46 protein-coding genes, 1 tRNA gene and 1 pseudogene (2 of these 48 cut by a window edge) are annotated in these 57671 nt (G+C 45.7%); 31 read left to right on the plus strand and 17 right to left on the minus strand.

Features of this window, described 5'->3' with window-relative positions; all coding sequences use genetic code 11:
- A protein-coding gene (locus tag ACLGGO_RS03310) for an RNA-guided endonuclease InsQ/TnpB family protein (protein WP_446418259.1) crosses the window boundary here: on the minus strand, positions 1–867 show its 5' portion. 369 nt of this gene lie to the left of the window's left edge; only the first 867 of its 1236 coding nucleotides appear in the window; it begins with the start codon at positions 865–867; the stop codon falls past the left edge of the window.
- Positions 868–1569: 702 nt separating this feature from the next.
- Between ACLGGO_RS03310 and ACLGGO_RS03315 the strand changes: the two genes are divergently transcribed.
- Positions 1570–1661 (plus strand) — tRNA-Ser (locus ACLGGO_RS03315).
- A 140-nt stretch (positions 1662–1801) separates the two neighbouring features.
- Here the strand turns inward: ACLGGO_RS03315 and ACLGGO_RS03320 are convergent.
- The gene (locus ACLGGO_RS03320; protein ID WP_446418260.1) at positions 1802–3307 is read right to left on the minus strand and encodes an isochorismate synthase; all 1506 of its coding nucleotides are present in this window, start codon (positions 3305–3307) and stop codon (positions 1802–1804) included.
- A complete protein-coding gene (locus ACLGGO_RS03325; protein WP_446418261.1) occupies positions 3297–3638 on the minus strand; it encodes a helix-turn-helix domain-containing protein in 342 nt (113 codons plus the stop codon). The genes ACLGGO_RS03320 and ACLGGO_RS03325 overlap by 11 nt, the downstream gene beginning before the upstream one ends.
- A gap of 73 nt (positions 3639–3711) precedes the next feature.
- On the opposite strand from ACLGGO_RS03325, the gene ACLGGO_RS03330 reads away from it, so the two are divergent.
- The 6 genes from ACLGGO_RS03330 (at position 3712) to ACLGGO_RS03355 (ending at position 9607) form a co-directional block, all read left to right on the plus strand.
- Positions 3712–4068, plus strand: coding sequence for a cytochrome P450 (locus ACLGGO_RS03330; RefSeq protein ID WP_446418262.1), 357 nt, complete (start codon positions 3712–3714; stop codon positions 4066–4068).
- Positions 4038–4457, plus strand: a complete 420-nt coding sequence (locus tag ACLGGO_RS03335) for a hypothetical protein (RefSeq protein ID WP_446418263.1) — start codon at positions 4038–4040, stop codon at positions 4455–4457. Before ACLGGO_RS03330 ends, ACLGGO_RS03335 begins: the two co-directional genes overlap by 31 nt.
- Positions 4454–5680: an RNA-guided endonuclease InsQ/TnpB family protein gene (locus tag ACLGGO_RS03340; RefSeq protein ID WP_446418264.1), complete on the plus strand. Its 1227-nt coding sequence runs from the start codon at positions 4454–4456 to the stop codon at positions 5678–5680. The genes ACLGGO_RS03335 and ACLGGO_RS03340 overlap by 4 nt, the downstream gene beginning before the upstream one ends.
- A 10-nt stretch (positions 5681–5690) precedes the next feature.
- Positions 5691–6089: a cytochrome P450 gene (locus ACLGGO_RS03345; RefSeq protein WP_446418265.1), complete on the plus strand. Its 399-nt coding sequence runs from the start codon at positions 5691–5693 to the stop codon at positions 6087–6089.
- Between the two features lie 187 nt (positions 6090–6276).
- Complete coding sequence (menA, locus tag ACLGGO_RS03350; protein ID WP_446335553.1) at positions 6277–7188, plus strand: 2-carboxy-1,4-naphthoquinone phytyltransferase; 912 nt, start codon at positions 6277–6279, stop codon at positions 7186–7188.
- A 622-nt stretch (positions 7189–7810) separates the two neighbouring features.
- Positions 7811–9607: an alpha-glucosidase family protein gene (locus ACLGGO_RS03355; RefSeq protein ID WP_446418295.1), complete on the plus strand. Its 1797-nt coding sequence runs from the start codon at positions 7811–7813 to the stop codon at positions 9605–9607.
- Between the two features lie 41 nt (positions 9608–9648).
- Here the strand turns inward: ACLGGO_RS03355 and cax are convergent, their stop codons facing one another.
- Positions 9649–10761: a calcium/proton exchanger gene (cax, locus tag ACLGGO_RS03360; protein ID WP_446418266.1), complete on the minus strand. Its 1113-nt coding sequence runs from the start codon at positions 10759–10761 to the stop codon at positions 9649–9651.
- 490 nt (positions 10762–11251) lie between these two features.
- Here cax and ACLGGO_RS03365 point away from each other — a divergent pair, with 490 nt between their 5' ends.
- Complete coding sequence (locus ACLGGO_RS03365) at positions 11252–13903, plus strand: DUF3536 domain-containing protein (RefSeq protein ID WP_446418267.1); 2652 nt, start codon at positions 11252–11254, stop codon at positions 13901–13903.
- Between the two features lie 378 nt (positions 13904–14281).
- Here the strand turns inward: ACLGGO_RS03365 and ACLGGO_RS03370 are convergent, their stop codons facing one another.
- Positions 14282–14860, minus strand: a complete 579-nt coding sequence (locus ACLGGO_RS03370; RefSeq protein WP_446334164.1) for a fasciclin domain-containing protein — start codon at positions 14858–14860, stop codon at positions 14282–14284.
- Between the two features lie 375 nt (positions 14861–15235).
- On the opposite strand from ACLGGO_RS03370, the pseudogene ACLGGO_RS03375 reads away from it, so the two are divergent.
- Positions 15236–15355 (plus strand): annotated as a pseudogene (locus ACLGGO_RS03375) (Uma2 family endonuclease); the annotation flags it as partial.
- Between the two features lie 122 nt (positions 15356–15477).
- Here the strand turns inward: ACLGGO_RS03375 and ACLGGO_RS03380 are convergent.
- Both ACLGGO_RS03380 and ACLGGO_RS03385 read right to left on the minus strand, forming a co-directional pair.
- On the minus strand, positions 15478–15690 hold the full coding sequence (locus tag ACLGGO_RS03380; RefSeq protein WP_446418268.1) for a hypothetical protein: 213 nt from the start codon (positions 15688–15690) through the stop codon (positions 15478–15480).
- A gap of 129 nt (positions 15691–15819) precedes the next feature.
- Positions 15820–16311 carry a pentapeptide repeat-containing protein gene (locus ACLGGO_RS03385; RefSeq protein ID WP_446334162.1) on the minus strand — a complete coding sequence of 164 codons (492 nt, stop codon included), beginning with the start codon at positions 16309–16311 and terminating at the stop codon, positions 15820–15822.
- A gap of 381 nt (positions 16312–16692) precedes the next feature.
- Here ACLGGO_RS03385 and ACLGGO_RS03390 point away from each other — a divergent pair, with 381 nt between their 5' ends.
- From ACLGGO_RS03390 to radC, 3 genes are all read left to right on the plus strand, one after another.
- Positions 16693–16953, plus strand: a complete 261-nt coding sequence (locus ACLGGO_RS03390; RefSeq protein ID WP_446334166.1) for a GlsB/YeaQ/YmgE family stress response membrane protein — start codon at positions 16693–16695, stop codon at positions 16951–16953.
- A gap of 168 nt (positions 16954–17121) precedes the next feature.
- Entirely contained in the window at positions 17122–17883 is a 762-nt protein-coding gene (locus ACLGGO_RS03395; protein WP_446418269.1) for an HAD family hydrolase, read from the plus strand.
- 322 nt (positions 17884–18205) lie between these two features.
- Positions 18206–18937, plus strand: a complete 732-nt coding sequence (radC, locus tag ACLGGO_RS03400) for a RadC family protein (RefSeq protein WP_446334160.1) — start codon at positions 18206–18208, stop codon at positions 18935–18937.
- 75 nt (positions 18938–19012) lie between these two features.
- Here radC and ACLGGO_RS03405 read toward each other — a convergent pair whose 3' ends face one another.
- A complete protein-coding gene (locus ACLGGO_RS03405) occupies positions 19013–20650 on the minus strand; it encodes a sensor histidine kinase (RefSeq protein ID WP_446418270.1) in 1638 nt (545 codons plus the stop codon).
- Positions 20651–21074: 424 nt separating this feature from the next.
- Between ACLGGO_RS03405 and ACLGGO_RS03410 the strand changes: the two genes are divergently transcribed.
- From ACLGGO_RS03410 to ACLGGO_RS03445, 8 genes are all read left to right on the plus strand, one after another.
- The gene (locus tag ACLGGO_RS03410) at positions 21075–22340 is read left to right on the plus strand and encodes a general stress protein (RefSeq protein ID WP_446418271.1); all 1266 of its coding nucleotides are present in this window, start codon (positions 21075–21077) and stop codon (positions 22338–22340) included.
- A 216-nt stretch (positions 22341–22556) separates the two neighbouring features.
- Complete coding sequence (locus tag ACLGGO_RS03415; RefSeq protein WP_446418272.1) at positions 22557–24101, plus strand: hypothetical protein; 1545 nt, start codon at positions 22557–22559, stop codon at positions 24099–24101.
- Positions 24102–24695: 594 nt separating this feature from the next.
- Positions 24696–25157 carry a ribosome maturation factor RimP gene (rimP, locus tag ACLGGO_RS03420; protein ID WP_446334156.1) on the plus strand — a complete coding sequence of 154 codons (462 nt, stop codon included), beginning with the start codon at positions 24696–24698 and terminating at the stop codon, positions 25155–25157.
- A gap of 87 nt (positions 25158–25244) precedes the next feature.
- Positions 25245–26579 (plus strand): transcription termination factor NusA, encoded by a 1335-nt coding sequence (nusA, locus tag ACLGGO_RS03425; RefSeq protein ID WP_446334155.1) that lies wholly within the window; start codon positions 25245–25247, stop codon positions 26577–26579.
- A gap of 211 nt (positions 26580–26790) precedes the next feature.
- A complete protein-coding gene (locus ACLGGO_RS03430) occupies positions 26791–27069 on the plus strand; it encodes a YlxR family protein (protein ID WP_446334154.1) in 279 nt (92 codons plus the stop codon).
- Positions 27070–27467: 398 nt separating this feature from the next.
- Positions 27468–30455 (plus strand): translation initiation factor IF-2, encoded by a 2988-nt coding sequence (gene infB, locus ACLGGO_RS03435; protein WP_446418273.1) that lies wholly within the window; start codon positions 27468–27470, stop codon positions 30453–30455.
- A 39-nt stretch (positions 30456–30494) separates the two neighbouring features.
- Entirely contained in the window at positions 30495–31151 is a 657-nt protein-coding gene (locus ACLGGO_RS03440; protein ID WP_446418274.1) for a low-complexity tail membrane protein, read from the plus strand.
- Between the two features lie 256 nt (positions 31152–31407).
- Complete coding sequence (locus ACLGGO_RS03445) at positions 31408–31611, plus strand: hypothetical protein (protein WP_446334151.1); 204 nt, start codon at positions 31408–31410, stop codon at positions 31609–31611.
- A gap of 254 nt (positions 31612–31865) precedes the next feature.
- On the opposite strand, the gene ACLGGO_RS03450 is transcribed toward ACLGGO_RS03445, so the two are convergent.
- A complete protein-coding gene (locus ACLGGO_RS03450; RefSeq protein WP_446334150.1) occupies positions 31866–32438 on the minus strand; it encodes a pentapeptide repeat-containing protein in 573 nt (190 codons plus the stop codon).
- 205 nt (positions 32439–32643) lie between these two features.
- Between ACLGGO_RS03450 and ACLGGO_RS03455 the strand changes: the two genes are divergently transcribed.
- The 4 genes from ACLGGO_RS03455 (at position 32644) to ACLGGO_RS03470 (ending at position 35359) form a co-directional block, all read left to right on the plus strand.
- Positions 32644–32784: a hypothetical protein gene (locus tag ACLGGO_RS03455; protein WP_446334149.1), complete on the plus strand. Its 141-nt coding sequence runs from the start codon at positions 32644–32646 to the stop codon at positions 32782–32784.
- Positions 32785–32793: 9 nt separating this feature from the next.
- Entirely contained in the window at positions 32794–33420 is a 627-nt protein-coding gene (locus tag ACLGGO_RS03460; protein WP_446418275.1) for a TenA family protein, read from the plus strand.
- A 94-nt stretch (positions 33421–33514) separates the two neighbouring features.
- Positions 33515–34432 carry a hypothetical protein gene (locus ACLGGO_RS03465; protein ID WP_446418296.1) on the plus strand — a complete coding sequence of 306 codons (918 nt, stop codon included), beginning with the start codon at positions 33515–33517 and terminating at the stop codon, positions 34430–34432.
- A 75-nt stretch (positions 34433–34507) separates the two neighbouring features.
- Positions 34508–35359 (plus strand): sulfotransferase domain-containing protein, encoded by an 852-nt coding sequence (locus tag ACLGGO_RS03470; protein ID WP_446418276.1) that lies wholly within the window; start codon positions 34508–34510, stop codon positions 35357–35359.
- Between the two features lie 337 nt (positions 35360–35696).
- On the opposite strand, the gene ACLGGO_RS03475 is transcribed toward ACLGGO_RS03470, so the two are convergent.
- The 5 genes from ACLGGO_RS03475 to ACLGGO_RS03495 all read right to left on the minus strand — a co-directional run bounded on the left by ACLGGO_RS03475 (position 35697) and on the right by ACLGGO_RS03495 (position 44349).
- Entirely contained in the window at positions 35697–36623 is a 927-nt protein-coding gene (locus tag ACLGGO_RS03475) for an Npun_R2821/Npun_R2822 family protein (RefSeq protein WP_446418277.1), read from the minus strand.
- Positions 36624–36654: 31 nt separating this feature from the next.
- A complete protein-coding gene (locus tag ACLGGO_RS03480) occupies positions 36655–37647 on the minus strand; it encodes an Npun_R2821/Npun_R2822 family protein (RefSeq protein WP_446418278.1) in 993 nt (330 codons plus the stop codon).
- Between the two features lie 5 nt (positions 37648–37652).
- Positions 37653–38606, minus strand: coding sequence for a glycosyltransferase family 10 domain-containing protein (locus ACLGGO_RS03485; RefSeq protein ID WP_446418279.1), 954 nt, complete (start codon positions 38604–38606; stop codon positions 37653–37655).
- A 166-nt stretch (positions 38607–38772) separates the two neighbouring features.
- The gene (locus tag ACLGGO_RS03490) at positions 38773–43482 is read right to left on the minus strand and encodes a CHAT domain-containing protein (RefSeq protein WP_446418280.1); all 4710 of its coding nucleotides are present in this window, start codon (positions 43480–43482) and stop codon (positions 38773–38775) included.
- 276 nt (positions 43483–43758) lie between these two features.
- The gene (locus tag ACLGGO_RS03495) at positions 43759–44349 is read right to left on the minus strand and encodes a CpcT/CpeT family chromophore lyase (RefSeq protein ID WP_446418281.1); all 591 of its coding nucleotides are present in this window, start codon (positions 44347–44349) and stop codon (positions 43759–43761) included.
- Positions 44350–44476: 127 nt separating this feature from the next.
- Between ACLGGO_RS03495 and ACLGGO_RS03500 the strand changes: the two genes are divergently transcribed.
- Positions 44477–45805 carry a hypothetical protein gene (locus ACLGGO_RS03500; RefSeq protein ID WP_446418282.1) on the plus strand — a complete coding sequence of 443 codons (1329 nt, stop codon included), beginning with the start codon at positions 44477–44479 and terminating at the stop codon, positions 45803–45805.
- Positions 45806–45855: 50 nt separating this feature from the next.
- Complete coding sequence (locus ACLGGO_RS03505) at positions 45856–46110, plus strand: hypothetical protein (RefSeq protein ID WP_446339089.1); 255 nt, start codon at positions 45856–45858, stop codon at positions 46108–46110.
- Between the two features lie 242 nt (positions 46111–46352).
- Here the strand turns inward: ACLGGO_RS03505 and ACLGGO_RS03510 are convergent, their stop codons facing one another.
- On the minus strand, positions 46353–46628 hold the full coding sequence (locus ACLGGO_RS03510) for a GlsB/YeaQ/YmgE family stress response membrane protein (RefSeq protein ID WP_446339090.1): 276 nt from the start codon (positions 46626–46628) through the stop codon (positions 46353–46355).
- A gap of 210 nt (positions 46629–46838) precedes the next feature.
- The gene (locus ACLGGO_RS03515) at positions 46839–48542 is read right to left on the minus strand and encodes a choice-of-anchor I family protein (protein WP_446418283.1); all 1704 of its coding nucleotides are present in this window, start codon (positions 48540–48542) and stop codon (positions 46839–46841) included.
- 563 nt (positions 48543–49105) lie between these two features.
- Between ACLGGO_RS03515 and ACLGGO_RS03520 the strand changes: the two genes are divergently transcribed.
- Both ACLGGO_RS03520 and ACLGGO_RS03525 read left to right on the plus strand, forming a co-directional pair.
- On the plus strand, positions 49106–50056 hold the full coding sequence (locus ACLGGO_RS03520; protein WP_446418284.1) for a phosphate/phosphite/phosphonate ABC transporter substrate-binding protein: 951 nt from the start codon (positions 49106–49108) through the stop codon (positions 50054–50056).
- 89 nt (positions 50057–50145) lie between these two features.
- Positions 50146–52146, plus strand: a complete 2001-nt coding sequence (locus ACLGGO_RS03525; protein WP_446418285.1) for an ATP-binding protein — start codon at positions 50146–50148, stop codon at positions 52144–52146.
- Between the two features lie 147 nt (positions 52147–52293).
- Here ACLGGO_RS03525 and ACLGGO_RS03530 read toward each other — a convergent pair whose 3' ends face one another.
- The gene (locus ACLGGO_RS03530; RefSeq protein WP_446339098.1) at positions 52294–53019 is read right to left on the minus strand and encodes a response regulator; all 726 of its coding nucleotides are present in this window, start codon (positions 53017–53019) and stop codon (positions 52294–52296) included.
- A 641-nt stretch (positions 53020–53660) separates the two neighbouring features.
- On the opposite strand from ACLGGO_RS03530, the gene ACLGGO_RS03535 reads away from it, so the two are divergent.
- The 3 genes from ACLGGO_RS03535 to ACLGGO_RS03545 all read left to right on the plus strand — a co-directional run.
- Entirely contained in the window at positions 53661–54899 is a 1239-nt protein-coding gene (locus tag ACLGGO_RS03535) for an ATP-binding protein (protein ID WP_446418286.1), read from the plus strand.
- Between the two features lie 50 nt (positions 54900–54949).
- The gene (locus ACLGGO_RS03540; protein WP_446418287.1) at positions 54950–56083 is read left to right on the plus strand and encodes a sensor histidine kinase; all 1134 of its coding nucleotides are present in this window, start codon (positions 54950–54952) and stop codon (positions 56081–56083) included.
- Between the two features lie 526 nt (positions 56084–56609).
- Positions 56610–57671 carry the 5' end (the start) of an adenylate/guanylate cyclase domain-containing protein gene (locus ACLGGO_RS03545; protein WP_446418288.1) on the plus strand. Its footprint extends 2310 nt past the window's final position, so the window shows 1062 of its 3372 coding nt (coding positions 1–1062); the start codon lies at positions 56610–56612; its stop codon lies beyond the right edge, outside the window.

Genomic DNA, 57671 nt, shown 5'->3' on the forward strand with positions numbered 1-57671 from the left:
TAGATTAAGCTGTTCAGCGAATATCATATCCGCCCAATCGCAAAGATTGTGAGCTAACTCCCAGTGGTAGTTTTTGCGAGTGTTGGCTATCTGCTCATGTAGTCGCGTCACTTTGGCTTGTGCCTTGGCTCGATTGTTTGACCCAAACCGTTTATGACTGGCTTTCTTTTGCAGTGATTTCAACTTGCCTTCGACGCGTTTAAACGGTCGTGGATTGGGGAACGTTCGCCCATTAGACACCGCAGCAAAGTGGATTAGCCCTACATCTATTCCTAATGACGTACCAGTCGGACTGATTTGGGGTACATTCACATTCCATTGCAGGGTGAGCTGTACATACCAGCCAGATGCTCGTCTCACAATACGCGCCTGTTTCACCCTGACATCCTCCGGAATAGGGCGCGATTGTCTAAACTTGACTAACCCGATCATGGGTAGTTTGACCTGGTTTCCCTGAATAGGATTAACCCCTAACTGGGGGAAGACAAACGACCGCATCTGCCCAGCTTTTTTGTACCGTGGGAAGCCTCTCCCGTTTTTCCACATTCCCTCAAACGCTAACTGTAACCGCTTAAGTGTTTGCTGTAGCACTTGCGAGTGTACAAGTTCAAGTTCGGGAATGTTTTTACGGGCAACTGTTAAACTTTCACACTGGCTTCTATAGGTGGGCGCGGGTTGAGCGGATGGGATAATGTACTCATGTTTAATTGAGCAAGCGTTCATTGGACTTTTACGGGAGTTAACCCAATCTTTTCGCTCAGATAATGCGTAGTTATACACTCGACGACACTGCTCTAGCCATTCCTTAAAAATGGCAATCTGGGCGTTGTTTGGCTTGAGTTTAAACTCGTAAATTAGATTGAACACTTACTCGGCTATTTACAACGTTTGTCGTCTATTATAGACGAAGTATCCAAGGAAGTTTCACGAGGGAGACAGACTCGCAATTAAAATTGCTAAACTAAACGTCTCGCTCGGTTTCATCCCCCGATTGAAATAGGGGGGCTTTCACCTTTGCTATCCTGTAAATGCTATGAACCCTTAACTTGCGATAAACAAAGAGTGAACCTACCCTTGAGTGGGAATACTTGTACCACATATCCTTCCCTTCTACTTTTCAAGAGAAAGAATTAAGTAACTGAAACGACCCCGGATTGGGCTGGTAATTCCCTACTATAGGGCTTGAGAAAGAATCTCTTTCAGGTTATGGAGGGCTTTACCAGACTACACCACATATCATACGAAACCTCATCGTTGTTGTATTACAGCTTAAAGGTGCAGACTTAGCAAAAGCTGATGAAAAGAGCTGAGTTTTACTCGTTTGAGAAGAGTATAGCTTCTAAACCCTAAAGTTGCAATATGTAAAAAAAAATTTAGTTATATGAAGATATCGCCAATGCTTCACCCGTACAGCAGCGTAAAGAGCAATGTCCGTGAAGTTTTTGTGACAGACGTAGTATGCTACGTCTCTACTCAGGGTATTTCACCGCAACCTGGTAGGGTAGGTAATTTCCCGCCTCCACTAGACAAAAAGGGATTCTAATCTGCTATGATAGTCAGGGTCATCTTGGAGAGGTGGCTGAGTGGTCGAAAGCGGCAGATTGCTAATCTGTTGATAGGTACGTAAGGCCTATCCGAGGGTTCGAATCCCTCCCTCTCCGTTCAATCAACTCCTTCGGTAGAACCAAGCCATTAGATTCACCGTTCACTATACTGGCGTAGCCATAAGCCTGCTTGTGGTAGGTGCACAAAATGTTCCAGACGGTGGTTCATGACGACATGACAAATGACGAATGACTAACTAAAGCAAGGCTTTGAGTAATGCCTGAAGCTTGAGTTGGATTTCTGCGAGTTCCTTGTCTGGCTTAGAACCAGCAACAATTCCCGCTCCCGCGTAGAGTCGAGCGCGGTAGGTGTTATCCTGAGTTGCAGAAAGTGGGTTGTTGTCGATTAATGCTGAACGAATACCGACGATGAATTCACAATTGCCTTGATAATCTATCCAACCCAATGGGGCTGCATATAGGGAGCGGTCAAAAGTTTCGTAGCGGCGGATCTGTTCTTGCACAATCTGGGTAGGGACACCTGCTACAGCAGGGGTAGGATGAAGTTGGGCGACAATATCTAGGGGATGGACATTGGTCAAAAGTTGTGCCTGAATCGGTGTCCACAAATGCTGAATGTTGGAGAGTTTGAGCAGTTGGGGAGCTGGTAAACATTGGGGGATGAGTCCCAACTCAGATAAACGTTGAGTGATAAAATCTAGCACAAATTGGTGTTCGCGCTGCTCTTTTTCAGAACCAAGCAAGCGATTGCCAAAATCAGCGTCTTCAGCGGCTGTCCTTCCACGGGGTGCTGATCCAGCTAAGGCATCGGTGATTAATAAACGATCACGAATACTAATTAAGCGTTCAGGACTAGCACCGAGAAAGTTCTGTCCTTTACCATTACTAGCTGAAAAGATATAGCAATCAGGATGGCGTTGGCGCAGATTATCTAGGGAGTTAACGACATTAAAGGGCTGGTGCGAAAAAATATCAATGGCGTTAGCGAGAACAATTTTTCTAAATTGATTTGCCTGAATTGATTCTAAGGCTGATACAACGGCTGACTTAAAGGATTCAGCATTGATTGAGTTTGAATTTATTAATTGTGAATAATTAATGCTTGTCCGAAAACGAGGTTGATGTTCTGATTCTTTAATTTCAGCAATCTGATTGTATATTTCTTTCAGGAGTAATTTTAGGTTAACTTGAGGGTCAACTTTAACATTAGCAACTAATGTATAGCGGTTTTTCCGACAAGCCACTTGCCAGCGAGGAAGAAAAATGGTAGCTGATGAAAACTGAGAATCTTTGCTTAAAGGAAAAAATGTAAAAAAGCAAAAAAAGTGAGGTCTGGCAAAAGAGATATTTTTTTGTCGTTCAGTCCAAATCCAAATGTCTTTTAGATAATTATAGATGACGGTCTTGGCGTGTTGAAACCGATTAACTCCTTCAAGTTCAGCATAGATAGTCGCATCAACAGCAAGAATGGCTTCATTCTCACTTCTTTTTTCTAAGTAAAACTGAAATTGTTGAGTTCCACCGATAATCTGGAGTACAGCCAGTGGATCGACCGTGGGAATTTCCACAGAAATACTGGCAATTTGAGTGCAGCCTTTCTCAATAGATGCCTGCTGGCAAGCGACAAGGAACTGGTATAACTCCTTGTGGTTTGGCAAGCGATCGGTATGAGATGTTGACACTTCCTCACTAAAAGACGAGGCATTCTTCCTTTCTGCCCAATCGCACAAATTATGAGCCAATGTTCCACATCCCCTTAAAGGCTTTCTCTAACCGCTTGAGTTTTTGTTGTAGCACTTGCGATTGTACTTTTCTCAGTTCAGGATTAGATTTTTTCGCTTGAGTCAATGCTACGGCTTGACTGTTATACTTTGGTGCGGGGACATCAGCCGGGATAATATATTCATACAGAATTGAGCAAACGTTAATCGGAGTTTTACGCGAGTTAACCCAATCTTTACGCTTTCTAAGGGCATCGTTGTAGACCTGACGAGATTGCTCTAGCCCGTCCTGAAAGATGGCTACCTGAGCGCTAGTTGGTTTTACTTTGAACTCGTAAATCAGATTAAACATTTGCAAGGATACCTGCAATATCGGTATTATCTTAGCATATTGTTACCTGTTGCCTAAGCCCGGAAAAATTGGAATGAAATTGCCTGATGGTCCGAAGTTGCCGTTTTTTGTGCAAACGCTGCAACTCATCGCTCAGCCGCTTAAATTTCTCGACACCTGTACTCAGCGTTACGGAGATACCTTTACCCTCCGCTTACTGGGCACGAACTCCCCACCTGTAGTCTTTTTCAGCCACCCCCAGGCAATTCAATCCATATTTACCACTGAGTCTGACAAATTTGAGTGGGTTGACACTCCCCCGGTTGAAAACGCGGGGGATTCTTCGTTCATCCAATCACCTTCACGACTGACGCGATCGCGGATTGGCAGTCCAGCTCATCTGTTCGCCTTCGGGACTACATGTCAGAAATTTCCCTCCAGGTCATCTTAGGAGTGGTGTTTGGTCTTAACTCTGGCGCTCGGTATGACAGGCTTAAACAACTCATTGAGCCATTCTTGAACGATATCACCTCCCCCTTGAACTCGATCCATTTTTTCTGGACACCGTTGCAGCAAGATTGGGGTCAGTGGAGTCCCTGGGGTAAGTTTGTGCGACAACGGCAGCAAATTGATGATTTAATTTATGAGGAGATTACCCAACGTCGCACTCAACCTGAGGGAGACGATATCCTCTCTGTGTTCATTTCTACCCGTGATCAAACAGGTCAACCGATGACCGATATCCAGTTACCGGAAGCTTGGGTCAAAAGCATCCCCCTAGAAGGGGGACTTTTTATTAGTGTGCTAGGATATCCCTATCAACACCTGTACTTGGCATGAAATCTAGGTATCAGTACCGAATCTACCCTACACCTGGTCAAAGTCAATCGTTGGCACAATTGTTTGGGTGTGTTCGAGTAGTCTGGAATGATGCCTTAGCCCTGTGCCAGCAATCTGATCAGCTCCCCAAAACCACCGAGTTGCAAAAGGTTTGTATCACCAAAGCGAAAAAGACCCAAGCAAGGGGATGGTTAGGGGTAGTGTCGGCTATTCCTCTCCAGCAATCCATTGCCGCTCTGGGGGTAGCCTTCAAAAACTTTTTCCAGTCCCGGTCAGGCAAACGCAAGGGTAGAAAAGTTAACCCACCAAGGTTTAAGCGGAAAACCAACCGCCAATCCGCCCGGTTTACCAGGGGCGGGTTCAGTATTAAAAACAACAAGGTTTATTTAGCCAAGATTGGGAAGGTTAAAACCCAATGGTCACGTCCTCTCCCCTCTGAACCCAGTTCAGTTACGGTAATCAAGGATTGTGCAGGCAGATACTTCCTTAGCTTTGTGGTGGAGGTAGAGCCAGAAATCAACCCACCCAAGAACCCATCAATCGGGATCGATTTAGGGTTGAAAACCTTTGCGTGCTGTAGTAACCGGGAAAAAGTTAATAGCCCGGACTATTCCCACCTGTACCGGAAACTGAAACGACATCAGCGGCGGCTATCTAAACGGCAACGGGGTAGCAAACGGTATCACCGGATGCGGGCTAAGGTTGCCAAAGTGCAGGCAAGGATCAGGGACAAGCGCAAGGACTTCCTGCATAAATTGTCTACTAAGGTGGTCAACGAAAACCAAGTGATCGCCTTAGAGGACTTAAACGTTAGCGGTATGCTAAGAAACCGCAGGTTATCACGGGCAATATCTCAGGCTGGATGGTATAAATTCCGGTCAATGTGTGAGTGCAAAGCTAACAAGCACAATCGAGATTTTCGGGTCATTAGCCGATGGGAACCTACCAGTCAGGTTTGCTCTGAATGTGGATACCGATGGGGGAAGCTAGACCTATGGGTTAGGACAATTGTCTGTGTTAACTGCGGGGTGGAACACGATCGCGATGATAACGCATCGGCAAACATAGAAAGAGTCGGGGTAGGGCATACCCACGACATTAAATGGACAGGGAGCGCGTGTAAGACCCCGCCAGAGGCAGTGTGTGATGAACTGTCAACCCAACAAGAGTCTAGGCAGTCATTTCTTGACGGGCTGACTGGAAAGGAATCACCGTCCTTGTAGGGCGGTGAGGATGTCAAGAGACCAGTTAATCACTTTGTTGCTGCTGGGTCATGAAACCACAGCTTCCGCTTTAGCATGGGCTTTTTACTGCCTGCATCGTCAGCCGTCATGCCTAGAGCAATTAAGACGAGAGTTAGACAACTTGGGTGATCATCCTGAACCTGAAGCGATCGCGCAACTCCCCTATCTTACGGCGGTCTGTAAAGAAGCGCTACGACTGTACCCCATTGCCTTAATTGCTCAGCCGCGTCAGGTGAAAGAATCCGTGCGGATACAAGGTTATGAATTAGAGCCAACAGCGATCGCGGTGCCTTGTATTTATTTAACCCACCGCCGCCAGGATGTCTATCCCGAACCTGACCTATTCTGTACGACCGTGGCGACGAGGGATTACCATTGTTCCCTCTGATGCTTGTCCCATGGTCGTAAAGACCTAGCGTCATCTTCACTCATCTAAAGAAAAAGTAATAAGTTATCAGTAATACGTTGTAAAATAAGATACCTTTTTGATCCGATTTCTAGACCCAAAAAGGGGAAGCCAGGATTTGATTGCTAATTGGATCAGCGCTAGTCTACTGGATATCTAACTTGCTATCATGACCACAAAGTTCATTGCTCATTCCCAAAATAAGTTATGGTTAGCGGCGCTTAAACCACCGATGTATAGCGTGGCTATCATTCCCATCTGGATCGGCACGGCTGTAGCATACCGGGAAACTCATGTCATTCACTTGGGCATATTTGGCACATTTTTACTGTCAGCTATTTTAATTATTGCTTGGCTTAACCTTAGCAACGATGTGTTTGATGCCGAGACAGGGATTGATCGCAATAAACCCCATTCACTGGTGAATTTAACCGGAAATAAATCTCTGATTTTTGGGTTGAGTAATCTATTTTTAGCTGTAGGTATCCTGGGCATCATCGCGATCGCGTGGTGGCAACGGGACCCGACGGTGATTGGTATCGTCTTGCTTTGCTGCGCTTTGGGGTATAGTTACCAAGGTCCGCCCTTCCGACTGGGTTATCAAGGGTTAGGCGAGATTATCTGCTTTTTTACTTTCGGTCCCATGGCGGTGGCGGCTGCTTACTACTCTCAAGCCCAAACCTTCTCGTCAATGGGGTTAGCTGCTTCAATGATTATTGGCATTAGTACCTCGATTATTTTATTTTGCTCCCATTTTCACCAAGTCGAGGACGATATAGCCGCCGGGAAGCGATCGCCGATTGTTGTCTTGGGAACTCAACGCGGTGCTAAATTACTCCCTTGGTTAAGTGGCAGCATTGTTGCCCTGACAGGTTTGTTTATTGTTTTGGGGATGTTTCCGATTTGGACAGGATTGATCCTTGTGAGTTTACCCTTTGCCCTTGAGTTAGTGCAGTATGTTGGCTGCTATCACGATCAACCGGAAAAAGTCAGCAATTGTAAATTTATCGCCGTTAAGCTGCATTTTTGGAGTGGACTATTCTTGGGGTGGGGCTTTGTCCTGCCTAATCTATGGTATTGATGCCTTCCCTCTCACCTAGGTGTTAACTTAACCTGAAAGCAGGGGAAGCGGGGGAAGCAGGGGAAGTTAGGGAATAATTTTGACAGGTGAGTATTATTTCTTAATTGTCTACTAGGACACAGGAAAGCTGAATTTTAAAATAAGGTATAAAAAATTAAATTAAACTATTTAAATGTTTGGAGCCATCTCCAGCGTTGAAGCTAGGCGTTTTTTGTTTACATTTATTTACAAAATTGCCGAGATAGATTTCCATCTCCTGAACGAGATTTGGGTGAGTTAGTGTTAACTCCTTGGAGGGAGGTAATGTTAAGTTCCAGAAGCATACAATTTAGTTAGTCGTCCATGATTCACTCACCTTAAGATTCAGAAGCGCTCTAAGCTGAGTGAAGTTCATGCACAAGTATTATGGTTTGTCAATAGTCACCAAGAGAGTCTCGAACAGACGCCGACTTTGAGTGCCAGACGACAGGCGGCTGAGGCTCATCCCCTTTAACCGAACCAAACCTGCAATTCCCAACTTAAATAAGGGCAAGGATTAAGGTTGAATGCAATTATTTTCAGCCAATTTACTTCGTCCTTATTCCTAAACTCATCTTTAACAAAGGATTCAATCATGCAACTTATGGATACGGCAAAACCCCACGAAAATACCACTAAAAAGATAGAATATTGGTGGCAAACTCCTGTACTCAATCGTCGGGCATGGACGTGGGAAGATGCTCGTAATGTGAAACACCAAGGCGAGTGGTGGCAGAATGCGGTTATTTATCAGATTTCCCCACAGAGTTTTAAAGACAGTGATGGCAATGGTGTAGGTGACTTGAATGGCATTATTGAACAACTCGATTACATTGCCTCTTTAGGTGTCGATGCCATCTGGCTGTGTCCAATTTATGAATCCCCGATGGAAGATTTTGGCTATGACATTACCGATATGCGGGATATCGACCCGCTTTTTGGCTCTCTAGAGGATTTTAAACGACTTTTGGCTGTGGCTCACTCCATGGGATTGAAAGTGATGCTAGATCAAGTTTGGAGTCATACCTCTGATAAGCATCCCTGGTTTCTAGAAAGTCGGCAAAATAAAAATAATCCTAAAGCAGACTGGTATATTTGGGCAGATCCTAAGCCCGATGGTTCGCCCCCCAACAACTGGCTATCAGCATTTATGGGTCACAGTGCTTGGCAATGGGGACCGGAACGTAAACAATTTTATATGTATAATTTCTTAGAAAGCCAACCTGACCTGAACTGGCACAATCCAGATGTGGTTGACGCGATTTTGGTACGGGCAAAATTCTGGTTGGAGTTAGGAATTGATGGTTTCCGCATCGATGCGCCTAACTTTTTCATGCACGACGCCCAATTGCGAGATAACCCCGTTCGTCCAGAAGATGCGTCTTTACCTGATGGTGTCGCCCCCGATAATCCTGTGGTTCGGCAACTGTTTAAGTACAACTTCTGCCGTCGAGAAACCTTAGACGCCCTCAAACCTATCCGTGAGTTAATGAATCAGTATCCGGGTACGGTTAGTTTAGGCGAAGTTACGTTCTGTGAAGACTCCATTGCCCTTGCCAGTGAATTTGTTGCAGGTGATGAACGGTTGCACATGGCGTACCATAGCGGACTCCTCGTCGATGAACCCATCAGCGCTAAACTGATGCGCCAGATGATGGAAAAAGTGTTAAGTAACTTTACCCAAGGTGGTGATTGTTGGATTGTCGGCAATCATGATTATGGTCGCCTGCGATCGCGCTGGACTGGAAAGGATGCTCAGGGAAATCCTTATCCGGAAAAATTTTATCAGATGATTGCGGCACTGCTTCTATCCTTACCGGGCGCAATATGTCTCTATCAAGGCGATGAATTGGGTTTAACCGAGGCAAGAATCCCTGAAGATATTCCTGTAGAAGATATTAAAGATCCTTTTGGTCAAGCCCTTTATCCGGCAATTAAAGGACGAGACGGTTCGCGCACACCAATACCATGGCAAGGGGATGCCCCCCATGCCGGATTTACCACGGCGGAAGAACCCTGGCTACCTGTTCCCGAAAGTCATTATCAACGGGCGGTGAATCTGCAAAATAAAGATCCTAATTCACTCCTAAATACCTGGCGTCGTTTACTCCACTGGCGCAAAAAACAACCGGCATTAGAAGCAGGTAACTTGGAAATTCTGGATACGGAGGAACCGATTTTTGCCTTTATCCGGCAATATGCCGAACAGCGAATCCTTTGTATTTTCAATTTGAGTAACGAATCTGCCCGCTATGACTTGTCGGGATATCCAGGGTGTGAGGAAACTAAAGGATTAGGCTTTACCACCAATCGCCAGGGTAATACGATCGAAATTCCTGGCTATAGTGTCTTCTTTTGTAATATGCCCCTGAGCTGTGATTATCAACTCAAGTCGAATTAAGGGTAGCGTGTATAGACGTTGCATGCAACGTCTATACAAGGTTATGCCAACCCTTCCACAACCGGATGGAAGTAAAACGCTAACCCCAAAACCACATAAGCCGCAAGCAGCAAAATCCCCTCTAACCAGTTTGACTTACCGTCAGAACTAATGGAATTGGCGATTAACACCGCGACGGCTACCGCCACCAGTTCAAAGGGGTGAAAATCCAAATCCATTGGCTGATCCAAAAACCAACCCGCAATCACCAAGACAGGGGCAACAAATAGGGCAATTTGTAAACTTGATCCCACCGCCACCGACACCGACAAATCCATCTTATTTTTCATCGCCACTGTCACCGCTGTGGCATGTTCTGCGGCATTACCAATAATGGGTAATAGAATCACGCCTGTAAATAGGGCAGTTAATCCTAACTGGGAGGTGGCTTCCTCTAAGGTATCCACCAATAGTTCAGACTCCAACGCCACCAGTAGGGTTACCCCAAGTAACACCCCAATCCACAACTTTAAATTCACCTTATGTTCCAGTTCCTCACTAGAAACGGCTTCCCCCTCTTGTGACTCAATATCCACCATACCCACATCAAAAAGATAGCTGTGAGTTTTCATGGAAAACAGTAAGGTGAGGGCGTACACCACGATCAACACCCCAGCAACGGCAACCGATAATCCTTGTAACGTTTCTTCATCAATTCCAGGCGTCGTGGCATCCATCGCCGTCGGTAGTAGCATGGCAATGACAGCCAAATTCATTGAGGAAGCATTCACCCGCGCCACAATCGGTTGAAAGTCCTGTTCCTTGTAACGCAACCCGCCCAACAGCATAGATAATCCCATGACTAGCAGCAAGTTGCCAATAATTGATCCCGTAATCGTGGCTTTGACCACATTGACTAAACCCGCATTTAGGGCAATGAGGGCAATAATCAGTTCTGTCGCATTGCCAAACGTGGCATTGAGCAACCCACCCAAGGTAGGTCCAGCCACAACCGCAATTTCTTCCGTCGCCTTTCCCATCCACGCCGCTAGGGGAATAATCGCCAGGCAGGAGGTAATGAAAACTATAGCTGATCCCCATTCCAGAAAATGTGCGGCAATGGAAATGGGGAGAAAAATTAACAACAGAGACAGAATCGTGTTTTTGTTCAGCATCTAAAAATAAGCAGATGGGCACAGATTAAAGTTAACGGTGAGGATTGTCATTTGTCATTCGTTGATTGTTGAGTGGGAAACATCTCTCCCCTGCTCACCATAGTTCCAGATGTCTCTACAGGCTCTCCCCTACTCCCCTGCCCCCTACAGATCCCCAGCAAGAGATGCCATAATGGGCAAGAATTGCTATAGTGCGATTAACTTGTGTGAATTTATGGCAAGTTCTATTAAGTTTCATCGATTTTCAGTAAATATTGCGGTTGAATACAAGATTAAAGGCACAAATTGTTACAGGTTCATCCCCAAATGCAAGTTTAGCAACTTGTGCGAATGATTTTGTCTCTACTGGGCTGGCGTTCCCTACTGAAATGGCTAGCTTTCAACCCAAAATTCGTTTAGCTAATCTTTCAACTCATCCCTACTCAAGAGCGAAAATTAGTAGAGTAGGGGAACCAGTCTGACTCGTTTTCTGTGGAATTTGGTGATTTCAATGACTTCTGCTGCTGAACTTTCAGCTTCACAAGCTGCGGCAATCAGTCCCATCGCGACCTTATCCGAGGAGGCTGAGATTGCATACGATCCCCTGCAGACAGCTAGGGGCGTCTACATAACTGTTCACGGGCATTTTTATCAACCCCCTCGTGAAAATCCTTATCTGGATACCATTGAACGTCAGCCCTCGGCGGCACCGTTTCACAACTGGAATGAACGAATTCACCACGAATGCTATCGCCCCAATGCCTTTGCACGGGTGTTAAATGGTTACGGCGAAGTGGTGGAGATCGTTAATACCTATGAATATCTCAGCTTTAACATTGGCCCGACGCTGATGTCGTGGTTGGAACGCTACGACATGGAAGTTTATGAGCGGATACTGGAAGCAGATCGCAAGAGTTGTCAACGGCTTAACGGTCATGGCAATGCGATCGCGCAAGTCTATAACCATATCATTCTTCCCCTCGCCAATGAACGGGATAAATACACCCAGATTCGTTGGGGAATGGAAGATTTCCGCTCTCGCTTTGGTCGTGATCCCGAAGGAATGTGGCTGGCGGAAACGGCGGTTGATTACCCCACCCTGGAAGCTATAGTGGCAGAAGGGATTAAGTTTATCATTCTTGCACCGTCCCAAGCCGAACGCTGTCGCCTTCTACCGACAGAAGACAATCCTGATCCGGATTGGCATGAAGTGGGTGGAGGTCAGATTGATCCCAGCCGCCCTTACCGTTGTTTCCTCGAAAGCGGTGAATTTATCGACATCTTTTTCTACGACGGTCCCATCTCACGGGATATGGGGTTTAGCGATGTTCTTAGTAGTTCCGAACATTTCGCCGGTCGTCTAGGGATCGCGATTCATGGGGATCACCGTCCCTCCCAGATTATCAGTGTGGCAACTGATGGGGAAACCTTCGGACATCACAAACGCCACACAGAAATGTGTATCGCCCATGCCTTTACTCAAGTCTTTCCCCACCGTAACTGGACGGTGACCAACTATGCCCATTACCTCAGCATCAGTCCGCCGACTTGGGAAGTTATTCTCAAACCCGTAACCGCTTGGAGTTGTTCCCATGGCGTCAACCGTTGGCAAGATGACTGCGGCTGTGGTGGCGGCGGTGGTTGGCATCAGAAATGGCGGCGTCCCCTGCGAGAAAGCCTGAACTGGCTGCGGGATCAGTTGGTTCCGGTGTATGACGAGAGGGGTCGTCAGTTTTTCCGTGATCCTTGGGCGGCGCGGGATGAGTATATCCAAGTGCTTCGCGATCGCTCTTTGGAAAAGGTGGAAGAATTTCTTAACCGTCACAGCGTTGCGCCCCTCTCTCCCACGGAACAAATCGACGCCCTACGGCTATTGGAAATGCAACGCCACGCCATGCTCATGTACACTAGCTGCGGCTGGTTCTTTGAGGAAATATCCCGTCCAGAAGGGGTACAGATTTTACGCTATGCAGCACGGGCGTTGGAGTTAGCTGGGGAAGTGGCTGGTATCCAGCTTGAGCTAGGTTTCTTGGAACGCCTCCTCCTAGCACCGAGTAATGTAGACTGCTTTAAAACCGGAAATGAGGTCTATCGGCAACTGGTGGTGTCGGCGCAAATTACCTTTAAACAAGTTGCTGCTCATTACGCGATTAGTTCCTTATTTACCAACTATGCCCAACAAGAACGGATCTACTGCTACCAAGCGCATCAGCTTGACTATCAACTCCAACGTATGGGTTCACTGACGTTGGCAGTGGGTCAATTGCGACTGGTGTCTGAGATTACTTGGGAAAATATGGAATTAGTTTTTGCTGTTCTCCATATCGGGGGCTGGGACTTCCACTGCTGTATTCAACCCTTTACCGGGCGTCGGGTATATACCCAGTTGAGGGACAAGATATTTGAGGCGCTCAAGCAAGCCAGTGCTGCCCATACGATTCTGGCAATGAATCAGATGTTTGGTGAGCCGTCGTTTAGTTTACAAAATCTGTTTGCTGAAGAGCGACAAAGGATTATGCAGCTAATTAGTCAGGAAACCCTGACACGATTAGATCAGCTTTATAACCAGATGTACCGGGATAATTACGGCGTGTTGATGGCATTCCATCGGGATGAATTGCCCGTACCGAAAGAATTGCAAGTGGCAGCAGAAATTGCTTTGTCCAACCGTTGCCTGATTGCGATTAAAGCCCTAGACATAGAGGTGAGCGATCCCCAAGCTATCAATGCTCAGATAGCTGAACTGGAAGCAATCGCCACAGAAGCGGGGCATTTACGGTGTCACCTGAATATCCCAGAAGCCAAGCTAACTCTGGAGAGATTAATTTGGCGAGTGCTGTGGCAACTTTTGCATGAGGGTGATCCCGATACCCTCGCCGAGGATATCCGTCAGATTGATCGGCTGATTGAGATTGGCAATCGGCTGAACCTCGGTTTATCTTTAGACCGTTGTCAGGAACTCTATTTCAACTGTTTACACACCTCAATCGTGCCGCAATGTGAACTGGCAATTCAAGCCCAACGCCTGAGTGACCACAAGAATGGGCATCAGGCGCAGCTTACGGCGACAAATCCTTGGACGATTATCCGACTGCGCCAGTTGCTTCAGCTTGGTCAACTTTTGTCTGTGGAAGTGAGTCCTTGGTTAAGTCAGTTGCTTTAACTTGTTTCGCGTAAATCCCCTTCCTCCGTGAAAACAGGGAGGGGATGTAAGCAAAAAACCGAATAAACGAAGGTTTTCAAAGGCGGATGAAACGGGAAATCCCGTTCGCGTAAGCGTGGCGTAAACCAAGACGAATAAGACCGTCCTTGCTTACTAGTTGGAAGCCCCAAATAAGAGCGAAGCAAGTTGGGGTACTTCACATGAGTGAGATAGGGGACATAGGGGAGATGGGAGAGATAGGGAGTTAACTCAAAACTCGGTCAGGGCGGGTTTTGAACAAAAGTTATCATCAATAGCTTGGGCGAATGCCCTAAACCCGCCCCTACTTTCCTCTAAACTTCCCCAATCACCTGTTTTCCAATCCCCAATCCCCAATCCTTAGGGCAATAGAACTGCACTAATCCCATGAATCATGCCGTTAGATGCAGGAATATCTGCCAGAACCACGGGGATACCATTGACAAAAACTTCGCTAGCATCGCTGACTCTTATGGTTAAGGGTTTACCCGCTAGGGTGGTTAACCGTAAGGTCGAACCGGGGGTTAAGCCAAAGGTGTTAATGTTACCGGGAACAACGTGATACGTGAGGATTTCAGTTAATCGAGAGCGGTTTTCGGGTCGGAGTAAAGTTGCAACAGTTCCCTCTGGTAAAGCAGCAAAGGCTTCATCTGTGGGGGCAAAAATGGTAATTGGTCCCCTCCCCGCCAGTGCTGAGGTGAGTCCGGCGGTTTTGATCGCAGCCGTTAGGGTGGAGAAAGCGTCGTTGGCGGTTTCGAGTTCATCAGCTATATTGTTTACGCCTCGTTGAGCAATCAGGTGGAGTCCGGGTTCTGCCTTCAAGAGGCGAGGGGATTCGGTGACGCTGTTGGCGGGTAATGCGATCGCGGTACCCAGACTGGCAAGACTTAAGCAGGCGGTTAGTTTCCTCAAGGTGGAAGTAAAAGAGCGGGCTGGCATGAATTTTTATCCTTAGAACGGGGATTTATCCTAATCCGGCGAGAATACTTCTACTATACCTGAAAGGATAGTGGGGCATGAATCACACTTTGTGAGGAAATTTGTTTTCATGTTGTTTGTTGATAAGTTTAAATGTGATAGACTATCAATAACATTGCAAGGGTTCGAGCAAGTGTTTAACTTAATTTACGATTTTAAATTAAAGGCAAATCGCACAGAGATAGCCATCTTTGAAGATTGGCTATAACAGTGTCGTCGGGTTTATAACTATGAACTGAAAGAGCGCAAAGATTGGGTGATTTCAGAGAAATCACCTTATTTAGCTTGCTCGATTTCGCATGAGTATATCATCCCGGCTGATGCCCCAGCACCAAACATCAACTTGTTGAGGATGAGTACCAGGTTAGTCAGTTCAGGGGAGATGACCGCATCGATTCTCCAACGTTCCCAGAATTGAACTTGACAGCCCAAAAAGTCTTTAGCGCTGGAGCCTGACAAAACACAACTCTACTGAAACAGTACTTATTCAAAACCACTATCCCCTGTCACAAGGTGACGTTTACCAAGCCTTGGGTTGGATAACTTTAACTCATATTACTCAGCGAGACACTTATGTATCAAACTAATCCGCCTCGTTCTCCCAAAGACGTCTTACCGACATTATCGGGAGAGCGATCGCGTCTGGTTGCGCTGGTATGATGTAAATGGCGACTGGATTGTGGCTCCTGAGGAACGGGAACGGCGACGAGTTGAGCGATTGACACAACAGTTGCGGCGACTGGGCGTCGAACCGGATTTGGATGAGCCGATTTAGCCGATAAATTATTCATCCTTCATGGCAACTTCACCTGGCAATTAACCCGGTAGTTTGCTGATGAATAAAACAGCCAGATAATTGAGTGCATTTAATCTTCTGAAAAAATCCCCCAATTCCTTACCCGTCCCCGTCCATTAGACAATTAAGAACAACCGAGAGAATCCCTTGTGGCTACGCCAGTTTTAGAATTAATCCCTGAAGCCTGCTGACATAATTGTTGCAGTTGTGCGCCATCTAGGAGGGCATCGGTGAAGTCAGCCCCCGTGATTAATGTATTATCAAACACTGATCCCAGTAAGAGAGTTTCGACTAAAATCACATCACTTAAATCTGCTCCCGTTAAATCTGCCTGATCTAACATGCCATAGCTTAAATCCACACTGTGCAAATTAGCATTAGTCATCACTGACCCACTAAAAATAGCACCTCGCAAGTCAGCATAGGCAAAATTACTTAACTGTAAATTGGCATTGGCAAATTCAGCCCTCTGTAAATTTTGACCGGAAAAGTCTTTGCCTGTGAGTTGGGCGTGACTGTAGGATAAGGGAGGCGGATAGTCAGCTGCTTGGGCAGATAGAGGATGAACGAATAGAGTGATCGCGACTAGGAATGCTATCAGTTGCCGAAGAATCATTTTAAGTTGCCTGATTGACCTTAATTCTTGTCCCCTATTAAATCTGATTAGTGTTGAGTCGGTCAAATTCAGGAAGCGGGGGTAGCAAGCTTGCAAGACGTATGTAGTGGCGTAGCACACCTAATTAGAGGGATTAGCCCCAAACCCGGAAACTGTAGGGGAGCAAGCCCTGTGCGCCCAATTTAACCGTAATATCTATTCCCCAATTTTAGCTGTGCCATGCCAGTAGGAAAATAATCTCTCATTTATTTAATTAATGTAAATAGCTTATAAACCTTCTTTCTTAGGATAGATAACTTTCCATACGTTTGTTGATGATCTTAAAAGAATGTCTAGTAAATTCTGAGTGATTAATTATTAAATCATTAAATTTAGGAGGACATTACTAGGGGAATTTTAGCCTGGATTGTTTTAGGAATTATCGCTGGTGCGATCGCGAAGGCAATTTATCCAGGACACCAAGGCGGTGGTATCCTCGCTACCATAGTACTGGGAATCGTTGGGGCTTTAGTTGGAGGCTGGATTGGTAACTTACTCTTTGGAGTCGGTTTTACAGGCTTTACCTGGTGGGGTTTCCTAGTGGCAATTGTAGGCGCGATGGTCGTCTTGTTCATCTACGGTCTGGTTACGAAAAACGCTTAGTTGTCCCTTGATCGGATAAGCTGCTCCCCCGCTTAAAAGTTGGGGGATTTTACATTGTTTGTCCGACTCTTTTCTCAAAGAAAGGTTTTGTTCACTTCCAGAAGCCGCTTGCGTGTTTCCGTCTTATGTCGGTATAGTTGCTCACATAAGACCAGTGACCAATGACCAATGACCAAACTTCGAGCATTAATCTTTGACGTAGATGGGACATTAGCGAATACAGAACAAGACGGACACCGTGTAGCATTTAACCGCGCCTTTGCTGAAGCTGGATTTGATTGGGATTGGTCTGTTTCCCTCTATGGTGAATTACTAGCAGTTGCTGGCGGGAAAGAACGTATCCGCTTTTATTTAAACCAATACCGCCCTGATTTCCCACCTCCCGCCAATTTCGACGAGTTCATTGCGAATCTGCACCGGGCGAAAACTCACCATTATCAGCAACTTATCGCCACGGGGGCTATTCCCCTGCGTCCCGGTGTGCAACGATTGATTAAAGCGGCGCGATCGCAAGGAATTCGGCTAGCCATCGCCACCACTACCGCCCCTACTAATGTAACCACCCTTTTGCAGCATACCCTAGGGGAGGAGAGTCCGGCGTGGTTTAACCTGATCGCGGCGGGTGATATCGTCCCGGCGAAAAAACCCGCCCCAGATATTTACCACTATGTACTGCGGCAAATGGATTTGCTACCCCAAGATTGTTTAGCGATCGAAGACTCTGATCAGGGTTTAATTGCGGCGACGCAAGCGGGTATCACCACGATGATTACAGTCAACAACTATACAAAAGACCAAGATTTTGCCCAAGCGGTACTCGTGTTAAATCATCTCGGAGAACCTGATCAACCCTTTACCGTTCTCGCCGGAGATGCTGGAGATAGGCGATATGTTGATATAAAACTCCTGAACAATCTACATCACCGTTAGAGCGTCGGTTCAGTTACCACAGTTAGCGGTGAAAAGACTACAATTAATGGCGGCTCAAAAGTCACATCTCCTCTTCCCCAATCCCCAATCCTCAATCACCTAACTTTACAAATTTGAGTTCAAAACTCTATTAATATAGCAATTCAATTGCAGCCATGATATCATGTCCGTCTAGACAGTGATTCTTGACTTTTACCTTGCCACCTTACTCCTTACCTTCCGCCCTAGAGCATTCTGCCATCTGCCTTAAAGAGTACCAAAGTGTAAGTATTCAACCGAACCTGATAATGATCGGCTTGTCCCGGAGTGATGGGGTAGCGTTATGACCTATAGCCTTAGAATTGCGGATATTCCTGCTAGCGAACGTCCACGCGAACGATTAATGGCGATTGGTGCCAAAAATTTGGCGACTGCGGAACTGATTGCCATTTTGCTTGCCACAGGTCAGGGAAAAGGTAAGCTTTCAGCAGTAGGTTTAGGACAATATATTTTGCAGCAATTGAGTCAAGATGAGCGCGATCCCATGGCAGTATTGCGAGATATCTCAGCCCACGAGTTAATGCGTATCCATGGCGTCGGGCCCGCTAAAGCTGCCACCATTCTAGCCGCCATTGAACTGGGAAAACGAGCCTTTCAGTCTCGCCCGACAGAAGGCACAATAATTGACAGTCCCACAGCGGCGGCGGCGGCTTTGAGTCACGAGTTAATGTGGCAAACTCAGGAGCGTTTTGCCGTGTTACTGTTGGATGTGAAAAATCACTTATTGGGGATTAAACTCATCTCGATTGGTACAGCAACACAGACATTAGCCTGTCCCCGTGAAATTTTACAAGCCGTCTTGCGCCATGGAGCGACACGGTTTATTGTGGCGCACAATCACCCAACAGGTAGTGTTGAACCCTCTGAGCAAGACATTTTTCTGACCAAACAGCTTTTGCAGGGGGCGCAGCTAATCGATCTGCCTTTAGTTGATCACTTGATTTTGGGAGATGGCGATTATCGAAGTCTAAATATCACGACTTCATTATGGAAGGAATACCCCCAAGATATTTAACCTTTGAAAGTGTTTCCAGAGCATCTATCTACATTAGGCATTGCTGACTTAACCCAAATGGGATGAACCCCGAAACTATACTAATATTCCGCCTTGATTTGTGCTATTATTCCCAACTTCCAAGGGCAAAAATATCGTCATCACTTCTCCCGCTTGGGGTCGCTGACGCACAATTAATTTACCTCCTAATGCTTGGAACATGTGCTTGGTCACGTTCAGATTCAAACTTAAACTGCCTGTTTCTGGCTGAAACATTAGTAACTGACCAATTGATTTTAACGTCTGGCAGGTTGACTGTCCCAACGCATCAGCATTCCCCAAATTTTCTGGGTCAGGTTGAGACTGGAATTGCAATTTTAACTGGTCTCCGGCGGGTGTTACCTGCACCTGAATGTGACCACCTGCAGGTAAGGTGCGGGTAAAATTTTCCACTAAACCCGTCAATACTTGATCCAACATTGAGGGATTACTCACTACTGTGGGAAGATTTTGCGGCAATACGACATCTAAGCTAACATTACGCCTTTGTGCCTGCTTTTGCCAGTGGGGAATACTGTTCTGGAAAATTTGAGCCAAGGACATTGATGTGAGATTAACAGGGGCTTCTTTAACCGCTTTTGTTTCTAATTCAACGGCTTTAAAAATTAACTCCATCCGGTTAATCTGTTCTGTACATTCATGATCTATAATTTCCAGGCGCCGAATAACTTCTGGCGCTAAATCTCGACGTTTTAATAATAATTTTGTTAACGTGCGAATCGTCGTCAGCGGTGTGCGGACTTCATGGGTTAAAGCTTGCAGAAGTTCAATGTCTGGGGTGGCTTCGCGGAGCTGGGATACTCGATGATTGACACGGGTTTCTGATTTAGCTAAGGGTTGCCAATCCCGGTCTTCAATTGTCTCACTGTAAGAAGGGTCTTTAGATAATTGAGTGACTGAATTACTCGGAGTTACAGCTATGGTTTCATTCTTAATTTCCGGGGAAGATTCGGGCATATTTTGTAGCAAGTGGCGCCCAAATTCCATGACAATCTGATAATCCGGGAGCTGGGGGGCAAACTGCTTAACTAATGTATTTAAATAACTCAGTTGATGGGGATTGGCTAATAACAACCGAGGATAAAGAGACGCCCAAGCTTTTTGCACATCCTTTGGATCAAAGGAGAAGCGAAACCCAGGTACACCATTTTGGTCTTCTCCCGCCGCCATAACTAAACTAAAGCCACGGGTAAAGACCAAACAAAACTGCTCTTCGCTCAACGAATCAGCCGGAAACAACCGGAGTTGATATGTGGTATTAACCGTACCTTGAGTCCTTTCCGGTTGAGCTGGAGGCAATTGAAAGGGCATAAAACTCCAGGGGTTTAGGGTTTCAGTGGTAAACACCCCAGTTTGGAAATGGGAAAGGAGATCTGAGTGACTTAAAACGGGTGCAGGACCAGCTAAAACTAACCCGTTTAGGGAGGTTGAATTGTCGGCTTGATCCCGTTGGCAAAGGAGTTGTAAGAGTAACTGTTCCAGAGACGCGATCGCACTCTGCCATTCTCGTTGCGATCGCGTCTGTTGTCTCATTCGGCGACTGGTCTCACTGCGCTGTCCTTTATCCATGACAACCTTCGCCGGTTCAACCTGAGATTCGACCGGATTGTTGACTCCAGTCTGCGTATTCTGAGCTAAAACTTCACTGATGTTTGGTAACAACCACTTTTGCACCGCTATCTATCCCCATGAACAACCAGTTTTACTTGTCTATCTATGAGGATACTGGCACTCATCATCTCTCTGGGGTCGTAGAACCGAACCCATGAGTCGCAATTTCCGTGGATTGTCCTTTGTTATTCGTCATTCGTCCTTTGTTCAGGGCACAGACGATAGGAATCAGATGGAGTTATCAGGGTTGTGTAGGGGCGGGTTTTACTACTATCGTTTCTTGCCTTACCCAAATTTGATTAAACCCGCCTCGACTACCCCATCCTTCATAATTCATAATTTCTTCATAATTCAGACAATTCTTTCTTCCTACAGATGGACAAGTTGCTGATGTGGGTTATCTCGCACGATTGATGAATATCTGCAACAGAAATGTAGAAATAGGGGTATCAGGGTGAAAACCTATAGATAGATGGAGGCAGATACTATGACATTAGGTCAATATCAGCGAGGTGTGGGTGTCTTTCCCAGCCGACAAGCTGCTGAAAATGCTCTAGAACATCTGAGGGATGCTGATTTTCCCATGAACCAAGTATCCGTCATTGCCCGGAATGAGGAGCAAATTGCCGGAGTGGATGTGCAAGATGATACCGAAAATGAAGCGGGTGAAGGTGCTGCGGCTGGTGCGGTTGCGGGGGGAGTTACAGGAGGTATCGTAGGTTTAATTGGTACTTTAGGTGCGATCGCGCTTCCGGGAGTAGGACCCATTTTAGTCGGGGGTGCAGCGGCGTCGGTCATTGGAAATACACTTCTGGGTGGGGCTGTTGGTAGTGCTGCTGGAGGCTTATTTGGGGCGCTAATTGGATTGGAAGTTCCGGAAGCCGAAGCTAAACTTTATCAAGATCGCTTAGAAAAAGGACATTATTTAATCCTAGTTGATGGCACACCCGATCAGATCACCCGTGCGGCTTCTATCCTGAAACCTCGAGGAATTCAAGAGTGGAGAAGTTATGAGCGTCCGACGGTGAATACCCCACCTTCCACCTATACTCACCCAACGACTGCTGCTCAGGTTGGATATCCTACACCCCTAGGCGCCGCGTACACAGGACCCTTTGGCGAACCCTTGGGTGCAACGCCGACAGGTGTAACCCCGTCTCCCCCGTCAACAGCACCCGGAAAGCAAACTCAGCGAGCGATTGGCGTCTTTTCTTACGAGCAAAATTTAAAAAATGCTCTCAATGAGTTAAAATCGGCTGGATTTCAGATGAACCAGGTTTCGGTTATTGCCAAAGACGCCGAACATCCCGATCAGGTGGCTGGGGTGAGAGTAACTGATCCGTTGAGTCATGAAAAAGCTAGAGATGCAGCCACAGGGACTGTAGCTGGGGGTGTCTTGGGCGGATTGACTGGATTGCTGGTTGGGTTAGTCACCTTAGCGGTTCCTGGGGTTGGTCCGGTGGTATTTGTCGGAACCGAAGCCGCCGTGATCGCTTCTGCATTAGGCGGAGGTGCTATTGGTGCAGCAGCGGGTGGTTTGGTGGGTCTACTGGCTAACTTAGGCGTTCCCGAAGAGCAAGCCAAACGCTATAGCCATCGCCTCTCTCACGGGGATTATCTGGTTCTGGTTCATGGAACAGAGGAGCAAATCCAGCACGCCAAAACTATTTTGTGCGATCGGGGGATTGAGGAATGGGATATCTACAACAGTCCTAGCGCTCCCATGACCTATCCAGGTCGAGTTTTTCCATAGTTAACGAGTTTTTCCATAGTTAACAGGAAAGAAAAAATTAAGGATATGGAGACCCGCGTAGGCGGGTTTCGTTTGTGTAGCTGCGGTTTCCAACTGCCAAGCTAACCAAGAGTTAGCTCGTTTGACAGAAAACCCTATCACCCATAGGATTGATATTTCTAGTCAGCACTTAACGTGCATCCCTTCTGATCAGCCCAAGTTTGGCTATAGGCAGTTATGTCAAAACTTGGTGCTGGTTTAGCCTTAAAAAATATGTCATCCCTACAAAGACTGACTCCAAACAAAAGCAAACGTAAAGTCCATCGCGCCCTTTGGTTTGAACGAGTGATGGCGCTTTTGGCTTCGCTCAACTACCTCTTAGTCTTGTTTGACTTGACCTACCTGCCTCTACGAGATTTTTGGCTACATGGGAAAGTCCAGTTATTTAGTTTTGACATCGGTCCGGTTAGTTTGCCCGGTTTGTCCTTAGAGGTTCCCCTACCTCCGATTACACAGTGGTATGATCCGGTGAAGGGTATTCAACCTTACCGAGACACAGAGCAATATTTGGACAAGGTTAATGAATTAGAAGCGGAGATTGATGCAACCAACTTAAGCAGTAAGCTGAGAAGCTTACAATCTCCTGAAGTTGCCCAAATTCTGGAAGATCTACGCCAACGTAGCGTAGAAATGATTGAGACAAACCCCTTCCAACTTGCCGATAAAACGGGTGATCTAGAAAAAATCAAGAACAAGATGCGAGAGCATATTCGCACTGAAGAGGATTCAGCGAAAGAAGCATTTATACAGTTTTGGAGCATAGAAAACTTAGCCGCTAAAGATCCCGATGACGAACTCCAATTTTTTAATGATGAAATTAGTCCTCTTATAGAAGCGAATTATTACCGCCCTATTGGAGAAACCGGGGATTTTGTCGATTATTTTGGACTCCTTGACTTCCCGTTTTTTGCTCTATTTTTAACAGAATTTCTGGCACGTACCTGGTTGATCAGTCGCCGTCGCACCGGGGTTAGTTGGCTGGATGCCATGTTATGGCGTTGGTATGATATATTTCTGCTGATTCCCCTGTGGCGCTGGCTGCGGATCATCCCGGTGACGATTCGGCTGGATCAGGCAAAGTTAGTTGATTTGAGTGCGATTCAAAAACAAGTGCGTCAAGGATTTGTCGCTGAAATCGCTGGCGACATGACCCAAGTCGTGGTAATTCAGATTATTAACGAACTCCAATATTCCATTCGCCAAGGAGAGATCGCGAATTTGCTACAGCAACGGGAGGTTCGCCCCTACATCGATCTCAACGAAACCGACGAAGTGGCAGCACTGACCAAGATAATGGTACAGATGACTGTTGAGCAGGTTCTTCCCACCATCCGTCCCGATGTGGAAGCGTTGCTGCACCATAACTTGGATAAAATTATCAACCAGTCACAAGCGTATCAGGGACTAGAGCGAATACCGGGTGTAGAAACAATCCGCAATCAGCTCATCGAGCGACTGGTGCAACAAATTACCCAAGCGGTTTACAGTGGATTAGATGCCGCGATCGCAGATGATCCAGTTGGGGATCAAATTCTGCAACGATTGATTAGCCATATTGGCGAAGCTTATGGTTCCCAAATTCAGACCCAGAAAACTTTAGAGGAAATTCAATACTTGCTCAACGCCTTCTTAGAGGAAGTCAAAATCAATTACGTCAAGCGTTTGTCCCAAGAGGACTTAGAGGAAATTCTTGACCAAACCCGGGCAATTCGTCAAAAGTAACATCGGTAGTTTTTGAGCAAATGAGGGAGATGAGGGAGGTGAGAGAGATAGGGGGATTAACTCAACACTCAACAATCAAAACTCCACCGTCGTGACCCTTTGCCTGTGGTAAACCGATCCCACAACAGGCTAAGATTGCGCTAAACTCGAACATAGCAACGGAAGTCACTCTATCCTGATGTCGGAGTCTGGGGGCATGTAGCTGTAACCAAAAAGCTGGACACTTTTATCCATTGTTACCCAAAATTGGGTATATATTTGTTCTGATAGAATGGGTCAGCCAAGAGTATGTATACTTTATTGGTATACCTATCCAGCCAAAAACCACGGTTAGGTAAGTGAAAAAATAGCCGCCAGTTAGGTGGGGGAGAGCCTGTGGACTGGTTGAGTGCCGTCACCGCCAGGGTGAAGCAGGAAGTAAGCGTCAGGGATGTCCACTTGTGGGTAACTTTGGGTAAGTCTTATGTAACGGAGCTGTAAAACTTTTCCCAAGTACACAAGCAGGGTAGAGATTGTGTCAATCGTCGCTAGGCTTCTTGGAAGAAATTTTACCTGGAGGTGGGTTGAACCCACTTTTTTTGTTGAAGTTTTTCTATGACTTATCCCCTGATTCCACAACTAATCGATTTGGCCACCCCAGTAGCCGAAAAATTGGGATTGGAGTTCGTTGGGGCGGTTTTTCACACGAATAGACGCCCACCTGTACTTCGGATAGATATCCGCCGCCGCGACGGCGACACGGGCGTAGATGACTGCGAACGCATGAGTCGGGCTTTAGAAGCAGAACTAGATGCCGTGAATCTTATTCCAGATGCCTATGTTTTGGAAATTTCTAGTCCTGGGATCTCGCAAGAGCTAACGACAGACCGAGATTTCATCGCCTTTAAAGGATTTTCCGTAGTGGTCAACACCGCTGAACCTTATCAAGGACATAAAGAATGGCGAGGGCAATTAATTCGCCGGGATGATACCAGCGTATATCTCAACCGAAAAGGACGGGCGATCGCCATTCCTCGCGATCAAGTGACTAAAGTGCAGTTCGATGAGCAGGGTTAAACCCCTTTAGACCATTAGGAATTACTCATTGAGCATTGGTCATGGGTTATTAACGACCCAAAACAAACAGTTTATGGAGATTTGCCTATGTCTATCGTTAATCTGCCTGGATTAAAAAAGATGATCGAAGAGATCTCTCAAAGCCATAATTTACCCAAATCGGCAGTCCAACAGGCACTGAGAGAAGCACTGATCAAAGGCTACGAGCGCTATCGTCGAGCGCAACGCATGGAGCGACCTCATTTTGATGATGAATACTTTAACAACTTTGAAGTCGATTTAGATATTGAAGAAGAAGGATTCCGCATTCTTTGTACCAAAACCATTGTTGAGGAAGTTGGCAACACCGATCATCATATTTCCCTAAAAGAAGTTCAAGAAGTGGCATCAGAGGCACAATTAGGTGACTCGGTAGTCCTGGATGTTACGCCAGATCAACGTGATTTTGGTCGAATGGCAGCGATTCAAACCAAGCAGGTACTCTCCCAAAAACTACGAGATCAACAGCGCAAGTTGATCCAAGAAGAGTTTGAAGAGTTAGAAGGAACGGTTCTCCAAGCCAGAGTGCTACGATTTGAGCGGCAATCGGTGATCATGGCGATTAGCAGCGGCTTTGGTCAGCCGGAAGTAGAAGCCGAACTGCCCAAGCGCGAACAATTACCCAACGATACCTATCGCATTGGCAGTACCTTTAAGGTTTTTCTCAAAAAAGTGCGTGAAGGTCCTCACCGTGGACCTCAGCTTGTGGTTTCTCGAGCTTCGGCTGGTTTAGTTGTCTATCTATTTGCCAATGAAGTCCCAGAAATCGAAGATGAAGTTGTGCGGATTGTGGCGGTGGCACGAGAAGCCAATCCGCCCTCACGTCATGTCGGACCTAGGACTAAAATTGCTGTGGACACCCTAGAGCGGGATGTTGATCCCGTGGGAGCTTGTATCGGTGCTAGGGGATCGCGCATTCAAGTGGTCGTCAATGAATTGCGCGGCGAAAAAATAGATGTCATTCGCTGGTCGCCTGATCCCGCTACCTATATTGCTAATGCTCTGAGTCCAGCGAGAGTGGAGGAAGTATTATTGGTGCATCCAGAAGGGCGTCAAGCTCACATTTTGGTCACTGAAGACCAGCTCAGTTTAGCCATTGGCAAAGAAGGGCAGAATGTTCGCTTAGCTGCTCGTCTCACCGGTTGGAAGATTGATATTAAAGATATTGCTAAGTACGACCACGAAGCCGAACACCTGAAAATGCAGGAGTTACAAGCCATGGTAGCTGAGACGGAAGCGGAACTAGCCGATGAAGAGGAGGAGGAGGAGCAACTAGAGGAACAGACTCTCTCACCAGCCGATTTAAAGTCAAAGGTGACAAATCCTCAACCCCTAGCTGAGGAAGAATTTGCTAAAGGAGAAGAGGAAGATATTTTGTCCTAATCTTAGGGGGATCAACCCAAGGCAGTAGACTGTTTAAGGGAGTTGAATCTTTGCACCTGACTTGATCAATAGGGAACGGGGAGAGATTGTCATGGAAGCTGGTATATACCGTCGCTCAAGACACCCTCCTCACCGCCCTAGTTCACCGCAATAGGCTCTGCCGTGAAGATCAAGCTCTTTGAGCCTACAGGAAAATCGTTGTCCGCATCCTATGGAACCCAATTACCGACGTTGTCTGAGTTGTCGCTGCGTGGCTCCAAAACAAGAATTTTGGAGGGTTGTGCGAATCCATCCATCGCGACAGATAAAATTAGATCAGGGAATGGGACGTTCGGCTTACATCTGTCCTCAATCGAGTTGCCTGTCAGCCGCTCAGAAGAAAAATCGATTGGGGCGATCGCTGAGGACCTCGGTTCCCGATGAAATTTATCAAAGACTATGGCAACGTTTGGAACCTAGTCCCTGGAGCATCCAACGCAGCAACGATTGATCCAATCCATTCAAAAAACCCCAGCGATGCTCTCAATGAACCTAAGCAATCGCTAGGATAGTAGAGGAGTACCATTACCAATGGTGTTCGGAGGTGAGTCTGACCCTGATCAAGCTAGCAACTCCTACCTGAGGACAACACTCAGGGTCGAGAAAATGAATCTAGTTTTGTTAAGATTTTTGTAAGTTAACCATCCAGGATCTGATAAGAGTGTAGAGATATCCAATTGGCTCACACTCAATGAGCGCCTGTGTAACATGAGTTATTGGTGAGTTATCGAGTAGACTCTTAAACGACACCTTATTGATTTAAGCCAATCCGGCAGGAAAACCAATGACCACGCACGCTTTCAATCATTTAGTTATGGTGTAACAATATGTACGACGGGGGAATAGTGGATGAACAACGGCAAAGTCAGAATTTACGAATTATCACGGGAATTGAATTTGGACAACAAGGACATTTTGAATATTTGCGAAGGACTTCATATTGCAGTCAAGAGTCACAGTAGCACGATTACAGAATCTGAAGCTGAGCGAATCAAAGCGGCGGCGGAAAAATATGCCGAGGGGATCACCAGCCTCAAAGGTCGTGACCAAACAACCTCAGCATCTGCTAACCATACAGATGGGCATTCTAACAATCAGCGCAAACAGCAAATTCTGAGTGTTAAGCCTAAGCCTCGTTCCAGTTTTAGCTCTTCCCAGGGCTCCGCACCTGGGTCAAAGTCTGCTCAACCCCCCGTTAAGCCAACTGTGAATCCACCACGTCCACCCGCCCCGCTCAATCGACCGACACCAGTGAATTTGCACGAGGACAATCCTGAGTCAGAAACACCAACTCCATCTCAAGGGTCACAGGAGAACGTTACCGTAGCTGAAGTGGAAGCTAAACCCCAACTTATCCAACCCCCCGTTCGACCAGCGTCACCGAAACAAAATCAGCCCACCCAGGTCGAACGACCGAAATTGAAGCGCGATCGATCAGATGAGACTCCATCAGAGTCGGCTAAGGAGCCTCAGCCGACTGAATTGGCGAGTTCTCCTGAAGCGCCAACTCCTCCTCAAGCTCCCGCCCCAGCGCGTCCTCAAGCTCCAGCTCAGCCCGTTCCTAAACTACAAGCCCCCCCCAGACGCTCCCGACCGACTCGTCAGGATGACAGCATTGAAGTGGCGGCTATCGATTCGGGTTCGCGGGAACAGAAGCCAGGGGCGGTCGATGAGGAGACAGAAACCCTTCTGGAAGCCCCAGAACTCAACGCTTCCAAAGTCAAGCGACCCACGCCGCCACGTCAGTCGAAAAAACGTGAATGGATTGATGAAGAAGAAGAGCGGGAAGGAGCTAAACCCGCAAAAGCGGCTAAGCTCAAGCGGCGACCTCAACTGATCGAAGAGGATGAGGAAGAGTTCGATGGTGACGACCAAGAAACTGACACCCCTGCAGCTATCAGTATGTCGGTGGCTCGTCCTCCTAAACCTAAATCTCAAACGGGACAGACTCCGCCACCAACGGCAGCCAGTCAGGTTAGGAAAAAGCCAGAAGTTAAAACCAGTAAACCAGAGAGTCGCGATCGCAGGCGTGAAAAGCAAGAAGTCTCTGAACGCCCTGAGCAAATTGTGTTAAACGATTCGCTAACCGTTCGAGAACTGGCGACTAAGCTGGAGATTGCCGAAACTGAAATTATTAAACAGCTATTCTTCAAGGGATTGGCGGTGAATATCACCCAAACTCTGGATCTGCACACTGCTCAAATGGTCGCCGAAGAACTGGGCGTTAATGTTCAGACAGAAGAAGCAGAATCAGAAGCCGCTAAAACCGAAATGCTGGATGCGGCTGACTTGGAATACCTGGTGCGGCGTCCACCGGTGGTCACAATCATGGGTCACGTCGATCACGGGAAAACCACGCTGCTCGATGCCATTCGTGAAACCAAAGTGGCACAAGGCGAAGCGGGTGGAATTACCCAGCATATTGGTGCTTACCATGTCGATGTGGAGCATGAAGGTCAAGTCCAACAGGTGGTCTTCCTCGATACTCCAGGTCACGAAGCCTTTACGGCGATGCGGGCACGGGGAGCGCGAGTGACCGATATTGCCATTTTGGTCGTCGCCGCCGATGATGGGGTGCAACCGCAAACCAGAGAAGCAATCAGCCATGCCAAAGCTGCTGAGGTGCCGATTGTGGTTGCTGTTAACAAAATTGACAAGGAAGGGGCACAACCTGACCGGGTGAAGCAGGAGTTAATGGAACATGGATTAGTGCCAGAAGAATGGGGCGGTGAAACGATCATGGTGCCCGTAAGTGCTATCCAAAAAGAAAACTTGGATACGCTCCTGGAAATGATTCTGCTCGTTTCTGACATTGAAGAACTCTCCGCTAACCCCGCCCGATTAGCCAAAGGTACGGTCATTGAAGCCAACCTGGATAAATCCAGAGGTCCAGTTGCCACCTTGTTAGTGCAAAATGGCACGCTGCGGGTGGGTGATACCTTGGTTGCGGGATCGGTCTTCGGTAAAGTACGAGCCATGACCGATGACCGAGGTAAACGGGTAGACGAGGCGGCTCCCTCCTTTGCCGTAGAGGTATTGGGTTTAAGTGATGTCCCGGCGGCAGGTGATGAGTTTGAGGTCTTTGCACAAGAAAAAGAAGCTCGCGCCATTGCGGACACCAGAAGCCAAGAACAACGCGAGTCTCGCCTGCAACAGGTGATGTCCTCCCGTCGAGTCAGCCTGAATAGCCTTTCTGCCAAAGCTCAAGAAGGAGAACTCAAAGAACTCAACTTGATTCTGAAGGCAGATGTGCAAGGCTCCGTCGAAGCCATTCTGGGTTCACTAAAACAGTTACCCCAAAATGAAGTTCAAATCCGAGTGCTACTAGCGACGGCTGGAGAAGTCACCGAAACTGATGTTGACTTAGCGGCGGCTAGTGGTGCGGTAATCATTGGCTTTAATACCACTTTGGCTCACGGCGCTCGATCCGCTGCGGAAAGAGAGAGTGTTGATGTGCGCGAATACAACATTATCTATAACCTCTTGGATGACATTCAAGCAGCCATGGAAGGGTTACTGGAGCCAGAATTGGTAGAAGAACCCTTGGGTCAAGTGGAGGTCCGGGCTGTTTTCCCTGTCGGTCGCGGTGCGGTGGCAGGTTGCTACGTACAGTCGGGCAAAGCGGTTCGCAACTGCAATATGCGAGTGCAACGCCGGGGTCAAATGATCTACGAAGGGGTGCTTGATTCGCTGAAGCGGATGAAGGATGATGTCAAAGAGGTCAATGCCGGATTTGAATGCGGTATTCGTGTCGATAGATTCAATGATTGGACTGAAGGTGACATCATCGAAACCTACAAAATGGTGAGCAAGCGCCGAACTCTATCAGCGACCTAGGTCACAGGTGATTAGTCCTTGGTTAATGACGAAGGACTAATGACAAAAGATAAAGGAAATCAGATGCGCTCTTTTTGGTCTGAACCGTTCTTGTGGATACATTTGGCGGGTTTAGCGGCACTGCCCCTAACCTTAGAGATAGTCGCCTTAGGACTGGCAACGGGTGAACTCCTGTTGCCAGTCTGGCTAGAACTCCTAGTTGTGGCAGTTATCGGTATCGCACCAGTTTTGTGGATGCAATTGACCCGCCCCTTTGATATTTTTAGTCTGCTCATCGTTGCTCTCAAACCCGATCGCCTAACGGAATCGCAGCGACGACTGCTGAGCTTATTTGACCGGAAAACCAACCCGCTGCTGACGATTGTGGCAGCAGGTTTTATGGTATGGGTACTGTGGCAAATTTATAGCATCGCTCCTCTAGCCGCAGGTGTCGTTCCCTGGACAGTTCAATGGCGCATCGCTGGATTGGTTTTGGCAGGAATAGGGTTTCTGGCAAGTCACTTATTTTTGCAAGTGCCTCTTTCTGTGGTGCAAGTTCTGCTCACGAGTGAGGCAGAGTGGGCAGCGACTCAACCTTATCCCGTGGAAAAAATACCAGAAAAGTTTACCGTACCAGGGTTTCGGGTCAAACAAATTTTACCTGCGATCGCAACAGAGTCATCCTCGGCTGAATCATCCCCTGAACAGATGGATTGAACCAAGTACCCTTATGGGGATCTTAAGAACGCTAAAAAGAATAGTGAAACCCGCCCCTACAGACACTTCTGGCATCACGTATGGAACACTCAAAACTTATGACTCGCCTAAAAATCTGGGCATGTTGGCAATCAGTTGTTGCAAATGTAACAATTTAAACAACGCAGCTCAGTTATTCTGAAATTAAGGTTAAAAAATACAAACAACATTTAAGAATTGCTACTGACTCATTCTGTTTAGATCACAACAAGGATTTATGAAAAGCACAGCTATGTCCGAATCCAACAACTTTTCCCCAGACAGTCCAGTTTGGGACAATCTCAAAGAAGCGATCGCAGCCAGTTCGGGATTTAAACGCTGGCAGATGGAGCATCCTGCCGCACACCATCTTCAGGATCGAAGCTTGGAGCATCGGGTGCGTCGATATTTGCGGGATACCTTAGAAACTCTGGCTTATTAAAAATCCGAGAAAGCATAGTCGGATTGAGTGACGTACTCCTACCGTCAATCAAAGATTAGACTTTCGGCTTCTCCTCTCCAAAAGGAGATTCGCGTTTTATAGTGAGGCGACGCCCAACCCCACTTTAAGCAATACATAGCAGGTACTTTGTACGGCTATAATTTTACCTACCTCGACTTATGACTTATTCAGCAAGCTCTAGTTAGACAGTTGAATTATGAATAGGCAACAGGGAATAGAGAAAAATCAATAAATTAAGGTAATAAAGTGCCATCAGGCATAATGGCGTAGCTAAGTTTAGCGTTATTCAGAATAGTATTATCCAAGTCAGCCCCTCTCAAGTCAGCCCCCCTCAAATCAGCAGCCGTCAAATTCGCATTACTTAAATCCGCCGCCCTTAGTTTAGCAAGACTTAAGTTTGCACCAACTAGGCTAGTACTCGCTAATTTAGCCAAATTTAATCCAGCGCCAGCCAAATTAGCACGAGTTAGATTTGCACCGATTAATGCTGCCACAATCAGATTAGCTCCGGTTAACGTCGCATCCGTAAGATTCGCAGAAATCAGACTCGCACCACTCAGGTTGGCATACTCCAGATTGGCACGTCTTAAATCGGCACGGATAAGATTAGCACCAGCCAGATTAGCCCCCCTCAAATTAGTATTGCTTAACAGAGCATCCGGCAACTGTACCCCACTCAAATCACACTCGACACAGCTACCTGTTTGTCGCAATTGTTCTAGGTGTGCTGGATTGAACCCTTGCGCTGAGGGGTTTAGCCAGAGAGAGGTAAACAGGATGAGAGGGGGAAAGACTTTAAATGTCATGGCATGACGTTTGACTTCTTGGTGAGTGCTAGGGGAGATTACTAAACCCAACGCTCTAGAATCGATGACTCCTATCACCTAAAGCTTAGACTATCATCACAAAAAATTAACGGTTTGCATCACCAGCCCCTTAATTGAAATCACAGATAGTGAGAAGATACTGGCAGTTGACAGCTCACAAGAGCAACAATGAGAGGAGTGGGTTATGCTGGAAAGACTACTGCTAGCGATCGCGGTTACATTCTGTGTGTATCTATCGGTAGACGGTGGATTTGACAAAACACCGATCCCTTCAGTCTTACAACTGCCAACCCTTCCCGAACAACATCTGGGTCCATGGCAATAAATAAGGGTTATGACACTTAGCAGCGATTTATGGCAATCCAATCAAGACTTGGCAAAGGAGTGTCTAACACACCCATTTGTCCAAGGTATCGCTACAGGGACACTTGAGCGTCGGAAATTTGCTTACTATGTGGGTCAAGATGCTTTTTTCTTAGAAGCGTTTGCTCGCGCTTATAGTGTAGCCGCCGCTAAATGTTCCGACTGGGATGAATTTAACACGTTCCATAATCTCGCTGGTGGCGTTCTCGAAGAACTACGCCTGCATCAGAATTATGCCACAGCCTGGGGAGTTAACTTACACCAGATTGAACCCGCCGTAGCCACACGCCGCTATACTGACTTCTTGTTGGCAACGGCTTGGGGACGTGAGATTGGTTTAATTACAGTAGCGATGACACCCTGCATGCGCCTGTATGCGTTTTTGGGTCAACAACTGGCAAAGGATGGTATTCCCGGACACACCTATACAAATTGGATTCGCATGTATAGTAATCCAGAGTTTGAGCAGTTAGCGCAGCAACTAGAGAGGTTGACGGATCAATACGCCTCACTCTCAGCCTCTGTGAAATCCAGCTATCGTTATGCTATGCTATGTGAACGAGACTTTTTTCAGGCAGCGTGGCAGATTAAAACCTGACTAGGGCTAAGTGCTAATCACTAGCTTAATGGTTATATAGATTAATGCAATTCAACCAATAGGCTCTAGAATAAACTATAATAAATAGTTTGTGATGAAAAAATTTTGTATTTTGGAGCAAGGTGGTTTGTGTAACGAACAAATCACTATCGAAAAGAAAAATTTATTTACAACTCAATTTAGTGATTTTTATAGATTAAATTGGAGAACCGAAAATGACCCTTATGCTTTTATCACCCGAAAGAATATAACATGGAGTGAAGGGCGAAGCTTCCTATACGAAAGTGTTCCCAAGAATTATGATTATTACATATTTATAGATGACGATATTGTTTTTAATTCTGATGGTGAAGATATCGCGTCAACAATACAAGAATTACTGATTGAATATAAACCGCTTACCGGTACTTTCTTCAATTGGGAAAGCTGGGGCTTTAAAGGACACTTGAACAGAGAAGTAACTCTGGCTAAGAAGGCTTTTCCCATTTCCGGTTATGATCAGCAAGTTCAGATTTTTTCAAAAAGCTTTGCTGATGTGATGTTTCCAGTGCCTTATCATGGGGCAAGGAGATCAATGTGGTATTCCCAATGGGCTTGTCACAAGCTTTTCCCTTTTAAACAACTATGTCTTACAAAAATTCAAGTCAAGGGAATTCGTAGTAGTAAACAAGCTAGCACTCAAAATTTTTTAAATTACATGACCTTTTCTCCCTATGACGAAATAACACTATTATTTAATCATGATGTATTCGATAAATCTTTTAATTTTCCGAAAAGTCAGGTTATTGCAAATAACTTAGCGATTTTCGATAGTCAGCCCGATAAAACTGAAGTTCAAATTTATTTGAGTGATTTAGCGAAACTTTATGATATCAATAATTTAAACTTTAAACACCGGACTTCATTGGCAAATAATAGTTACAAACGAAGGCTTTTATTCAAGCGATTACGCTATCCAAGATATTTAATAAGAAAACTATATTCATCAGTTAAAAATAATATTGTGAATTAACAACTAATCAAAGATAAAGTTGCGAAATATCAGCAAATTAACCCGATCTTAATAGTCTAACATCTTGTTAAAATTATGATAAAACCTCCCACAAAACATCCAACATTTATAGTCATAGGAGCTCATAAAGCTGCCACAACATCTCTCCATTACTACCTGCAACGGCATCCAGAGGTATATTTAATTCCAAACAAGGGTACGGATATTTTAGCCAAACGCCATATCAGTTCCCTTGATGATGCAGGTGAATATCTCGCTCAATACGAAGATGCCCGCAGCGAAATTGCGTTAGGCGAAGTTTCTAGCGTATATCTTCATGGAGAAGGAATTCCGGCAAGAATTAAGCGCTTATTCCCCAACGTTAAGCTTATTGCGATACTTCGTAATCCTGTTGAAAGGGCTTACTCCCACGCTCTTTTCAATGAGAAAATGGTAACAAAAGACAATATAGAAAGCATTCAGTTAAGTATTTTAGAATCGAAAGAGTTGTTGAAACCCGGGTACTACTATAAATATCTTAAAACCTATTTTGAATTGTTTGATAGAGGGCAAATTAAATTAATGCTTTATGATGATTTGGCAACTAAAAAAAATGATTTTTTTAAAGAGATTTTAAGCTTTATTGGTGTAAATCCCAATTTTGAGCTGAGTGCCAATCGTCGTTATCACAAAAGTAAACTTAGTCGTCAAGGAATCATCTTGAATGTTGTGGAAGTTATTCGTGCGAACAGTAACATTAAACCTTATTTGAAGTTTTTTCTTACGCCAATATTCCCACAGATCAAACGCTTCGTTGCTCAAAAGACTGAAATGCCCGTGCCACCATTATCAGAGGAAGTGAGACGGAAACTGATTGAGATTTATCGGCATGACATTGTTCAACTACAGGAACTTACTGGATTAAACTGCTCCCATTGGCTGGTATAAATAGGGTCTGCTGTATGAGTGTGGAAAGCATACAAAATAAGAGTTTCAAGCCATTTTGCCACCTAACAAGTGCAAAGTTTTGATACCTAGGACACTCAAAATCTTAGGATTTTCGCCGACCTAAGCGCCAAATTTTACCTCAACAGAGGCTTGAAACCATTACCCATTGCCTATTCCCTATTCCCGGTTTCCACCACAAGACTTATTCAGCAGCCCCTAAATATGTTACACTGCAATTAGCTTTAAACGCTAATTACTCTATTATTTCAGTGAAATACCCTTAAGAAAAACCCCTAAAACCTTGTTTTGGCAACATGGCGATAATTATGGGTAATCGTCAGGACATGATATTACGGCTAATTTTCTTTTGAATCCGTTGCCACAGATTTGGCTGTTTCTGGATCTGTAAAAATTCATCATCGGGTATGGATTCACCAAGATAACGATAATATTTCCAGATATCCCAATAAGGACAACCGGGTTGGATACGAATTCCTGCCCAGTGTAAATAGTCTAGCGGTTGATTCACATTCGGATCAATCAGGTGATGATCTTGAACCTGAAAATGTTGACTACCCGCCCAACTTCCTGGCGCACCACCAGGGCGGCGCACAATATTAAATCGTTGGGGAACATGCTTTAATATCATATAGTTGATGATGGGTTGATCTGAGGTTTTTTGGGAAAAGTCAAAGTATTCCGGATGAGAGGCACATTCCGTGAATGTTTGATATAGCGTTTCCTCAGATATCGTATTTTTCTTGGCTCCCCAAAACCCGCCATTAAACATATCCTGAATATCATTTTCGCTAAATACACCGTCTTCTAAGACTTTTGGCGTAAATACATTTTTGATTCCACCGCTATGTTGATAGTCATAGCAAATAAAATCATACTTATCTAAGTAGTCGGTTGTCTCTATGATTTTATCAAAGACAACAATATCCGTATCGATATAAATAAATTTCTCAAAAGCACCAAACCAACAAGCTTGTTTGCGGAATTGATTGGGGCGAGCAAAAAATCCTTTGCCAAATATTTCGTATAACTGATTAGAAAGACGTTCGATAAAGTCTAAATCTTGATATAATTCTACCTGATAGGAGTCTTTTAAAATTTTAGCAATGGTTTGATGTTTATCATCATAAGGAATTAAGCAAATCGGCGTATCAGGATCATGGAAGCGGATACTTTTGAGCAGCGCGATCGCCTGTTCGATTACTTTGTCATTGGCTGTAATATAAATGCCGCGATTTTTGGTCATTTTCTTTAGTTATATTAATTTTGGAGTTTAGTTAAGATAATTTCAACTTCTTCAAGATTCGCTGAGATAAACTAGAGGGTTGATTATAAGGTTTGGGTTGAGTCGTAAATTGCGGCTTTTTCTCTGGTTCATGAAGATAGCGATAATGTAAAAACAAATCTCGATAAGGAAAATCAATGTTTTCCCCAGCACAAACTTTAGCGATTAATTGGGAAGAAACCCCAATGTAGTGCATGTAGGTGAGTCGATTGCCTTTGTCATAAAGAATATGTTCATTTTCTTGAAAGTGGGCTGATGTTACACAGCATCCCGTTTTTTTCTCCTTGGGTAACTCTAAAGCCAAGTTATAGAGCGATAAATTCGGTCTCATCATCATGTAGTTGAGGAGCGTTTGATCCGGTGCCATGGGGTAAAGAACTTCAGCATCTCCGGCTTCGAGTTGCTCAATAATCCAGTTTCGTCGTTCTTGATCAAATAGATTTTGTTTCGACGCATAAAAACCAGAACAAAAGATTTCTGTTTTTAGTCTTTCGGGGGGGAATACTTGCGTTAGCTTGGGCGAATCAATGTTATATACATGAGTTAAATCTTTGTGCTGAAAATCATAAACCACACAGTCATTGTCCTGAAGTTTAGCAAAGATAAACTCGACAGGCGACATCAGCAATGTATCCGCATCCATGTAGAGGAAGCGATCAAAAGGTCTATCAAAGGCACAGTAACGCCGATGGGTGCCAAATCGATGATAACCGCTACTGCCAATTTGACGCCAACGTTGGTGGGCTGTGGGATGACTATCCCAAGCCTTTTGAGCAAACTGATCCCAGCGCTGTATGGACTCAACATTATCATAGAGTTGGACGTTGGGACGACGGGCAATTTCAGCCGCAATTTTTGTTGTGTTGTCGTTGTAGGGATAGACACAGACAGGCATTTGTGACCCGACAATTGCCTCAATACTGTTGAGTAAGGCAACCAGTTGGTCGTAAACTGGGTCACTGGCTAGGGTACAAATTCCGTCCATGGTGTTTAATCAAATTTAGCGACAAAATCAGATAACCAGTTCAGGAGGTTGAGTTTATGTAGGATGATTTGTCTAGCTTGTGCGATCGCGTCCTTGGCTTCATACCAAGCATCTGGGGTTGAGGTTACTTCTTTAATATAAGCGATGCCCTGCTCATCTAAGCTAGGGAGCCGCAAAAAGCTTCCGGGTGGCAGTAATTTATCCGCCGCCGAACCCCCATAGTAGATGGGTAAACACCAGGCGAGTAGAGCATCCCAGAGTTTTTCGCTGACATACCAATCATTCCCAGCATAGTTTTCGATCGCGAGATTATAGTAGTAAGATGCCATGCCATGCCATTTGTTTTTCAGGCTACCCTTTCCCTGCGCCCAGTCGGGTAATCCGCGCCCATAGAGGTCAAACTCAAATCCACTCTCCCGTAATGATTGTAAGAACGCTAAACGTCTACGATGTTCAGCGGTGCGATCGATTCCGGAGGTGATCCAACTACAAGTATGTATTTTTTCCGGTGGTATCATTTCATTTAATTCTCGGAAGGAATTAGCGTGATACCAAATAGCGGGCATATAATCAGGCGTTGGGGCAAAATCATCCGGACCTGAAATGTAACCGCAATAATTTTTCGCGGCTTCGTAATTTGCCCGATTAGTTTGAACAACTTTTTCCAGGGGTGGTTCTCGTAATAAATAGATTATCCGCTCTTTGGGAACGTTGCGTAACTGGGAGGTTACATCAGGTTTTGATATCTTTTTTTTGCGTAAACCTTTCCACCAGGGGAGTTTCGGGCGAGGTTGGGGAAACGAATATTGGTACATCAGCAGAAAATCAGGCTCAGAGGCTTGGGAGAGCATTTGAATTTTATCCCAGACTCCACAATGGTTTGGCGTTTGTTGCCATAGCCAGTCCGCTTGATTAAGTCCATGATAACTACTAATCATTCCGACAATTTTTCTGCCCATATTTTTTTGTCAGTCTACTGTATCAGTCTTAGCATTTATCCGGTTAGTCAGCCAACTGTAAAAATTGGGGAATAGATTTTATGGTTAAATCGGGCGCACATCTGTGCGCCCCTACGGTTTCCGGGCTAATGGTTAATTCATCTTGCTTAGGTGTGCCACACTACTACTACCAAGGGCTACCCACAAGGGTTAAAGCACTCCAGTAGTAGGGATGGGTAAAGTCTTGATCTCCTAATTTGGCGAGTTTTGGGTTTAATGGAATCCGCAAATCCCCAGCAATTAGCTGTTTTTCCTCTAACCGTATTTCACCTTTAAGCATAGCAAGTTGAGTTTGCCGCAGGGCTTCGGCTTTAATCGGGGCTTGTTGCAAATGCTCATAAAAGCTGGTCATGAATCCCAGAGTTCCTGCATCACTAACATACCAGAGACTCCCTAAGGCGGACTTGACTCCGGCTTGTATGGCTAATCCAGCAAACCCTAATTCGGCTTCTCTATCTCCCAAGGCGGTGCGACAAGCGCTGAGTACCAACAGTTCTGTGGGGGGATTGTTTAATCCCAGTTTCCCTAATTGATCTAATCTGAGTTTTTGGTTCCATAACTGGATATAGGAGTTAGAGGGTTGACCCGATTGAAATTCGCCGTGAGTGGCTAGGTGGACAATTCCAAAGGGTTGGGATGAGCGGATTTGCTGGAGATTTTCTAAAGTAAAGGCTTCGTTGAGAAATGCTTTACCTTGCCACAAAGAACCTGCGATCGCGGCTAATTCTAAGGGTACAGCAGGTAAGGGGTTCAGATCCTGGAATGTATCAGCACCCATGGCGAGGACACTAACATTGCGGATATCCACATAACGAGTATCAGTGAGCGATAGACTGGGCATTAAGCCAACGCTGTAGCGTTCCACGAGAAATCCTTCACCATCATGTAGCGCCGCGACAGGTAAAGAGCGTAATCCCCCATCCATGACAAAGGCGAGGTTATCAATGTCTTGCGCTTGTAAATTTTCTTCTAGGGGAGCAACGAGCCATTGATAAAGCTGTTTAGAGGGGGTGAGATAGTCACGGGGAATGGTTACGCTAGTCACGTTGCGGCGAAATTCTTGAGCGACTTCTAGGACTTTCCCACGGGTTACTCCGGCTATGCGTCGCCGAATTGGGGGTTCCTTGGCGGAGATGATCAGCAGTTCTAATTGATCACTATCTTGAGGGGCAATTGTAACATGAGGTCCAGAGCGATTGAAGTAGGTATCATATTCCTCGGTATTATTCGTTTCTAATCCTGTATAGTTTGTGTTTTGCGAAATTTCCGTGGGAGCAAAGCTGACATAAATGAGTGCGGGTTTTGCCCCAGTTGCTTGTTCAATTTCACTCAAAATTTGACGCGCTTCTGTCTCGCTTTTGATCGGGGTACTTAAGCGATTGGATGCGATGGTTTGGACAACCGAGAACGATTCGATTTCCTCTTCTACTTCATTTTGTATTAGGGCAGTCGGTGAAATTTCGATGACCTCCTCTGGCGGTGGTGGCGGTGGTGGCGGTGGTGGCGGTGGTGGCTCAACAACGTTAATACTAACCTGTTGCGGTTCAGAGAAGGAGACGCGATCGCTCCCTACAATGGTAAACGCTGTAATGTCGCCAGTGTCGTCAGTTGGCGGGGTGTATACCAGAGTATCTCCTTCCTCAATTGTGTCTCCAGGTTCTAGGACGATACCATTTTTCGTCAAGGTTCCCGCATTAATTTGATCAATTACAATTGACAAACTCGTATCACCATTTTCATCCTCTAGAGTTGCCTGTAAATCTTCAAAGGTAAAAGTAATCGGCTGATTTTTTTCTGTGTCGGGTAGGGTGGGATTTAGCGTTAAATCGGGTGGGCTATTAACGGACGTGATAGTAATACCGTTGGGAGTATCATCTGCGTCACCGCCTTCTGGCAGAACTGGAAATGAGCCTGAAGGCAAAGAAGTTTCGCCCGTATCGATACTTCCGGCTAAACCGTTAGTCGTTAAACTGCCAACAACAAAGGGTACATTCTCTGATCCGCCATCATGCTGGATTTCAACCGAACCATTTTGAATTGTCCCACCCAATGGACTACTTGCCCGAGTCACGATAGTTGTACTTGTCTCATCCAGTAATCCTGTTCCTTGCACAACTCCATTGGCGATGATGCGTACATTTCCAGCCGTTGCATCTCCACCATCTTGACCGATCGCAGAAGTATCTATAGTGGTAAACTCAATAGTTTCACCAGCCTCTAAGATGACAGAACCTGAAGTATCATCAAACCCCTCTGTTGAGGAATTAATTGCACCTGTTTTTATCGTACCATCAGCTCGCAAATCTACGTTACCACCATTACTAAAAAAACCAGAGGAATTAATAGTTTCAGTTTCGATATTTCCTCCAGCATCTAAAGTGACACTTCCCGCGTCTAACCCACCAGAGCCATCATTAAAGGAATCAATCGCACCTGTGGTAATATTTCCACTCGCTGCAATGATAACGGGACCACCATAATGGTCAACTCCTTCACCAAAATCAAATATACCAACTGCAATATCACCAACCGTTACATTGCCAGGGGATGAGGGTTCTCCTGATGAATCGAAAGAAGTTTCTCCCGCATCTATAGGAACATTCGGAGGATTGTCCAATGTATCCAAACCTGCTCGTAAAATCAGCGCAGGTTGACTGATTAATATACCAATATCGGGATCTCCACTCTCGCTGAGCGCATCGTCTGGTTCTGTAATCGTAATATTTCCCCCGGAAATACTACCCGTCGCTTCTATTTTCAGCGAAACCCCTGTATAATCACCGAAGCTTACATCACCAATCGCACTAATAATCGGATCGCTTTGACTCAAAAATACCCCTGAATTACCCAACAGGTTTAAAATTGAAAAACTGCCACCACTAGCAAAGTGAGCATCTCCAGAAATAATTCCATCGCTGACTAAACTTAGATCACCTCCACTGACAAAGGGAGTCTGGTAAAGATGATTCAGCGCTAAGATATCAATGCCCAGATTTCCTCGAATATAAAGATTCCCACCCGCTTGGGCAATAAAAGGATTCTCAATACTATCACGCACAAAGACTGTGTTGTTAGCGAGGAGATTCATATCCCCACTTGTTCTAAGTTGGCTCTCGATGAGAGTCAGATTTTGCTGGGCTGAAAGGGTAGCTGTTCCAGCATTGATTTGATTAACGGCGACATCACCAGTTTGGACTTCAGTATCCGAGTTTGTGAGTTGAACTTGTCCTTCCGGAGTAACTGTCACGTCTGAATTAGTATCTACACCCTTACCTGTAAGGAGTTGAGGTAACATCTGAGGTGTAATCGGTGTTGGATTACCTTGGTTAGTTGTCGGCGGTTCAATTTGTAAACTCAGGATTTGTCCGGCTTGATTAATTTGTAATCGACTGGTTCCCGGTACTGAGGCTATAGTGATATTTCCTTCTGGGGTTGTCAGCGTACCCGTACTCAGAACCGTTCCCCCAATTAGGGAAAGATTCGCGGCGGCTGGTACAGCTAAGTCTCCCGTATTAATGATACTTCCTGGCTGCAAGGTTTCAAACCGAAAGCTATTGGGGTTTCCTACTAAGTTAGTATAGTCATTACTGGCAAATGCGTTAAACCAGCTTCCATTAAAGCCAATGCCAGTTGCAGTGGTTGCGGTAAAGGATGCCGGGATGTTCAGTTGGGAATTGGCTCCGAAGACTATTCCCGCCGGATTCATTAAAAATAAGTTAGAGTTGCCTCCCGTAACTTGAATTAGTCCATTAATGATAGAGGGATCACCCCCAATAATTCGCCCCAATATATTGTTTATACTTGGCTCAGAAATAAAATTGGCACTCTGATTATCATCAACTCCCAATTCGGCAAAACTATGGAATAGATTTGCACCATCTGCTGATTTAGAACCGCCTGTGATGTTGATTTGGTTGCCTGCGGGCGTGACAATTGTACCCGTGCCATCATTAGCGGGTGTAATCGATTGAGCTTGGACTGTTTTGTGCCCAATCATAGCCACCCCTGAAAGAGTTGCCAGAGATAACCCAGCAATTTTCAGGGTTGAGGATAGAAGCGGCGTTTTGCGTTTCAAACCGAACCGCGCCTGCATTTTTGCGCCTGTCCTTTTTGTGTGTAAATCCACCTCCCAGCGATCGCTCAATCCCCGCCGTTGCAGCGCCCGTCTCATGGCTGCATGACAATGGGAAATTTGTTGCTCTCGATTCTGATACGAAAGACTGTCTGGGTTGCTGCGGTAATAATAGAGAGGTTGGGAAATATGGGCTATTTCTGTCGTTTCGGACAACCGTAGACACAGATCGTAATCTTCTGCATATTCAGCTTGCCGATCAATTCCCCCAACTCTATCGAAAATAGAACGACGAATTAATCGGAAGTGGAACGTCATGAAGTTCGTCAGCAGTCGCTGTTTAGAATAGGGAATACGACAGCGTTGTCCGTAACCAATGACTTTGCCGTTTTTATGAATGTCTAAGTAGTCGGTGTAAACCATCCCTACATCTGGCTGGGTATCCAGAATCGCGGCGGTTTCCGCCAGCGCTGTCGGGGCTAAGAAGTCATCGCTATCCACCCAACCGATATAGGAACCCGTGGTTTGGGCGATCGCACGTTGGAGTGAAACAACTCGTCCTTGATGTTCAGCGGCGATTACCTGGACTCGTGGATCGCGTTTAGCATAGTCTTGAGCAATAGTAACAGACCCATCCGTTGACCCGTCATCCCATACAATTAACTCAAAATCCCCCCAGGTTTGTGCCAGTATGCTGTCAATAGCTGCACCGAGGTAACGTTCTCGATTATATGTGGTGATGACAAGAGAAATGGTGGCAGTCATGGCATCCTCCAAGAGGGTGGTTTTTGGGTTCTTGATGCGTGGATAATCAAACTGGGGAAGGACAATTTTTGGCTGACTGTCCAGATTTGGTTTGTGCGATCGCCTGTTTGACCCTACTTTCTATCGTAATCGAGGGATTTGCGATCAGCTAATTCCAGAAATTAAATGATACAGTTCAACCTGACATCTATAAGAAGGACACGACATTGTCGTGTCCCTACCTCTATTTAATGGTTCTTAAATCAACGATATTCAACCTCAGTTCTAACCGATTGCTTAAACCTTAACCTCATCGGCAAAACTCGCCCGCCGGACAAAGTAAAACGGACCAGCCATGGAACCCCAAATATGTTCATCAGTTACGGGATCGCGTCCCCGATCCAGACTGATAAACTGATTTTCGTCAATTTCAAATGTGCTATCCAAATACGTTTCTTTGCCTTTGCGAAAAACCATACAGGCTTTACCCGGTTCAACTTTTCCTTGAAAGCTTTTCCCTGTCCATTCCACAATCATATTACAGCCAGGAAGTTTCTCTAGCTGGTCAACGGTTAAGGTTTGCAGGCGATTAAGATCACGAGAAGCGCCGTAAAATTTTTCTGGCTCTTTAAATGTGTAATTTTCAATTTCAATATGATCCCCAACAACCATTAATTTCAACACCCGTAAGCGGTAGGGGACGTTGAGAAGATAGTCATAGGCTTGTTCGACAAATAAACTGACTCCATCTAGGAGTGACGAGGGGAGAGGACGCATAAACACCCGGATGTGGGCGTAAAAGGGCGGATTGTCAAAGGCTTGTTGTTGGTTACTAAAGTCAGCCGCCATCCAACGGGCTAATGTGGCAATGTCAGTAGAATGAGTCATTATTAACGATCTTGTTAATCGAAATATTGGATCTGGATCAATTTTAAATTGATTTTATTCCCAATAATAGAGGCATTCACGTCTTGATTGCTGTACCCTAGTAGGGTTGAGCGATGATTACACATCTGTGGATGCAATTCTAGAGCAAGCCAAAGACCTGAAACAAGCCCTAACTGACTTCGTACTGGAAGCAGACGGAGAGTTAGCCGTCGCCTTAGAACAGTATGCGGCTGATCAGTTGACGCGAGAACCCTACGATATCAACCAGCGCAACTTGGTCATTGATACCTTCTTAACTGAGGGTGAAGTGGGAAATCAGACACCGTTGGATCTGTTCCTGGAACAACATCCCAATTTAACACCCAGCGATCGCACGCTGCTAAACCGCTGGCGAGGTAGCTTTATCGGCTTGTTTGAACTCACCCACATCCTCCCCGATGGCTTTGAACTGAAAAATTGGCTAACGGATAAGCACTACACCGTCAAACCCACTCATCCCACCACCATAGAACAGATGCAGCGGTTTAAGGTTGGGGACATCTTACTCACTCGCCTCGCCCCTGTCACCGATACCTACTGGATGATTTCTAGTCCAATCATTTCCAAAGGGCGCTTAAGTCAGCCGAAGCTAGCCGTAGCCATTGGGGAATTCAAGAACAACTACAAAAATGCCCTTTACCGTGACGCGCCCGAACTATTAGAACAAGCGTGGGACTCTGTAGCCACCTATCATCAGTCATTTGTAGACTTTTTTGGACGCGATCGCATCACCCTACCTGGATACCAGCTTAATCAAAAACTGGCTCAACTGCGGGATAAAATGACCCAGGAACGTCTGGCGGCGGCTGGGATTGATCCGTCGAAATCTCTCAAAGAGATGATCCAAGATGCGGGTACGGATGAAGAGGACATCAAAACAGCAGCAGTAGAAGCAGGTGCAGACCCTACAGCAGTGACCAATATGTTGGATAATGCTGCCAAATCCCCGATGATGACACCCAAGGTGGATTTACCAGAAGATATCCGCAACGCTGAACAGGTGACTGTTTTTTCTCATCCCCGTTGGGGTCAAATGTTTCTCCCCAGTTACTCCAAATTTCAGGAGATGCTAGCATCCGAAGACTGGCAAGCTTATCCTAATGCTGAACAACGAGTCCAAAAATACTTAAATGATCCTCAGATTAACCTGTTTATCTGGCAACAGCTAGCCGAGGAGTATCCCACTCAACTGGAGAAGGTATTACAAACGGCATTAGATCGTCCAGATTTTAATCTCCAGCAGGATTTAGAGTCAACACTGCACCAGGAGTTTCATAAACCCCTAGAACCCGAACTCCCAGAAATTGCTAGCGTTCCCCTGCATTTGCACAATCTCTTTGAGTCGGCTGTCGCTGAGGTTCACAAATCCAAATCCAAAGGTAAGCGGAAAAAGAAAGCCGCCAAGGGTTTCCAATAATCCCTTGGGTAAGTTAGGATAGGGCAAATTAGTAACTAATGTATCTATCTATGGATAGAAAAATTAATCGCCTTTGCATATTTGTCGTAAGTTGTAGTGCTGTAGGACTCGTCCTGGGAGGTACTGCGGCTCAAGCCGAACTGAATCAATGTTTAGGAGTCGCCACACCGACAGACGAGTGCTTGTTGCAAGATCCACTCATGAACACTGTTGAAGGCATGGGAATGGGTTTATTAGCAGGCGTTGGTGCTTCTGTTGGCGCAACCTGGCAGATTTGGCAAAACAAAAAATCTTTAAATAAATAAATTCCACAGTGCCCAAAAATAGGCATGGAACAAGGAATAAGCTATCACGCATTTAATTGGGAATGGGTAGCGAGCGAGATGCTCGCATTACAACGATTTTGCAGTTGTTGACAACGGTTTAAATGCCGAACAGCTTAGGAAACATGTTTATCTAAACAGTTATCATTTCCTTCTCCCTTCCATCCTGGCTCCTTTCCTGGAAGCCCTCTGCCCTATGCCATCTGCCTTAGAGCCTTTTTGGACTAAGCTGATCTTTGAGTGACTAAACCCCAGATGAAGATCAACAGCAAGGCACCGAGAACGGCAAAGATAATGCTACCAATACTCAGAGCGCCTGAAGCTGCTGCTGCGGCGCTAGAAGAGCCTAACAAGAGCTTACCTAGAAATCCTCCCACGAAAGCACCGAGGATTCCTAAGCCAATGGTGGCAAAGATTCCGCCACCTTGGTGTCCCGGATAAATCAGTTTAGCCAGTGCGCCTGCAATTAGACCTAATACAAGCCAAGCAATAATATTCATAGAATCTCTCCTCTCCTTAATGTTTACTGTGTCTATGGAACTATTAGGTTTAGCTTATCAATTTACTCTCAAGCTTCGCTTCTACCTAAGTAAATAAATTAAATTTGTCTAAATTAGTACTTTTGATTGAAATGAATCGATATCCAAAGGAGTAGAGAGGTACCCTGCTACGTCTCTACTCCTAGATTAATCCTTCAACTTTCCTCATCTTCAGGACTTATTTGACCTCTGCTTTTTAGTTTGTCTGACCCAGCCTAAAGAACTAAACAGTAACAAACCCAATACAGAACTGGGTTCGGGTACACGTTCAACTTCAAAGACACTCAGGGTACCACTGGTTTCATTGGCAGTAACCACCAAGGGTTTGCCGTTGGGACTGTTTTTAGCCGAAATGAACAGTAACCCTTCGAGCCCCAAATCACCGACGGCGGCTAACTGTTCGGCTGTCGGATCAGGGTCTCCTGCTTCATTTAAGTTAAAATCAACGGAGAAGTCGCGGTTGTTGACATAATCTAAAAAGAAGGGATTGAACGGATCAGTGATGTCATAACTGATAATGCCACCAATGCGTTCCAAACCAATAAAGGCAATGGTGCGACCAAACAGTTCAGCAATCGTCACGGCTTGAGGTTCAGGACCCTTATCGTCACTGCGATCATCAAATTTGTTGATCTCATCGTTAGAGTTGAAGAATTCTGGGAAAAACTCCGCCGTAATCCGTTCAAACGCATCCCCACTGTCAAAGATGAGATTCCCCTCTGTATCCCAAATTGAGAAAGAACGTCCACCAAAGGTGTACAGTTCGTCAAAGTCCCCATCTCCGTCTGTATCACCCAGGGTATTGGTGACTTTTAAACGACCTAGATTTTCATCCTTTTGCAGTTCTGCTGCATTGGGGAACGCCTCTGGGTCAAGGATTAGGTCGCCTACCCTCGCCTCTTCACTAAAAAAGTCAAAGTCGCGGCTGTCGCCTTCATTAGCGGTAACCAGATAGGTCTGACCGTTTACCATATAGGAGGCAATCCCGTCGGGTTGGAACAGCCCGAACAGGTTGTTGTAATTGGTGATGTTGATTTTACCGTCTTTATCGCTGGCGTCTAAGGCATTTCCTGGTAGGCTATAATCTTTAAAACCCAGCCCGATCACTTTTTCGACCTGACCACTGGCGATATCAACAACCGCGATCGCATTATTCTCCTGTAGGGTGACATAAGCTTTCTGGGAGTCTTGGGACACCGTAACAAATTCGGGTTCCAGATTTTGAGACGGGTTATTCGCGTTGGGTCCAAATAAGCGAACATTGTCCGGTATAGAAACACTATCGAAGTTAGCCGTGGTTACGCTAAAATCTCTCAGGTCAATGATACTGACCGAACCCTCCGGATCATCAGGGTAATCATCACTCAACTCACCCTCGTTAGACACAATAATCTTAGTGCCATCTGGGGTGAAGGTAAGCGAGTCCGGTACTGAACCAACCGAAACGGGGTCATGTATGGAATTACCGTCTGCGTCGAAGAACAACACAAAACCGGGATTTTGCGGCATCTTATTGGTGACAGAGACAGCAAATATACCGTTGTTATAGCTGACGCTGTTGGGTGACCCAAATTCAGAAACTTTGATGGGGTCGAACAACGACGACGACGGATTCGTCGGATTGCTAATATCAAGGATATGAATCCGATCTCGACCGGAACTGGTCACGAACAGCCGTTGAGTGATCGGATCATAGGCCGTTTGTTCGGCTGTGTTTTCGGCAAAAATCTCTGTCGAGAAGGAACCGATGGGTTTCAGGTTGAGATTAATCGCGGCGGCTGGTGTCGCCAACATACTGAGTAAGACGGCTGACTGCAGGGTTGACTGCACTATACTCGGCATTCGATGAATGAGTGAATTTTGATGCCTAGACATGGGTAATGAACCTCCTGATTCGGATGAAGTCGATAGCGATAAGTAGGATGGTGGGTAGAATTTACCCAAAAAAGTTACGCTTTGTAAAGTTAAGTTGCCGATGATGTGAGTGAAAACGGCTGATTTTTTACATTTCTTAATGTATCGCACCGGAAGGAAAACCAACTGTTTGCCAAACACAGAAAAACCCATTCACGCTTCCCACCTAGCGCTAAAGGAGCAAGTTGTTTACAAAACTTAGCGTTCAGATTCAGCTTAAACTAATATAATTATGCACTCTTTCTTTAGCATGGTCTTACACAAATAAGCATTAGGAAAGAGTTTTAGGACAGGTTCATCAACTCTTTAAAGAAAAGACCCAAAAAATTCACAGAATCTTTATGAACAAATTTGTCAAAATTTGATATGTATCCAGAGAACCGACAAAATAATCTTAAAGACAAAGAGGTATTCCAATATCTGGGAACTGGAGAAGCATTTCCCGTCTCAACTGACAACAGAAGCTGAGGCAAAACAACTGCACTGTTATCAAAGACAATTTGTTACCATTGAGAATTAAATAAATGTTGCCAAAATTTTTGAAAAACGTTGTCCTGCTGAGTCTGTTCACCACCCTCGTGAGCTGTGGTGCAAACGAGACAACGACAACCATCACATCAACACCAACGCCAACCCCAGCACCCCAATCCACCGCGACTGGAACCCTTGTCCTTGCCGACGTGAACAAAAACGCCGCCGCCAAGATAGAGCAGTTCCAGCCCATGGCAGACTATCTAGCCGCCCGCTTAGAAAAATTTGGTATTGGTGTGGGTGAGGTAAAAGTTGCCCCAGACTTAGATACGATGGCAAGCATGCTCAAAGAAGGCGAAGTCGATATCTACGTAGACAGTCCTTACCCTGCCATGATTGTCAGCGATAAATCAGGAGCCACACCCCTACTGCGCCGCTGGAAGAGCGGCAAAGGCGAATACTATGGCGTGATCTTTACCTTGGCAGAGAGCGAGATCGATTCCTTAGCCGATCTTAAGGGAAAAATGATCGCCTTTGAAGAACCCGTCTCAACCTCCGGTTATTTTTTACCCCTGAATACCCTACTGGACGACGATTTGAACATGGTTGAAAAAGGTTCAAAAAACGAAACTGTCGCCGCTGATGAGGTGGGATATATATACAGTGGAGATGATGAGAATACAATTCAATGGGTCTTGAGTGGTGAAGTCGCAGCGGGTGCGGCGGATTACTCATTCTTAGAAGAAATCCCCGCAGAAAGCCGCCAAGCGCTGAAAATTCTGGCTGAAACCCAGAAAATCGCTCGCCATCTGGTCATCGTCCGACCCGGAATGGACCCGGAATTGGTACAACAGATTAAGACGGTATTAATGGAAATGGATCAGACCCCTGAAGGGAAGGAGGTACTCACCACCTTTGAGGAAACTGCCAAGTTTGACGAGTTTCCCGTTGAAACAAGTCTCGATAAAATGCGCCAGTTGTATGAACAGGTTGAGAAAAAATAAGGGGCAGATGCTGTTTTGAATGACAGTTTGCCTAGATGTACCAGCCAGGAAGCAACGCTTATAGGAATAAGGGGAGGACGATACGTGGAATGGCTAGATTCAACCCAAAAAAAGGTTCACTAGCCACCAAAATAACCTTGGCGATGACCACATTAGTCATTGTGGCTGTCGCTAGCGTTACTATGCTATCCCTACGCCGTCAGCAAGAAACTTTTCGGGACGAACTCGAACAACAGGCTGACTTATTGCTGGACACCCTAGTCGTCACCACCCGAGATTCGCTCTATTTTCTCGATGTGTCCTTTATGAAGGAACTCATGGAAGAGTTGGGCGAGGATCAAATCTTAGTGGCAGGTCAGATTTATGACAAAGATGGACGGGTGCTAGCGGATGCCTATAGCCGCAATCTTTTAGCTTATGGGGTCAAACCTGATCCCTTAGGCAAAGAGCTGGTGGAAAGTAACGAAGTGGTGTTTAAATGGCAGTCTGACCAACTCCTTGCGGGTAAGGCAGTCGTTTTGGGACGTCAGCGGCTCGGCGCCGTTAGCGTCGGGCTATCTACAGCCCCGCTTAAGGCAAAGATGGCAGCGGTGCGGAATGAAGGGATTGCCATGGGACTGGCGGCGGCGATGGTGGGTACGCTGGTTGCACTACTGCTGAGCCGTTCGATTACCGAACCCTTAAAGCAGATGACCGCCGCCACCCAGCGTCTGGCGAAAGGGGATCTGAGTCAGAAGATTGCCATTGACAGCAATGACGAACTGGCGGTTTTAGCCGGTGCATTTAACAGCATGACCGAGCAACTGCGAAACCTAATCGAAAGTTTGGAGCAGCGTGCTGAAGATTTGCGGCACAGTGAAGCGAAAAATCGCGCTTTACTCCATGCGATTCCAGACTTAATGTTTCGCTTTAGTCAAGAGGGTATCTTTCTGGATTTGAAAGCACCCAGAGGAGACTCCTTTTTAAAATCATCCCAAGCATGGATTGGTCAACCTGTCTCTGATGTTTTACCCCAAGATGTGGCTCAATTATGTCTAGATTATGTCGAGCGAACCTTAAAGACTCAAGATATCCAAATTTTCGAGTATGAGTTGTTTGCGGAGGATCAGCGCCGGAATTTTGAAGCACGGCTGGTGGTTAGTGGTGAACGGGAAGTGTTAGCGATTGTTCGGGATATTACGGAAGCGAAATTAGCCCAAATTGAGTTGCAAAAGGCAAAAGAAGAAGCGGAAGCGGCTAACCGGGCGAAGAGTGCCTTTCTTGCCAGTATGAGCCATGAACTCAGGACACCCCTGAATGGTATCCTCGGCTTAAGTGAGTTACTGCGAGAGGATGCCGAGGATTTAGGGTATGCCGATTTTGTCCCGGATCTCCAGCAGATTTACGACTCTGGACTCCATCTTTTGAATCTGATCACCGATATTCTGGACATTTCTAAAATTGAAGCCGGGAAGATGAGTCTCTATCTGGAAAACTTCGATATTTATACCTTAATTGTTGAAGTTCAGAAGACTGTCCAAACCTTGATCAAGAAAAAGAATAATACTCTAGAGGTTCATTGCGCTGCTTCTCTGGGTACGATGCTCGCTGACCGAACTAAGGTTAAGCAATTGCTGTTAAACTTACTCAGTAACTCTGCCAAATTTACGGAGAACGGCACGATTGTACTCAGTGTTACTCGTGAAAGTCGAGGAGAAGAAAATGGTGGATTCAAACGGGACGCTCAGGTGCTGCTATTGGCGAATGGAGAATCCTCTATCGTTTCACATGAAACCATCGATAGTTCTTCAATCCCCGACACCATGAATGATGACCAAAGCTCAGATTTGGTTGCCTTTACTGTCTCCGATACTGGCATTGGTATGACTCCAGAGCAGATTGACAAGATATTTCAGCCCTTTGTGCAAGCCGATAGTTCTACCACGAAAAAGTACGGAGGGACGGGTCTAGGATTAGCGATTTGCCAACGTTTCTGTGAGATGATGGGAGGTAATATTACGGTTAACAGTGAGGTTGGTGTTGGCTCTACTTTTAGCTTTTACCTGCCAACTGTAGTTAAAGCTCCTAAGGCGGAAAAAGTCTCTTCTTAAATTTATAATTTATAAGTTATAAGTGGAGTTTAGATGAGGCAAACACGCCCAGGGGCGACCCGCCGCGCAAAATTAATACCACCTACCCCTTAATCTTATCGGGTCGCCCTGCATCAGGTATCGGTAATGATCTGACACCGCGTACATTTAGGTAATTAATCCGGAACGGAGTGCATGGACAGCGGCTTGGGTTCGGTCATCAACGCAGAGCTTATTCAAGATATTGCGGACGTGGGTTTTGACGGTGCCTACTGTAATATAGAGTTTTTCCGCGATCGCGGCATTACTCGCTCCTGCCACAATTAGCTCGAGAACCTCTAATTCCCGTTCGGTTAAGGGATAGGCTTCGATGACTTGTTCGTACTCTGGACCTACCGCATCAATCTTAACAGTTCGCTCTTGATTCGCCGCCTCTACCTGAGATGATGTCTCTCGTTTTACCTGTCGCAAAACAATACTGGCAATCGCTGGATCAATCCAGGCGTTTCCTTCCTGGGTTACGGTTAATGCCTCTACAAGCTGTTCGATCTCAATATCCTTCATGCAATAGGAATCGGCTCCAGCCCCAAAAGCAGCCAGTACCGCCTCTTCACTATCATGCATGGTTAAGATCAGAATCTTTGTTTCAGGTTCTTGGCTATCCGCCGGATTACTCTTGAACTTGCGAGTCAGATCAATGCCATCCATATCCGGTAAACCGATATCGACAATAGCGACATCGGGTTTAAGGGTTTCTAGCAGCTTCAATCCTTGAGTCGCATTCGCTGCTTCTCCGACGACTTCAATTCCATCCTGTTCTTGTAAAGCGGCTTGTAAACCCATCCGCGTAAGGTTATGGTCTTCAATCAGGACGACACGCATAGGACTCACCATCAATGTTTCAGAACTCAAATTGGTTTGATCTTGGTTACTGAGAGATGTGGGACTATTTGAGGCATTCTCTCGGATTTGGCTAATTTTCATCATTTGTTGCTGAAAGCTGGCTCTTTCAAGCTCCCACCTAGGAATCCTGATCGCGCTGACACCCTGGTGCTAACACCCTGGAAGCCAGGTCAGATAAGGAAAACTCCTGCCTTGGCGTTCTTGAGTGTTGCTGTCGGCATCAATTACGCATCCGGTTGCTAGTGCGACGTGGCAATCAAGATAATCCATACTATGGCAGATCCTGGGCAGATTTGCATCTACCGATAGTACTAAGCAATATGAACTACTGTTCCTGCTAATCCCATGGAAGAACGTGCCGACGCTTCAATTTTATCGAAAAAGCGAATTCATGATTATGCCTAACGACTGAGACCAAAGTGATAGGGGGAGGCATACAATTTAGAACAAAGGCTGGACTGTCTTCAATGTCAGTGCGTACTCCCTTCTAGGGGCGGCAATACAGGCTAACTGAGTCGTGCGTTAGAGCCATTGCTTTATTCCCACGAGTTGTCACTACCCCTAGTAAAAGTTAGCTCAACGCTGGCGTTGGCGACAAAGAAACCCTTTAATTTTGCTGGTTGATGAAAGTAATGTTCAATATTCTGATCATTAGTGATGAGGAAGTCGATCGCATAGCCGTGCGTCAAGGCTTGAATGCTACAGGCATGTCAATTAATTGTGTTGAAGCCTGTGACTATAAGAGTGCGATCGCTCTCATTGACCATGAGACATTTGACTGTGTCTTTCTAGATTACTGTCTACCCGACAAAGATGGATTAATCTTGGTGCAGGATCTGCGAAACGCTGGAGTCAAGATTCCCTTAGTGGTAATCACTGCTCACGGTAATGAACAAGTCGCGGTGGCGCTGATGAAAGCTGGGGCGTCAGACTACCTGTCTCAGGATAAGGTATCACCGACAAGTTTAGGACGGATTTTGCAAAACGCCATTCGCATCTACCAAGCTGAACGGCAGGTTGAACTGGCTCATCAGCAGTTGCGCCAGACGAATGAACAGCTAGTCCGTCAAAATCAAGAATTAGCCCAACAACGGCAACAAATTCAACGTCAAAATTTACAGCTAAAAGAACTATCTAAACTTAAGTCGCAGTTTCTAGCGACGACATCCCATGAATTGCGGACGCCGATGAATGTAATTATTGGCTTTGCCCAAATGCTCCTACTCCAACGCCATGGTTCACTAACGCTGTCCCAATTAAAAATGATAAAATGTATTTTAAAAAATGGCAAACATCTGTTATCCCTCTTAAGTGAAGTACTAGATTTTGCTCAAATTGAAGCCGGGGCTTTGGAACTCAAAGCTGAAGAATTTAATATCGATCAAGTGATTAATTCAACCCTAGAGGATGTTCGTCCCTTGGCACTTCAAAAAGGGTTAGATTTATCCAGCAAAATCCAACTCAAGAATCCAGCGGTCATCAACGATCGCTCTCGCTTACACAAGGTCTTAAAACACCTGCTCATCAATGCGATTAAATTTACAGAATCAGGGTCGATCTGGATCAATGTATACGAGGTTGATTCCCAACGAGTGGTCATTGATGTTGAGGATACGGGAATTGGTCTATCTCAAGCCGAATTAGACTATATTTTTGAAGCCTTCCGTCAAGTGGATCAGACCATAGCCCGTCAATACCCCGGTACCGGTCTAGGATTGGCAATGACCAAGTCCTTAGTTCAACTGATGCAAGGTAATATTACGGTAGAAAGTCAAGTGGGAGAAGGATCAATTTTTCGCGTCGAGTTACCGCGTTGTATTTCTTCTTATTCGGGGAAGTTGACAGAAATTAAAGTACCTGCGTATAATTAATATTTTTCGTTTTCGGGTTACGATGCTTTTCAATTATAGATAAATGAAAAATGAATCTACCTGAGCCAAAAATAGACCGGATTCTGGCGGTTGATGATGCGCCAGATAATTTATTCCTGATGCAAACCATCTTAGAAACGGAAGGATATGAACTCAATTTAGTAGAAGATGGACGTTCAGCACTAGCAACGGTCGAAAAATCACCTCCTGATTTAATCTTGTTGGATGTGATGATGCCACAAATGGATGGCTATGAGGTGACTCGGCGGATTCGTGAAAATAGCAGCTTGCCCTTTATCCCAATTTTGCTGATCACCGCTTATGAACAATCGAGTGCGATTGAAGGGCTCGATGCTGGGGCGGATGATTTTATTCGCAAACCGGTGGATGTGGGTGAGTTATTAGCACGAGTGCGATCTTTACTGCGGCTTAAGCATAGTATTGATGAACAAGTGCAACTAGCACGTCAACGAGAGGATTTCGTCTCTCGTCTCACCCACGATTTACGAACCCCCTTAGTCGCCGCTGATCGGATGCTGAGTTTATTGCAACGGGGAAGCTTTGGACAGCTTCCTGATTCAGCAGTAGAAGCAATTATTTCTATCCAGCAAAGCAACCAACATTTAGTCCAGATGGTGAATACGGTGTTGGAAGTTTATCGCCACGATGCTGGGTCTAAAGAGTTAACTTTTGTTTCGATAAATCCTCAGGAAATGGTTGAGGAAGTCGTTCAAGAACTAACTCCCTTAGCCGAGGAAAAAGGATTAGCTTTAAGCATGAATCTAGGAGAGTGCGCCAATTTATTTAATTCAGGCAATTGTCGGGTGATGGGCGATCGCCTCGAACTCCGCCGTGTATTCACTAATCTAATTGGTAATGCGGTCAAGTTTACCGAAAAAGGGTCGGTCGAAGTTCATTTAGGTTTAGATGAACCCACAAAATCGGGGGATAGTCAACCCCCTTTGGTGACTATTTCCATTCAAGATACTGGAGCAGGTATTCGTCCAGACGATCTCCCCACACTCTTCAAGCGATTTCGCCAAGGAAAGCACAAGCGATCAGGGAGTGGCTTAGGATTATATCTATCTCGTCGGATTGTGGAAGCTCATCAGGGTAAAATTGAAGTCGAGAGTGATTTGGGTAAGGGTAGCTTATTTACGGTTTATTTGCCAGGGCAAACGTAAACTACCCCACCTGATTAGCTGCGCCTAAAGGACCTGCTTGCTCCAGATGGGGCTTTTGGTAGCCCTGGTTCTATCGCACAAGACAATAGTTCCGTTCGCGTAGCGTGCGCGAAGCGCAAACCTCTAGGCTGGTTTACAGAACAGCCCCAAAGTTCAATCATTTTTGCACCACTAAAATCGGCATCCCCTATCCATCCACAAATTTTGTTAGTGCATTTAAACTGCTTGTTGGTTCTGAGCCCAATATGCAAGCAACAATGGCGCCCTGAGCACGAGGGGAAAGCGATAGCCGAGGGGTTTGTCGTTGCATGACTAAAGAGAAATGGTATAAGCAAGTTCCGTAATTTTCCCAGAACTGTACGGAAATCCGTTAACGAGTCCTGTATTTCCTTTACAGGAAGAATTATTTTCATCCCAACCCATTAGAGATACTATGGGATTCCTTAGGAAAAATCAATCAAGGAGTCCAGACTTGGCATTAGTTTAGGAAGACAGAGATTTATCCGCTTTAGCAACCCTACAGTTTTTGGTAAAAAAGGAAGTAGCTTGGAGCTTTGATCATGGAACGCGAGAAAACTCGATTAATCAAACCGACGAGTCGATACAGTGTTATCCCCATGTAGGTGATCCTTTCCCCATGTTATTGCCAACCGTGACCAGTAAACTTGCCAAAGGCGCTAAACGCAGTCAAAAGATGCCATTGCGCGTGGTTCTGGTGGTTCCCTTTATCCTCCAGATCTTAGCGGCTGTGGGGTTGACTGGATATCTCTCCTTTCGCAACGGACAACAGGCAGTTAACAATCTGGTTACCCAGTTGCAGACCGAGGTGAGCGATCGCATCCTGCAACATATCGATAGTTACATCGAAACGCCCCATCTGGTCAACCATGTTCTTGGGAATGCGGTGCGTCGGGGTCAGGTGCAGACTCAGGATCAGCCTACTGAACGTTATTTGTGGCAACTGTTGCAGTTTTCCCAGTCTATTAATACCATTCAGTTCGGCAGCGAGCAAGGGGAATACATTGGGGCAGGCTATACCGAAGATGACACAGTTGTGATTAAAGCCGCTGACGCCTCAACCCGCTATAACTTTCAGACTTACACAACCGACAGTCAAGGAAATCGTAACCAACTGTTAGATATCCGCGCCAATTATGACCCTCGCATTCGTCCCTGGTATAAAAACGCTGCCTTTGAAGGTAAAACCCTTTGGAGTCCTATCTATGTCATGTTTAGCCATTCTCGGTTAGGGATTACCCTAGCTGAGCCAGTATACAACGACAAGGGTAAACTATTAGGGGTAGTTGGCACCGATATCTTACTGTCTGAGATTAGTAAATTTCTCAACGACTTAAGAATTGGTCAAACAGGACAAGCCTTTATTATTGAACGATCAGGATTACTGGTTGCTAGTTCCACATCAGAACAGCGATTTATGCGTGATGGCGATAAAACCCAACGCCTACTTGCTACCAATAGCCATGATCCCTTAATTCAATCAACAGCCCAGTATTTAAGCCAAAGCGTTGACGCCTTAAACCAAATCAATCAAAGCCAACAGTTAACCTTTAAACTAAACCGCGATCGC

It is taken from the genome of Coleofasciculus sp., from assembly GCF_046565525.1.
Classification (GTDB): domain Bacteria; phylum Cyanobacteriota; class Cyanobacteriia; order Cyanobacteriales; family Coleofasciculaceae; genus Coleofasciculus.

What these genes read in the sequence shown, in the direction of transcription:
- ACLGGO_RS03445 (WP_446334151.1), top strand. Translation starts at nt 31,408, where the DNA reads ATGAAAAGCACAGCTATGTCCGAATCCAACAACTTTTCCCCAGACAGT.
- cax (WP_446418266.1), bottom strand. Translation starts at nt 10,761, where the DNA reads ATGCTGAACAAAAACACGATTCTGTCTCTGTTGTTAATTTTTCTCCCC.
- ACLGGO_RS03345 (WP_446418265.1), top strand. Translation starts at nt 5,691, where the DNA reads ATGTCAAGAGACCAGTTAATCACTTTGTTGCTGCTGGGTCATGAAACC.
- ACLGGO_RS03470 (WP_446418276.1), top strand. Translation starts at nt 34,508, where the DNA reads ATGATAAAACCTCCCACAAAACATCCAACATTTATAGTCATAGGAGCT.
- ACLGGO_RS03505 (WP_446339089.1), top strand. Translation starts at nt 45,856, where the DNA reads ATGGATAGAAAAATTAATCGCCTTTGCATATTTGTCGTAAGTTGTAGT.
- rimP (WP_446334156.1), top strand. Translation starts at nt 24,696, where the DNA reads ATGACTTATCCCCTGATTCCACAACTAATCGATTTGGCCACCCCAGTA.
- ACLGGO_RS03530 (WP_446339098.1), bottom strand. Translation starts at nt 53,019, where the DNA reads ATGGTGAGTCCTATGCGTGTCGTCCTGATTGAAGACCATAACCTTACG.
- ACLGGO_RS03330 (WP_446418262.1), top strand. Translation starts at nt 3,712, where the DNA reads ATGAAATTGCCTGATGGTCCGAAGTTGCCGTTTTTTGTGCAAACGCTG.
- ACLGGO_RS03515 (WP_446418283.1), bottom strand. Translation starts at nt 48,542, where the DNA reads ATGTCTAGGCATCAAAATTCACTCATTCATCGAATGCCGAGTATAGTG.
- menA (WP_446335553.1), top strand. Translation starts at nt 6,277, where the DNA reads ATGACCACAAAGTTCATTGCTCATTCCCAAAATAAGTTATGGTTAGCG.
- ACLGGO_RS03365 (WP_446418267.1), top strand. Translation starts at nt 11,252, where the DNA reads ATGACTTCTGCTGCTGAACTTTCAGCTTCACAAGCTGCGGCAATCAGT.
- ACLGGO_RS03535 (WP_446418286.1), top strand. Translation starts at nt 53,661, where the DNA reads ATGTTCAATATTCTGATCATTAGTGATGAGGAAGTCGATCGCATAGCC.
- ACLGGO_RS03355 (WP_446418295.1), top strand. Translation starts at nt 7,811, where the DNA reads ATGGATACGGCAAAACCCCACGAAAATACCACTAAAAAGATAGAATAT.
- ACLGGO_RS03495 (WP_446418281.1), bottom strand. Translation starts at nt 44,349, where the DNA reads ATGACTCATTCTACTGACATTGCCACATTAGCCCGTTGGATGGCGGCT.
- ACLGGO_RS03430 (WP_446334154.1), top strand. Translation starts at nt 26,791, where the DNA reads ATGGAACCCAATTACCGACGTTGTCTGAGTTGTCGCTGCGTGGCTCCA.
- ACLGGO_RS03340 (WP_446418264.1), top strand. Translation starts at nt 4,454, where the DNA reads ATGAAATCTAGGTATCAGTACCGAATCTACCCTACACCTGGTCAAAGT.
- ACLGGO_RS03370 (WP_446334164.1), bottom strand. Translation starts at nt 14,860, where the DNA reads ATGCCAGCCCGCTCTTTTACTTCCACCTTGAGGAAACTAACCGCCTGC.
- radC (WP_446334160.1), top strand. Translation starts at nt 18,206, where the DNA reads ATGACCTATAGCCTTAGAATTGCGGATATTCCTGCTAGCGAACGTCCA.
- ACLGGO_RS03380 (WP_446418268.1), bottom strand. Translation starts at nt 15,690, where the DNA reads ATGAATAATTTATCGGCTAAATCGGCTCATCCAAATCCGGTTCGACGC.
- ACLGGO_RS03415 (WP_446418272.1), top strand. Translation starts at nt 22,557, where the DNA reads ATGTCAAAACTTGGTGCTGGTTTAGCCTTAAAAAATATGTCATCCCTA.
- ACLGGO_RS03540 (WP_446418287.1), top strand. Translation starts at nt 54,950, where the DNA reads ATGAATCTACCTGAGCCAAAAATAGACCGGATTCTGGCGGTTGATGAT.
- infB (WP_446418273.1), top strand. Translation starts at nt 27,468, where the DNA reads ATGAACAACGGCAAAGTCAGAATTTACGAATTATCACGGGAATTGAAT.
- ACLGGO_RS03510 (WP_446339090.1), bottom strand. Translation starts at nt 46,628, where the DNA reads ATGAATATTATTGCTTGGCTTGTATTAGGTCTAATTGCAGGCGCACTG.
- ACLGGO_RS03450 (WP_446334150.1), bottom strand. Translation starts at nt 32,438, where the DNA reads ATGACATTTAAAGTCTTTCCCCCTCTCATCCTGTTTACCTCTCTCTGG.
- ACLGGO_RS03460 (WP_446418275.1), top strand. Translation starts at nt 32,794, where the DNA reads ATGACACTTAGCAGCGATTTATGGCAATCCAATCAAGACTTGGCAAAG.
- ACLGGO_RS03440 (WP_446418274.1), top strand. Translation starts at nt 30,495, where the DNA reads ATGACAAAAGATAAAGGAAATCAGATGCGCTCTTTTTGGTCTGAACCG.
- ACLGGO_RS03480 (WP_446418278.1), bottom strand. Translation starts at nt 37,647, where the DNA reads ATGGACGGAATTTGTACCCTAGCCAGTGACCCAGTTTACGACCAACTG.
- ACLGGO_RS03525 (WP_446418285.1), top strand. Translation starts at nt 50,146, where the DNA reads ATGGCTAGATTCAACCCAAAAAAAGGTTCACTAGCCACCAAAATAACC.
- nusA (WP_446334155.1), top strand. Translation starts at nt 25,245, where the DNA reads ATGTCTATCGTTAATCTGCCTGGATTAAAAAAGATGATCGAAGAGATC.
- ACLGGO_RS03385 (WP_446334162.1), bottom strand. Translation starts at nt 16,311, where the DNA reads ATGATTCTTCGGCAACTGATAGCATTCCTAGTCGCGATCACTCTATTC.
- ACLGGO_RS03410 (WP_446418271.1), top strand. Translation starts at nt 21,075, where the DNA reads ATGACATTAGGTCAATATCAGCGAGGTGTGGGTGTCTTTCCCAGCCGA.
- ACLGGO_RS03465 (WP_446418296.1), top strand. Translation starts at nt 33,515, where the DNA reads ATGAAAAAATTTTGTATTTTGGAGCAAGGTGGTTTGTGTAACGAACAA.
- ACLGGO_RS03395 (WP_446418269.1), top strand. Translation starts at nt 17,122, where the DNA reads ATGACCAAACTTCGAGCATTAATCTTTGACGTAGATGGGACATTAGCG.
- ACLGGO_RS03325 (WP_446418261.1), bottom strand. Translation starts at nt 3,638, where the DNA reads ATGTTTAATCTGATTTACGAGTTCAAAGTAAAACCAACTAGCGCTCAG.
- ACLGGO_RS03475 (WP_446418277.1), bottom strand. Translation starts at nt 36,623, where the DNA reads ATGACCAAAAATCGCGGCATTTATATTACAGCCAATGACAAAGTAATC.
- ACLGGO_RS03335 (WP_446418263.1), top strand. Translation starts at nt 4,038, where the DNA reads ATGTCAGAAATTTCCCTCCAGGTCATCTTAGGAGTGGTGTTTGGTCTT.
- ACLGGO_RS03455 (WP_446334149.1), top strand. Translation starts at nt 32,644, where the DNA reads ATGCTGGAAAGACTACTGCTAGCGATCGCGGTTACATTCTGTGTGTAT.
- ACLGGO_RS03520 (WP_446418284.1), top strand. Translation starts at nt 49,106, where the DNA reads ATGTTGCCAAAATTTTTGAAAAACGTTGTCCTGCTGAGTCTGTTCACC.
- ACLGGO_RS03485 (WP_446418279.1), bottom strand. Translation starts at nt 38,606, where the DNA reads ATGGGCAGAAAAATTGTCGGAATGATTAGTAGTTATCATGGACTTAAT.
- ACLGGO_RS03490 (WP_446418280.1), bottom strand. Translation starts at nt 43,482, where the DNA reads ATGACTGCCACCATTTCTCTTGTCATCACCACATATAATCGAGAACGT.